Consider the following 57,671-nt stretch of genomic DNA (forward strand, 5'->3'; position numbering starts at 1 on the left):
TATTGATTTTTAAACAATGAGCTTGATTTTAAATAGATAATGTAAAATATAGTAGGGATAATATATAGATAACCTTTTGGCAGAAAGAGTACAAGTAGCATAAAACTGATTGCGAATAAATATTCTCCGATACGTTTCGGATGGTTAATATATTTGTATATATTTAAATATTCAAACTGAAACCACTTTACTGTACCGTTTACTTCTGATAACTGATACATAATAAGACCGATGATAAAAAATGAAACGCTCAAATATGGACTTGATAAATAAACAGATTCGTCACTATGTATAATAATAAATGGTATTGATATATTAAAGAGTAAAGCTAATAATAAGTGCAGCCATTTATAGTGAATATAGATGTTATAGTTATCGGAATGATAATAGCGTAAGTATAGATGCATGACACTTATCGAACCGATAAAAAGTACGAATGTTTTAGAAATAAAGTTTGCATGTCCAAGTAATGGATAGTTCGTTAACACTACGATCATCGTAGATATATTCAAATGAATATATGTCATGTTCTGTTCTTTAAAGTTAAAGAACAGAAATACGAAGAGCGTCATTAATAAATTTCCTATCAGCAAGTAACTCATAAAGTGTCTCCTTAAATTTCAATCGTGTTTCAATTATAACGTTTACATAAAATGAAACACAATGATTATTATACACCTTTTTTGTTACTCCAGAGCAATGTGTGCAGTTGTGGCGTTATATACACATCATTCATTTCACTGTCCGGCATTACTTTATCGATTAATGTTTCATAATGTGAAAGTAGTCTTGAAGTATGGTCTTCTACAGTATCATCAAGATAGGGATTACCAACCTGTAAATACATTTTAATATGTGGGTAGCGTTTATGGATCATTTTGCTGAAATGATAATCTTCATCATTAAAGATAACCACTTTTAATGTTACTTTATCTGAATCCAGCTCACGAATCACAGCGTCCAGCTGGTCTAAATCGTGTGTCATCGTTGAACTTGGCGGTTTCGGGCTAATCGTCAACTGATCGATTTCAGTCATCCAGCTCTGGAATTTCGTACCTTGTGTTTCGAGCGCCACTTCAATACCTTTATCGTGTAATAACGATACAAATCCAGCTAAATTTTTTATCAGCGCAGGATTACCACCCGATATCGTGACATGATTAAACTGATTAGGTGCAATAGACTGAAGACGTTCATAGATTGTTTCGGGTAATAACATTTCAATTTCATCTTTCATCGTACCATCCCATGTAAACTTCGAGTCACACCAAGCGCAGCTGAAGTCACAGCCTGCTGTTCTGACAAACATCGTCTTGCGCCCGATAACTGCACCTTCACCTTGAATCGTTGGACCGAATATTTCTAGTACAGGTATCTTCATTATCGTTTACCTCTATATAATACGTAGCTTGTTGGTGTTTCACGTAAATAGACTTGCAGCACTTTTGGTCCATGTGAAAGTGTATCTAAATGTGCTTCAATTTTTTCGAATATGAGCTTCGCAACGCTTTCTGTTGATGGTGGTGTGCCTTGAAATGCTTCTAAATCATTCATTAAACGATGGTCAAACGTATCATTGATGATAGATTTTATATCTCTGAAATTAACGAGAAATCCCATTTCATCTAGTTCATTTCCACCAATTGTTACATTCGCAAAGTATGTGTGTCCGTGAACACGGCTGCATACACCTGCCTTCTCATTCGGAATAAAGTGTGCGGCAGAGAAGTTAATATCTTTGTTCAGTTCAAATGCATAATTATGATTCACTTGAGGATATAGTTGCTGCATCATTATAAGTCACCGCTTTCTTTTTCTTGCAAGTATTGGTTAAGACCTTTATTTCTCAGTTTACAGCTTGGACACTCTCCGCAGCCGTCTGCAGGGATTCCGTTATAGCATGTTAATGTTTTGTTACGAACATAGTCCAGTTGTCCTAACGTATCTGCAAGCGCCCAAGTTTCTTTCTTATCAAGCCACATTAATGGTGTATGAATTTCAAAGTTTAGATCCATCGATAAGTTAATCGTGACATTCAGCGACTTAATAAAGTTATCACGGCAGTCAGGGTACCCTGAGAAGTCAGTTTCGCATACGCCAGTAATGATATGCTTCGCATTAATCTGATACGCAAGTGCCGCCGCAAAGCTCATAAACAGCAAGTTACGCGCAGGAACGAATGTATTTGGAATATCATCCTCTTCGATTGTTAAGTCGTGGTGCGTCAATGCATTCGGTGATAACTGTGACAGTAAAGACATATCAAGGACATGATGTTTTAAATTCTGTTCTTCTGCAATTTGTTTTGCGATATCGATTTCAAGAGCATGACGTTGTCCGTAGTTAAAGGTTACAAGTTCTACCTCGTCATAATGATGCATCGCGTAGAACATGCACGTTGTGCTGTCCTGACCGCCACTAAAGACGACCAGTGCTTTGTTAGAATTCAGTTGTTTCATTATATTCACTCCATTAAAAAAGACACCAATCCTAGCGGTGTCGTTCTAGTTTTTTATAGAGGGTGTGCGCTAGGAACCTCTTATATTGAATTCGCTACTCATTATAACAGAAAAGCGTGTATAATAATATCTGTTACTTCAAGAAAACGTTTTTAGAAATGAGTGAAGTTTATGATTTTAATGATAGACCACGATGATTCGTTTACATATAATATCGTTCATTATTTAGAGGCAATGGATGAAACTGTTCACGTCGTACGTTCTAAAGTTGTGACCATTGAATACATAGAGGGTGTATCTCCGGAGTTTATTATATTATCACCTGGACCAGGACATCCTGCAGAAGCAATTATGGCACATAAAGTTATCGATACATTCGGAGGACGTATTCCTGTTCTTGGTATATGTCTTGGTTTTCAGGTGATCGTACAGCACTTTAATCATGAAGTTAAGAAGCTGTCACCAGTGCACGGGCATGTCAGCCATGTAGAACATAAAGGTACAGACTTATATCAAGGTGTAGAAGCGCCAGCACAAGTTGCAAGATATCACTCTTTAGGAACGATGGACAAGATTCAAAGGCCGTTAATCGTTACCGGTATAACGGATAATATTGTGATGAGTGTAGCACATGAATCATGGCCATTATACGGTATTCAGTTTCATCCAGAATCTGTACTCACAACTTCCGGCTATACGATGCTCAACAATTTCTTAACGTTAGGACGTGAATTTTATGCGCGCGATCATTAACTTTCAACTTTATCGGGATGGGAAGACGATACCTGTTCGATATACCTTTACGAATCCTGTAAAAGTAGACAGAGTATATACAGAGGATGGTATGCTGAATGCTTTAACTGAAGCAGAAGAGAGTGGATTATATGTTGTCACTGCGATTAAGTATGAAGCGGCGAAACTGTTTAACCCACTTATGAAAGTCCATCATATTGATGAGCCGCTTGCATTGTTTTATTACTTTGAAGATTATGATGCATTTGAATATGTAAATGCAGAACCATTAAAAACACAGTTTACTTTTGAACAATCTGCTGAAGAAATCATGAAAGCTGTAGAAACCGTTCAGGAGTACATTAAACAAGGTGTCACATATCAAGTTAATTACACGACGCGACTTAAAGCAACGTTAACAGAAGATCCATACGCCCTCTATCAATATTTAAGTGCACAAAACGGAAACTATACGGCGTATTTAGAAGATGGAGACGATTATATCATCAGCATTTCACCGGAACTCTTCTTCCAGTATGATGTACTGAATAATCAACTGTTAACGAGACCGATGAAAGGTACGCTTGAGCGTGGCAGTAACGAAGCAGAAGATGCTAAAAACTACGAACAGCTCAAAAACTCAAGGAAAGATAAGGCAGAGAATGTGATGATCGTCGATTTATTGCGTAATGATTTAAGTCGTATCGCGAAAAAAGGCAGTGTGAAAGTCGATCAACTGTTTGAAGTGGAACGATATCAAACAGTATTCCAGATGACTTCGACGATTACTGCAATGAATAACAACCATTCATTATATGAAATTATGCGTGCGCTTTTCCCGTGTGGTTCTATTACTGGTGCACCTAAAATTTCGACGATGAAAATCATTAATGAACTGGAGTCACCAAGAGGGATATATTGCGGGACGATTGGTTTCATCAAGCCGGATGATTATATGATATTTAATATACCGATTCGTACAATTTCCTTACACCACGGTGAAGCAGTATATAGTGCAGGCGGTGGGATTACAATCGACTCAGATCCACAAGCGGAATATGAAGAAATTATCGCAAAGACACAAGTCGTGCAGCCTCACTTCGAATTAATTGAAACGATGCGTGTTAATGATGGAATTATCCAAAGAGAAAAGTACCATCTGGAACGATTATGGCGTGGTATTACAGCATTTAATATTAATGTGGATCAAGATAATGTCAGCGCGTTTATTCGTGATAACATGCCTAAAGGTGGAAAGTATAGAGTTACACTTAGTATAAATGGAAATTTAAATGCTACGACAGAACCGTTACCAGATAAGAAAGTATTTACTGCGGAGCTCCTCCCATCTGTGCAAGGTGACGAACGCTTCTATCAGCATAAGACTTCTATTCGTAATCACTATACACAGCCAGAGCAGGATCTTGCACTATATTATGATACATATCTCCTGGAATTTAACATAGGAAATTTAGTCTATAAAATTAATGATAACTATTACACGCCAAGTGCGCAGCGGTATATTCTTGAAGGTTGTATGAAACAGCAGTTACTGGATGAAGGCAAGGTTTCAGAACAGGATATCACGATTGAAGAATTTATAGAATTGTATGCATCTGGTCGACTCACTGTATACATGATTAATAGTTTAAGAGAATGGTCTGAAGTGAAAATCATTTTGTAATTGATGCGCAAATAAAAAATTTAAGTTACAATATAGTATAAATTATTGAGAGATTAGGTGATAGAATGTTTTTTGATATAATCATCATACTGATGTTGCTGACAGGTTTATCGCTTGGCGTCTACATAATGAACAGGGTAATTATCGACGAGTTCAAAGCTCAAAATATAAAACACGCTTATATTTATCTTTATATAACAATGTTCGGCGCATTATTAGTTGTTGCGGTAATAACGTTTTGCTTTCAGAATGTACTGATTGATTTTTCAAATTTATTCTACCGATCATAGTAATCGGTAGTTTTTTTAGGTCTTTGGGCTGATGTATGGTTATGCAACTGAACTTATAATAATTATAAAGGAGCAATCACATGTCAATTGTATTCGAAACGACAGGCGTATTTACAAGTCTGCAGCACATTGAGGATATAGCTTATGCAGCAACTTCATTGTCTGGACCCTGTGATAGTCTGGCACATATATTAGGAAATGCATTACTTGGTAATGCTATAACGAAAGAAACGTTAGAGATGACCTTCACTGCACCAGTGATACGCTTTGAAGAACGTACGCTGATTGCTTTAACCGGCGCAGAATTTTATGCTTATACAGACGAGCGTGAGATTACACCTTTTAAAGTGCATTTAATGGAAAAAGGTGACGTGCTGAAGTTCCGCCAGCCCAAAAAAGGGACACGTATATATATGGCTGTTGCAGGTGGGATGCACTTTGTAAATAATCTGAGCGGTAATATTGTCTTAAAGGCGGGAACACGAATCGAGCTTGAACGTGATTATAACGAACTCCACAAAAAAATGTTTGATAACCTAGAAGACCAAAGATGTGCGACTTGGGGAATTGATGCCTATTCGCTTGCGCGACTTTATTATTCAGATGTATTTCATATTATAAGTACAGCAGCGCTCGATACTTTATCAAGAAAACAGCTGACACAAGATACTTATACAGTGACGCAGCGCTTTGATAGGACGGGGTTTATACTGGAAGGACATAAAGTGAAGTTGATTTCAAATAATAATGTTTCTGTTGAGCGTTGCGGTACACTTCAAATTACGCATCAGCATGACATCGCGATATCTTTGAAGCACATTGTCCAAGATGATGATTATGTTCAGTTCGCTTATATCGCAGATTACCATCTCGCTAAGCTTTCCCAAAAGAAACCTGGTTCGAAGCTGTTATTTAAATGGGTAGATCAAGAAGAGATGGCGCGTCAAAAAGAAAGCTATGAAAACTGGATTAAAACGGTTATGCACCAAATTGCTTTCCAGCACAACATTGAGTTGAGTAAATAAATATTCTGGAGAAACAAATTACACATTTGTTATCATTTTTAAGTGATAATACTTGAAAATTGTTGCGAATAAGTATAAATTAATATATTGTACGACAAATATTACAAGACTGTTACAAAGAATAATTCATTGTAAGTATTATAAACATCATTAAATAAAAATATTGTCTGGAGTATATAGATAGTCTGAATAAATGGAGGTATGAAGATGAAAGATAAAAGGATTACAGTTTTTATGTTTTTCCTGTTAACTGTTATCACGGTTTCGATAAAGACATATTTTGCCTATTATATTGATTTATCATTAGGTGTTAAAGGATTAATCCAGAACTTAATATTACTGATGAATCCCTATAGCTTGGTTGCACTAATTTTAAGTGTGTTTTTATTCTTTAAAGGTAGAAAAGCTTATTGGTTCATTTATATCGGAGGATTTCTGTTAACATTCCTTCTTTATTCTAATGTCGTTTACTTCAGATTTTTCTCAGATTTTATTACTTTTAGTACTTTAAACCAGGTGAGCAACGTAGAATCCATGTCAGGAGCGTTGTGGAGTTCATTTAAATGGTATGACTTTATTTATTTCCTGGATATTTTTGTATTCTTATATTTATTATTGATGAAAAAGCAGTACTTTTCTACGCGTTCATTCAAGAAGAAGTATATCCCAGTTGTGATGGGTGTTTCAGTATCTTTATTTTTTCTGAACCTTGCCTTTGCGGAAACTGATCGTCCGGAATTATTAACAAGAACGTTTGACCATAAATATTTAGTCAAATATCTTGGGCCGTATAACTTTACCGTATATGATGGTATCCAGACGATTCAGAACAACCAGCAAAAAGCACATGCGAGCTCGGATGACTTAGCGCAAGTGCAGTCATATACAAAAACGAAATATGCTGCGCCGAATGGTGCTACATTTGGTATTGCTAAAGAGAAGAATGTGATTAAGATTCATCTTGAAAGCTTCCAGACATTCCTGATTAACTATAAAGTGAACGGCGAGGAAGTAACACCATTCTTAAATTCACTTGCTTCAGGAAATAAAGATTTTATTTATTATGATAATTTCTTCCATCAGACTGGCCAAGGTAAGACAAGCGATTCAGAGTTAACAATGGATAACTCAATTTATGGCTTACAGCAAGGTTCAGCTTATTCACTGAAAGGTGATAATACGTATCAGTCGTTACCTGCAATCATGAATCAGCAGCAAGGTTATTCAACTTCTGTTATGCATGGTGATTATAAAACATTCTGGAACAGAGATCAGGTGTATAAACACTTCGGTATCGATAAATTCTATGATGCGACGTATTATGATATGAGCGAGAAAAACTTAGAGAACCTAGGACTTAAAGACAAAGAGTTCTTCAAAGAGTCAGTACCATATTTAAAGAACGAGAAACAACCGTTCTACACGCATTTGATCACATTAACTAATCACTATCCATTTACGATTGATAAAAATGAAGCAACTATAGATTCACCTGAAACTGGTAACCCTACTGTCGACGGTTATGTACAAACTGCAAGATATCTAGATGAAGCAGTTCAGCAGTTTATAGAAGATCTGAAAAAAGAAGGACTCTATGATGATTCTGTAATATTAATCTACGGCGATCATTATGGTATATCTGAAAACCATAATAAAGCGATGGCAAAATTATTAGGTGAAGAAATTACGCCAACAAAATTTATGGACCTACAACGTACAGGTCTATTCCTTAAAGTACCAGGTGTTGAAGGTAAGGTGGATCATACGTATGCAGCTCAGGTCGACGTAGCACCTACTTTATTACATCTACTTGGAATTGATGCAAAACCTTATGTGATGTTTGGAACGGATTTATTCTCTAAACAGCACAAGGATACTGTAACATTTAGAAATGGTGATTTCATAACACCGGATTATAAATCGATTAATGGTATCTTTTATAGTAATAAAACAAACCAGCCGCTAACAGATAAAACAGAAAAGGCTGCAGCGGAGACAATAAAAAGACAAGCTGAAAAAGAATTAGAAATGTCTGATGCGCTTATCAATGGTGACTTATTAAGATTCTATAACAATCCAGAGTTTGAGAAAATTAACGCTTCAAAATACCATTATGATAATGGGGACGTATCTCAATAATAAAAAAACCAGTCAATACAGAAAACCTAAATGGTTTTCTGTATTGACTGGTTTTTATTTTGCTGCGGGTCAGTCCGCATTTTTTCCAACCTTAGCCCAGTGCGACGTCTAATATCATCATGATTGTAAATCCAACCATGAGTCCCATTGTTGCTAAGTCTGTATTGTCTCCAGATTGAGATTCTGGTATCAGTTCCTCTACGACCACGAATATCATTGCGCCAGCTGCAAATGCAAGTGCATACGGTAAGATGGGCGTTACAAGTAAAACAGCACCTGCTCCGATAACAGCAAATATGGGTTCGACGATTGCTGAACCGTGTCCGAGATTGAATGCTTTCCTCTTAGACTTACCATCCCCGTGTATGGGTAAAGATAATGCTGAACCTTCAGGTATATTTTGAATACCGATACCGATTGCAAGTCCGATTGCACCCAATAGTGCAGCGCTATTTCCGCTTACAACACCACCAAATGCGACACCTAACGCTAATCCTTCAGGAATATTATGCATCGTAATCGCTAAGAAAAGCAATGTGGATTTCTTAAGATTTGTTGACGGCCCTTCATTAACGTGTCCAGGACTAGAGGCATTTGGATGGATATGTGGAATAACGACATCGAGAAGGCGGATAAATAGACCGCCTAACAAAAATCCAATCGCAGCTGGTAACCATGGGATTACACCATTGTCTTCGCTAAAGCTGATTGCTGGTGATAACAGTGACCAGAAGGATGCCGCTATCATAACGCCCGCAGCGAAGCCTTGCATCGTATTCAGCACCTTATTATTTACAGTCTTGAAGAAAAATACGATAGACGCACCAAGTCCTGTCATCAGCCACGTAAAGATTCCGGCTATTCCAGCCTGTATCATTGGTGATAACTCACTAAACCATTCGAACATATGTACCTCCTTATAAAAAAACTGTATAATATTATATTGATATTTATAATACATAACTATATCATAAACATATTTAATGAGATATTGTTTCATATATGAAATAAAGAAAATAAGTGGGAGTTTATATTATGGAAGCATATAAAATAGAAAATTTGACAAAGCAGTACGGTGTAAAAACGGTATTCAAAAACCTTAGCTTAAGCATTTCAACCGGCGATAAGATTGCACTTGTCGGTATCAATGGAACAGGCAAAAGTGCACTGTTAAAATGTATTGCTGAAATAGAGGAACATAATGGAACAGTGACGCATCCTAATGGGTTTACAATCGAGTATGCAGCGCAATCGCCTGTACTAGATGAATCACTTTCAATTACCGATAATGTGCTGGACCGTGCGCATCCAGTGATGCAGTTGTTTAAGAAATATAATCACATATTAAAACAGATGGAATCAGATTATAATGACACATTAGCACATGAACTTAGTGAAGTTCAGACACAGATTGAACAGATGGATGGATTTACATATCGCAGCTCTGCAGAAGCAATTCTTACGAAACTCGGAATATTGAATCTTGAGGCACCGGTTACTACACTTAGCGGTGGCCAGAAGAAGCGTGTTGCACTTGCAAAATCTTTACTTAAGGCACCAGACTTGCTGTTACTTGACGAACCGACCAACCACCTTGATTTTGAATCTATATACTGGCTCATTCAGTTCATAAAAAACTATAACAAAGCTGTTCTTGTTGTGACACATGACCGTTACTTCCTGAATGAGATTACGAACCGTATTGTTGAATTAAGAAATGGTAAGCTCTATCAGTATCGTGGCAACTACGAAGATTACATCGTTCAAAAAGCTGAAGATGAACTTATCCTTGCCAATCAGGAACAGAAGGAAAGGCAATTGTATAAACAAGAACTCGCCTGGATGCGTAAAGGTGCGAAAGCAAGAACAACGAAACAGCAGGCGAGAATTGACCGTTTCAGTGATATAGAGAATAAAGTGAAAGCGCAGAAGAAATCGGAAACGATAGAGATCAATCTTCAAAATAAGCGTCTTGGTAAGCAAGTATTTGAACTAGAATCTGTTGGTATGCACTTTGATGATAAAGTACTATTTGAAAGCTTCAGTGATATTGTACAGACGACAGATCGTATCGGTATTGTTGGTCAGAACGGCACTGGAAAGTCCACGCTATTGAATCTGCTTTCTGGAGAACTTACACCGGAAACGGGGACGATTAAAGTAGGCCAGACAGTGAGAGTCGGATATTACCGACAAGTAGAGATGGAACTGGAAAAAGATATGCGTATGATCGACTTTTTAAGAGAGAAAGCTGAAATAGGTTTCACTGCTACAGGTGAAAAGATTTCCGTTACGCAATTACTGGAACGCTTCTTATTTCCGTCCGCTGTTCACGGTACTTATATTAGTAAACTGAGTGGTGGAGAACGTAAGCGCCTCTATTTACTAAGTATATTGATTCAAGGACCTAACGTATTATTGCTGGATGAACCGACAAATGATCTCGATACAGAGACACTGACCGTCTTAGAACAGTATCTTGAGTCATTTAGAGGCGCTGTCATCACGGTCAGCCATGACAGATATTTTCTGAATAAAGCAGTGACTTCCTACTGGTATATACATGAAAATACAGTTCATAAAATACTAGGGGATTTTGAAGATTACCTGGACTTCAAATCACAGATAGAGAAAAGTATTACCATACAGATACCAGAGAAAAGTGAGAAACATAAAAATCAAGAAAAGGGAACAAAACGTGTATCCTATAAAGACAAACGCCGCTTTGAATTTTTGACAGATGCGATTGAATCGTTAGAACAGGACATTGCAGATATCGATAGTGCAATTGCACAAGAAACGACGAATTATGATAAACTCAATCAATTGACGACTGAACGTCAGGAGAAAGAAATACTATATGAAACATACTTTGAAGAATGGGATGAACTTTCTGCGCGAATGGAGTAGGTTATGAAACACATATTACAAGAATATTTTGGTTATTCCAGCTTTAGGCCTGGGCAGCAACAATTAATAGATTATGCGATAAATAATATTCCGACACTGGGCATTCTTCCGACAGGTGGCGGGAAATCTATATGCTATCAAGTTCCAGGTATCTACAAAGGAGGATTGACGCTCGTCATAAGCCCGCTCATCTCATTGATGAAAGACCAGGTGGATGCACTCAATGCGAGTGGTATTAAAGCTAGCTATATCAATTCTTCATTAACGAAACAAGAAGTGCGTGCAGTTGAAGCGCAATTAATTTCAGGTGAGTGTCAATTTCTGTATGTTGCGCCTGAACGATTTGATAATCATTCTTTTCAGCAGCTGTTATACTCCCTGGATATTCGACTTGTTGCCTTCGATGAGGCACACTGCATATCAAAATGGGGACATGACTTTAGACCAAGCTACCGTGACGTCGTACAAAAGGTGATGACGTTACCTCATCATTTTACGCTTATGGCATTAACAGCGACGGCTACCGTAGATGTTAAGGAGGATATATGCAGCTTACTGCATATTCAACTAGAACATGTTGTCGAAACAAGTACAAAAAGAGAAAACTTGAAGTTCATCGTAGACCCAACGTATCAAAAACAAAAGATGGTAATTGACTATATAAAGAGTCATAGTGATGCATCAGGAATTATCTACGCCAGCACAAGAAAGCAAGTAGAGTTGTTAAGTGAAGTGTTTGAAGTGAATCAGATTCGTCATACACTTTATCATGCCGGACTTAAAAAGGAAGAAAAAGAACGTAATCAAAGTGCCTTCGTTCGAGATGATATTCCGGTAATGATTGCAACGAATGCATTTGGAATGGGGATTGATAAATCCAATGTCAGATATGTCATTCATTATAATATGCCGCAGGACTTAGAGAGCTATTATCAGGAGGCCGGTCGTGCAGGCCGTGATGGATTGAAGAGTGAGTGTATTTTAATGTATTCAGAAGCGGATATTAAGCTGCAGTATTTCTTTATTGAGACAGCACCGGAGGCAGTACAGGAATTAAAGAAAGACAAACTGAGTAAAATGATTCAATATACGAAGACGAAGCGCTGCCTGCAGTCAACCATCATTAATTACTTTAATCCTAATGAGCCACTGAAAAATTGTGGTCAGTGCTCCAGCTGTCTGAGACAGGATGAGAATTATAATATGACAACAGAAGCGAAACAAATATTAAGTTGTCTCATCCGTATAAAGATTCCTGTAACCAAACTTCTGCTTTCTAAAGTACTGCACGGAGAAAGTGATAATCAGATTCACAACGAATCACTGCACAAGCTCTCTACTTATGGTTTATTAAAAAACTATGAAGCAAGCGCTGTTCAATCATTTATCGATACGTTAATCTTTAATGGCTATATAAGAATTCATGATCACCATCTATATTGTGATGATTCAGCAAAAGCTATCTTATTTAATGAGAAACAGGTGATGACATATTATAAACCAAATCAATACAATGAGAAAGTCAAGATTACAACGATAGACGCTGTAGATGATACGTTACTAAGGGCACTTAAGACAGCACGTAAAGAGTTAAGTGAGCGGCTGGATGTACCACCGTTTACGATATTTTCTGATCATACACTCGAGCTTTTTGCTGATAAAAAACCTATATCTAAAGAAGATATGATACTAATCGAAGGGGTTGGGTCCTATAAACTAAAGCATTATTGTCCTAAGTTTATTGAAGTGATTCAAGATTATGTAAGCTAATTAGTTGTTTAACCTCTGGCGTTTAGGTTATATGTATTACATTAAATTCTATAAGAGGTGCAACATGATAAAATTTAAACATGTATCAAAACGTTATGGTGAAAATAAGGTTGTGGATGATATCAATTTTGAAATTGAAGAAGGAGAATTTTTTGTTATCATCGGACCTTCAGGTAGCGGAAAGACAACGACCTTAAAGATGATTAACAGATTGATTCCATTGTCAGAAGGTTACATTTACTTTAAAGATCGACCTATCAGTGACTACAAACTTGATGAGATGCGCTGGGATATCGGCTATGTACTGCAACAAATTGCACTATTCCCTCATATGACAATTAAAGAGAATATTAGTCAAGTGCCTTTTATGAAGAAATGGTCACAAGAACGCATCGATAAAGATGCGGTGCATTTATTGAATATGGTAGGACTTGAAAGCGAAGCGTATTTACATCGTTATCCTGACGAATTATCCGGTGGTCAGAAACAACGTGTCGGTGTTGTGCGTGCTTTAATGGCGGATCCTCCAGTAATATTGATGGATGAACCATTTAGTGCGCTGGATCCTATCTCACGCGAAAAGCTGCAAGATGACCTGATTCATCTGCAATCAGAAATTAAGAAGACGATAATCTTTGTTACACATGATATATCTGAAGCTTTGAAGCTTGGTGATAGAATCTGCCTGATGAATAATGGAAAGATAGAACAGATAGGAACACCTGAATCATTCATTAATGCCCCGAATAATGAATTTGTTAAGACATTTATGGGTAATGCTGTGCAGGTCAAGCAATATGCTAGAAATATAATGAGGCCAATCGAGGCGGCTACTTCAGCACAAGTAACACCAGATACTACATTGAATGATGTTTATGCCTTACTCACTGAGCATGAATATATTGCTGTAATGGAAGATACAAGAAGAATCGGTGTTATATCACGCAATGACGTATTACGTCAACTGAGTAAGGAGGCGATGTAATGAACACGCTATGGCAGACGTTTAATGAACGTAGGTATGAATTATTGCAGGCTTTGTTCGAACATATTCAGATTTCATTTATTGCGTTATTAATAGCTACCTTAATCGCAATACCCATTGGAATCTATTTAACGCGTCATACGAAGGTTGCTGAGCCCATTATTAATGTGACAGCGGTATTGCAGACAATTCCATCTCTTGCATTGCTCGGGTTGATGATTCCATTATTCGGTATTGGTCGAGTACCGGCAATTATAGCACTCGTCATTTATGCTTTACTGCCGATTCTGCGCAATACATATACAGGTATCAAAGAAGTAGATCCTTCACTGAAAGAGGCAGCGAGCGGAATCGGTATGAATACATTCCGTCAGCTGACAAAGGTTGAAATTCCTTTAGCGATGCCGGTTATTATGGCTGGTATCAGAACAGCGATGGTCCTGATTATCGGTACTGCGACACTGGCGGCATTTATAGGTGCGGGTGGTTTAGGAGATTTGATTCTTCTTGGTATAGACCGTAATAATACAAGTATTCTTCTGTTAGGAGCAATTCCCGCAGCACTCCTTGCGTTACTATTTGATTTTCTATTAAAACGCATGGAGCAGCTCAGCTATAGAAAGCTTACCTATGTTCTCGGTACGATGCTGCTTATATTCTTGCTTGTAGCGGTGGGACCCCTATTGTTTGGTAAAGAAGAGAAACTGAAATTTGCAGGTAAACTTGGAACAGAACCAGAAATTATTACAAATATGTACAAATACGTCATTGAAGAGAAGACAGATGTCTCAGTTGAAGTGTCACCAGGTATGGGTAAGACGACATTTTTATTCAATGCTTTGAAATCAGATAACATTGATGGTTACCTGGAGTTTACAGGAACGGTGCTTGGAGAAATCGTTAAAGAAGATCCTAAAGCTACAATAGAAAGTGAAGTTTATCAACAAGCGAATGAAAGTCTGAAGAAAAAATATAATATGGCTTTACTACAACCCATGAAATACAACAACACATATGCACTAGCAGTAAAGAAAAGTTATGCTGAAGAACATAACTTAAAGACGATATCTGACCTTGAAAAGGTAAAAGATGATGTTAGGGTAGGGTTTACCTTAGAATTTAATGATAGAAATGACGGATATAAAGGAATCCAGAAGAAATATAATATCAAGTTTAACAACGTGAAGACGATGGAACCGAAGATTCGTTATCAGGCAATTGATCAGAATAAGATAGATCTGATGGATGCCTATTCAACTGATGCTGAACTTAAGAAATATGATATGGTCGTGCTAAAGGATGACAAACATTTATTCCCACCGTATCAGGGTGCACCTTTATTGAAACAGAGTACAATCGAGAAATATCCAGAAGTTGTCGATGCATTAAATGCGCTTTCGGATAAGATTACAGATGAAGAGATGCAAAAGATGAACTATGACGTTGCATATAACAATAAGACACCAGAAAGTGTCGCAAAGGCATACTTAATAAAAGAGAAGATTATAAAATAAATTAATTTGTTAAAAAGATAGCAAAAATTTGCTATCTTTTTTTATTTTCTCTATCATAATATAAAACGAACTGGAGGGTCTAATATGAAACCACAACTAGAAAGTCTAGGCGTCTACAAGGCGGGATTATCAGAGGAAGCATTAAAACGCAAGTTTAATGTTGAAGGAGAATTCAGTCGACTGGCATCGAATGAAAATCCGATTGGTCCATCACCACAAGTGTATGAAGCCATTCGTTCACAAGATGCGCTCAACTATTATCCTGATCCAGAAGCCATACAGCTGAAGGCATCGCTCTTAGAATTCTACCAGGTAGATAGTGAACAAATTCTTGTAGGAGCTGGACTAGATGAAATTATAATGATGATTTCGCGTGCACGTCTGAATCCTAAAGGGCATATATTGACAAGTGAAGGTACTTTTATTCAGTATACGACACATGCACTGATTGAAGATAATGAAGTGGTCACTGTACCGTTGAAAGAAGGGAAGTTTGACCTGGAAAGTTTTAAAGATAAGATGAATGATGAGACAAGTATCATCTGGATCTGTAACCCAAATAATCCAACAGGTACTTATGTTACTGAAACAGAATTAACTGGATTTTTAGAAAGTGTACATGAAGATGTAATGGTCGTACTGGATGAAGCATATTTTGAATTTGTTCTGCGTGAGGATTATCCAGATGGCGTAGCGTTACTTAAACGCTTCCCGAATCTGATTGTGCTCAGAACATTCTCTAAAGCCTATGGATTAGCAGGACTACGTGTAGGCTATGCCATAACATCTAAAGCTTATATTGATGTATTCAATAAAGTAAAGCTGCCGTTTAACGTGACAGCACTTTCGCTAGTCGGAGCAATTGCTGCATTAAAAGACCAGCAATATTTAAAGGATTATGTTGCTCATAATGACAAAGAGCGCAATAAATTCTTTGAAGCGGATTACAAAGAACACCTTATAGATAGCGTAACAAACTTTATATTTGTTAAGACGAATCAGCCTGAAGCGTTATTCGAAGCATTGATTAAGGGTGGAGTAATTGCTAGACCGATGCCTAACGGGGTAAGAATATCAATTGGAACGCGTGACGATAATGAAAAAGTTCATAAAGTACTCAATTCATTCTTCAGTTAATCAAATTACTACAATTAGCAATCTATATTGCTTATAATAATAGTAATATAGGATAAAGGATGATTATGATGAGACAGTCAATTGCAATTGATATGGATGAAGTACTTGCAGATACATTGAAGAAAGTTATCTTTCAGTTTAATGAAAGTGCAGGTATGTCATTAACGAAAGAAGATTTGTACGAAAGGAAACTTCGCACAGAGTACCCGGAACACGTGGATAAGTTAGACAAGCTATTACTAGATCGAGGTTTCTTTAGAGATTTAGAAGTATTTCCTGATGCAATACGCGTCGTAGAGCGACTCACCCATCATTATGATGTTTATATTGCTACAGCTGCGATGGATGTACCGACATCATTCGATGCAAAATATGAATGGCTGAGAGAACATTTTCCATTTTTAGATCCACAGCATTTTATCTTCTGCGGTAATAAAGGCATTGTTAGAACAGATTATCTGATAGATGATAATCCGAGACAGCTGCGTGCATTTAAAGGTAAAGGTATTATCTTCGATGCTGTACATAACCAAAGTATTTCTGAATTTGACCGAGTAAGCTCATGGAATGATGTTGAACGTTATTTCTTGGATAAATAGATACTAAGCTTTATATACAACGACAACACCCAAACCATATCTATATGGTTTGGGTGTTGTCGTTGTAATGATAGTATCTATCAAAATAACTTATTCACCGGGGCAGTTAAGATCTTGAGTTTATTTGGAACAATTCTTACGTCAAGTGGGGTTACAAGATCGATTTCTCCGTCTACATCTACTGACAATTCTTCCTTTGTTTTCAGATAAACATGTTCTCCAGAGATATGTTCAATATTCTGACTGATTTCATTCCAGTTGACTTCTGATTTCTCGCCAATCATGTCTGTAAATATTTTAAGGCCGCTGTCTTTAAAGATGAATACATTGAGAGTGCCATCACTTGGTGAAAGTTCAGATAGTGGTATGCGATTTCCGCCGACAAACTGACCGTTTGCGATAACGATCATAGAAGAGGTGCCGTATGATTTATTGCCATCAACTTCAATTTCATAATCGAAGAAAGTAGGGTTAGAAACATTTTTAATCATAGAGAGGAAGTAGCTGAACTTGCCAATTTTACTCTTGACTTGTGGATTGACCCCTTCAGAGTTATCAACCATAAGCCCCATTCCTGCAAAGTTAAGTGCATAGCGTTCATTAGTCTTTAGCACATCATAATATGTAATTTCTGACTCGAGTAGCTGAGTAGCAGCACGTACAGGATCCGGGTTTAGATTTAACGTTTTTGTGAAGTCATTAAATGTGCCACCTGGGAGGATTCCTATTAGTTTATGGTAGCCACCATCAATCATACCATTAATCAGTTCATGTACAGTACCATCTCCACCAAGAATAAGGAATATATCATATGGTTGTGAAGACCGTGTAAGTAGTTCATAGATTTCACCTTGTTCTAAACTTCTGTAGATTGTTAGATGGGTAATCATCTGTGATAGATGCTTTGTAACCTCTCCGACGATTTCGTGTACATCACCTTGTCCTGCTTTATCGTGATAAAATAATATGCCGTTATCAAATTTATGCACATTGACACCTTCTTATTGTTATTTGTTATGTTATATTATATACCTCATTTGCCCAAATTAAAAACACAGCGCATAGGCGCTGTGTCTAGTGAATACCATCCATTTTCTTTGAAATCCATCTATTCATTAATAGTATGATGACAAATAGTATCATGGCAATGGTACCAATAAAAATAAAGTATTTCGTATAACCAAGTGGTTCTATAAGTTTTACGAACTGTGCATTTAATCCCTGAGCTGTAGCATTCGATAAGAACCATAAGCTTAGCATCTGTGAATTAAATGCGACAGGTGCCAATTTAACAGATACGGAAGAACCTGTCGGTGATAAACATAATTCCCCGATAACACATAGTAAGAAAGATAGTACTAGCCATAATGGATTGATAAGATGTGTCTCGTTTTGTGTTAATGGAAGAATCATCACTAAGAAACTCAATCCTGCAAATAGAATCCCTAAAGTAAATTTAAATGGTGTCGTTGGATTACGCTTACCTAATTTAATCCATAATGTAGAAATGACAGGTGCCAATATTACGATAAATAATGGATTTAATGATTGGAAGTATGCAGCCGGCAACGTATAATCAATACCAAATAAAGGTTTCAAGTTCAGCTGGGTTCTCTCAGCTGCAAATAATGCCAGAGTATTTGCGCCTTGCTCCTGAATGACCCAGAACATTACACTCGCTAAGAACAAAGGAATATATGCAAGTAATCTTGAACGTTCAGTTGTTGTCACATCCTCGCTTCGATACATAGTGAACCAGTAGACGATAGGAAGTACAATGCCGAGAATCGTTACGACGAATGAGAATGTATTAAATGTAAGGATTCCCATCATTAAAGTAACTACAATAATACTAATAAGTGCAATTGCTACGATAACAATGTTTCTAGAGTAACGCTTCTTCTCTTCCCCTTGTAATAGGTTTGTAGGTTCATTCCCAACTAAACCGAGCGATTTACGATTGAAGATGACGTATACGATTAATGCAAGTGCCATACCGAGGGCTGCTGCTAGAAATCCGATATGATAGTTATATTGTTTTTGAAGTGCACCAACAATTAATGGGGAAAGAAAGGCCCCCATATTAACAGACATATAAAAAATCACAAAACCGCCATCCATACGGCTATCATTTTTATGATACAGTCCGCCGACGACATTAGAAATATTGGGTTTCATCAATCCGGATCCTACAATAATTAAAAACATAGATGCTAGAAATGTGGGCACCCCAAACGGTAAGCTCATTGCAATATGTCCAAGCATAATTAATGTTGCCCCGTAGAGCAGAGCTTTTCGGGAACCAAGCAATCTGTCGGCGATCCAGCCACCTAAAATTCCGGTCATAAAGATCAATGATCCATACATCGACCCAATACTTGCCGCAGTTGTCTTATCCATACCAAGTCCGCCGTTAGCAACAGTATCATACATGTAATAAATTAAGATTGCGCGCATCCCATAATAACTGAAGCGTTCCCAAAACTCTACGAAGAATAGAATACCTAATCCTCTAGGATGTCCGAAGAAACCAGTCTGTGGTACACTTTCTACCATTTCTTCACGGGAGTATCTCGTTGTTTCCATAATTTCACCTTCCGTAATAAAAATATTCTGAAAATTATTGTTATTTCAGAATATAATTTTACAATCGACGTTAATATCATTCAATAACTTTTTTAAAAGACGAAATTTTCGAAAAGTTGATAAACTAGTTTTATTTGAAGAGTTAAAGTGTTATGTTCTAATTTCTAATATAATATATTAATCATAATATGTAATCTTCATATAATAATTTCACGATATTTTGCAAATCAAAAACACCCTCAAAGCATTCAGTATACTTTAAGGGTGTTTAAATTTATAAAATTACTAGTGGATTCCTTTCATGAAGCGTTTCATAAAAGGACTTACAATAAGGAGTACGATTCCTAATCCGATTGTAACCATTCCGATGTTACCGAAGTAAGTTGCGTTATTAACAGTATCGTAATATTTAACGAGTACTTGACCATTAAACAACTGCGCAACTGTATTTGCTAAGAACCATATACTCATCATCTGAGATGTAAATGCGCTAGGCGCAAGTTTTGTTGTTACTGATAAGCCAGTAGGTGATAAGCAAAGCTCAGCCATTGTTACTAGCAAGTAGCTTAATACTAACCAGGCTGGATTCATTAAAGTGTCGCCGTTATGTGTTAATGGATAAACCATTACGACATAACTGAAACCTGCTAAAAATAATGCGATACTGAACTTCACTACTGTTGGTGGATTAAATCGTCCGAGTTTTACCCATAACCACGCAAATAGTGGTGCAAGTGTCACTATAAATAATGGGTTTAGTGACTGGAACCAGGCTGGTGGAATTACAAAGTTAATGGCACCATTTGTCACTTTAGCTAAATCTAGCTGTGTATTTTTATCGGCAAATGCAGCAAGGATTGTTGAACCTTGCTCCTGAATCGACCAGAATACAACAGATGCTAAGAATAGCGGAATATATGCTGCTACACGTGATTTCTCTTCGGATGTCGTCTTTTTCGATACGAACATCATAATAAAGTAAACAGCTGGCAGACCAATACCTAATGCTGTTACGAGTGACATAAACGTTTGTAAGTTTAAGTTGCCAGTAAGTTGTGCAAATAAGAAATAAATTACAAAGGCAATAACAATTACTGTTACATATGTAATTGTTTTCTTTTTATCTTCAGGTGTTATCGGGTTTGGGATATCCAATCCTGATAGTCCTAAAGTAGGTTTAGCACGTAGCACATAAATAATTAGTCCAAAGAACATCCCGACAGCTGCAACCGCAAATCCGTAATGGAATCCGGCATTTTTCTGTAACCAGCCGACAATTAATGGTGAAATAAATGCCCCTAAATTAATAGACATTACAAATAGCGTGAATGCTGCATCTACTTTCGGATCGTTCTTCTCATAAATTTCTCCGACGTTTGAAGAAATATTTGGTTTAAGCAATCCTGTACCTAAAATGATAAACAATAGTGCTACAAGTAATAAGGTGAAGTTATTCGGTAGAGATAGTAATATATGACCGATCATGATGAGAATCGCACCGTATAATATGGCTTTTCGTGTTCCGATAATTCGGTCAGCAAGCCATGCGCCTACAACGCCACTCATATAGATCATCGCGCCATATATGGATACGATTTGTAATGCAAGTGCATCGGGTAATCCGAACCCGCCATCTTTAACAGAATAATATAAGTAATAAACTAATATTGCTTTCATTCCATAATAACTGAAACGTTCCCAGAACTCAGTTATCATAAGTGTAAACAGGCCCTTAGGATGTCCAAAGAATCCAGTTCTCGGCATACTATTTACAATTTCTTCCCTTGTATGTTGAGACATTTAATTTCCCCCTTCAAATTTAAATACTATAACAAGATAATATTGTACACCTAAAAGAATATTTAGACAATTCGAATTTTGAAATAATTATAAAAAGAATATAAATAATAAAAATAACGAAGCAGAGATTTTGAACTCTCTCAGCTTCGTTATACTGTGCTATCTATTTGTAATCGTTTCAGGGTATAAATCATGATTCATCAGACGATAAGATGCCATTTCTTCATATTTTGTTCCTGGACGTCCGTAGTTCGTATATGGATCAATTGAAATACCACCACGCGGTGTGAACTTACCCCATACTTCAATATAGTGTGGATCTATAAGTTCAATTAAATCATTCATAATAATATTCATACAGTCTTCATGAAAATCTCCGTGGTTTCTGAAACTGAATAAGTATAGTTTTAATGACTTTGATTCAACCATCTTGATATTCGGAATATAGCTGATATAAATTGCAGCGAAATCGGGTTGTCCTGTAATCGGACATAAGCTTGTGAACTCCGGGCAGTTAAACTTAACAAAATAGTCACGACCTTGATGTTTGTTATCAAATGACTCTAGTATTGTCTTGTCATATTCATATAAATATTTATTGTTCTGATTACCAAGTAACGTAATATCCTGTAATTCTTCCTTTTGTCTTCCTGACATAATAGCCTCCTATTGAATCTGTTTTACTTTTGCTTTGACGAACATATAGTAACTCGCAAAGAATATTATAATATATCCGAGATAACTAAGTAAGTCTGGTGTTTCATTAAATAATATAAATCCTATAATTGCGCTGAATAATACAGTCGTATAAAAGAATATCGAAATATCTTTCGCTGGTGCATAGCTATATGCGATTGTTAATCCGAATTGCCCAAGCGTAGCAAATACACCGGATAAGATCAGGTAGATGATCTGCGCATTTGTCATGGGCTGATATGTCAGCAATGTGAGTGGGATAAGCACAAATGTCGATACGAAAGAAAAGTAAAAGACAGTCGTATAGAACTTCTCTTTTGAACCAAGTACACGTAATGTAGTATAGGCAAGCCCTGCAAACATTGCACCAAGGACACCTATTATGGCAATATACATATCTGAACTGAAATTCGGTTTAATGATAAATAGAGCACCGATAAATGCAATTATCATACTGATGAATTGATACTTTTTAATATATTCCTGTAAAAACCATGCACAGAATAAAATAGTGAAGAATGGACTGAGCTTATTCAGCATATCTGCATCACTTAACACCATGCGATCGATTGCATAATAGTTAAGAAGTACGCCAATCATCCCAAAGGTACTTCTTAAAATAAGCGTTAACTGGTTCTCTCTACGACCAAAAAGAGGCGCTTTATATTTATATACGAAATAGAGCGGAAGAATCATCCCGATAATATTACGAAATAGTGATTTTTGTATGACAGGTAAGTCTCCAGAGAGCTTTACGAAGGCACCCATCAAACTGAAGCCAACGGAAGCGGCAACTAACCATAAAATTCCTTTTATTTTATCATTCATATGTGTCCTCCTCTGTCAGTAATATGAATATATTTTCAATAATTCAAGTACAAAATTTCTTACGTTTATCAAAGTGAGTAATAGCAAAGGGTTGCTCGTTTTCTTCAAAAGTCAACCCTAAAAATAAAAAAAATTACAAGGTTTAAACGTTGAAAACCCCTTTATAAATGCTATAATTATTCGTATATCTTGTGGTTGTCTAGAAATATACCACTATATATTGTGTTCGGTATTGATACGAACACAATACTTGCGAATTGCTAAAAGTCAAGCACATAATACATAATTTTTTGGGTAGTTATACATGTGATTCTAATATTATTGTTCGCAACTGCTTTTTAAATGAGAGGAGTGATATTATGCTCATCGTCTATTATTCGCTCACTGGAAATGTGAAACGTTTTATACAGAAAACAAAGTATACAAATACATTAACTCTGGATCAGGCGGAAGGTATAAATGAACCGTATATCATTGTAACAGGAACAATAGGGTTTGGCGAGATACCGGATCCAGTTAGACAGTTTCTGGACCGTCACAGTGCAAATTTATTAGCTGTAGCAGCCAGTGGTAACAGAAACTGGGGTCAGAATTATGCACGTGCAGGAGACTTGATAAGTAGTACGTATCATGTACCATTATTAATGAAGTTTGAACTACACGGTAATGATAATGATGTGAAAGAATTTAATATAAAGGTGGAAGAAATCAGTGAATATCATACAAGAGAAACAGTACAATCATATTGAACTTAATAACCAGGTTACGAAACGTCGAGAAGATGGCTTCTTTGATATTGATAAAGATCAAGAAGCACTTAAAGTTTACTTAGAAGAAATAAAAGATAAAACGATAACATTTGACACACCGATTGCACGTCTTAAGTACCTCGTTGAACAAGATTTTTATTATGATTTATTTAATGAGTATAACGAAACAGATTTGAATGATATTATCAAGTATGCACATGACATTGAATTCAACTTTGCCAGTTATATGTCAGCAAGTAAATTCTTTAAAGATTACGCATTGAAAACAAATGATAAACAGCAATATCTAGAAGATTATAAAGAGCATGTTATCATCGTAAGCCTATATTTAGCTAAAGGTGATGTAAATAAGGCGAAACAATTAATCTCTGCGATGATTGAGCAACGTTATCAACCAGCGACACCTACATTTTTAAATGCTGGTCGTGCAAGACGCGGTGAGCTTGTATCTTGTTTCTTGCTAGAAGTAGATGATAGTTTAAATTCCATCAACTATATCGACTCAACTGCGAAACAATTATCTAAAATTGGTGGCGGTGTTGCAATCAACTTGTCAAAGTTACGTGCAAGAGGAGAAGCGATCAAAGGCATTAAAGGTGTGGCTAAAGGTGTGTTACCTGTAGCTAAAGCGCTCGAAGGTGGATTTAGTTATGCAGACCAGCTAGGACAACGTCCAGGTGCAGGTGCTGTATACTTAAACATCTTCCATTATGATGTGCTTGAGTTCTTAGATACGAAAAAAGTAAATGCTGATGAGGACTTACGTTTATCGACGATTTCTACTGGACTTATCGTACCAAGTAAATTCTTTGATTTAGCGAAAGAGGGCAAAGATTTCTTTATGTTTGCACCACATACAGTTGAGCGTGAATATGGTTTAACGCTAGACGATCTAAACATTGATGAAATGTATGACGAACTTGTAGCAAACCCAAATATTATGAAGAAATCTAAAGATGCGCGTGAAATGTTAAACTTGATTGCTCAAACGCAACTTCAGTCGGGTTATCCATACTTAATGTTTAAGGATAATGCGAACAAAGTGCATGCAAATTCGAATATCGGTCAGATTAAGATGAGCAATTTATGTACAGAGATCTTCCAGTTACAAGAAACATCTATTATTAATGATTATGGCACTGAAGATGAAATCAAACGAGATATTTCATGTAACTTAGGATCATTGAATATTGTGAATGTAATGGAATCTAAGAAATTTAAAGATTCAGTACATACTGGTATGGATGCACTTACAACTGTAAGCGATGAAGCGGATATTAAAAATGCACCAGGTGTCGCGAAAGCGAACCGTGAGTTACATTCGGTTGGTTTAGGGGTCATGAACCTGCATGGCTATTTAGCTAAAAACCAAATCGGTTATGAATCAGAGGAAGCGAAAGAATTTGCTGCGACGTTCTTTATGATGCTGAACTTCTATTCTTTACAACGTTCTATGGAAATCGCAATGGAACGTAACGAAACGTTTGCTGACTTTGAAAAATCAGATTATGCATCTGGTAAGTACTTTGATAAATACGTTGCAACAGATTTTCGCCCGAAATCTGACAAAGTGACTGCATTATTTGAGGGTATCGACATGCCATCTCCGGAAGATTGGGCAGACTTAAAGGATAAAGTAATGAAGAATGGTCTATTCCATGCGTATCGTTTAGCGATTGCGCCGACACAAAGCATTTCTTATGTACAAAATGCAACGAGTTCTGTAATGCCGATTGTTGACCAGATTGAGCGTAGAACATATGGTAATGCTGAAACATTCTATCCGATGCCATTTTTATCACCTGAGACGATGTGGTTCTACAAATCAGCATTCAATACGGATCAAATGAAGTTGATTGATTTAATTGCAACGATTCAGGAACATGTAGATCAGGGTATTAGTACAATCTTATTTGTAAATAGTGACATATCTACGAGAGAGCTTGCAAGACTTTATGTTTATGCGCATCATAAAGGATTAAAGTCGCTTTACTACACAAGAAATAAATTATTAAGTGTAGAAGAATGTACTAGCTGTGCAATTTAAACAAGATTAAAGGCTGAGCAATCAGCCTTTAAAATATGTATAACAATAAAAAGGACTGAAATTATGATAGCTGTAAACTGGAATACACAAGAAGATATGACGAACATGTTCTGGAGACAGAATATCTCACAGATGTGGGTAGAATCTGAATTTAAAGTATCAAAAGACATCGCAAGCTGGAAAGAGTTAACTGATGATGAGAAGTTTACATTTAATCATGCGCTTGCCGGACTTACTGGATTAGATACGCACCAGGCAGATGATGGTATGCCGCTTATTGGTCTACATACGCAAGATTTGAGAAAGAAAGCAGTATATTCGTTTATGGGGATGATGGAGCAAATCCATGCGAAAAGTTATTCACATATCTTTACAACGTTATTACCATCTGCTGAAACGAACGATTTACTGGATAACTGGGTTGTGAATGAACCACATCTAAAGTTTAAATCAGAAAAGATTGTTGCTAGATACCATAAACTTTGGGGCAAAGAAGCAACAATCTATGATCAGTATATGGCACGTGTTGCAAGTGTATTTTTAGAAACATTCTTATTCTATAGTGGCTTTTATTATCCACTATACCTAGCTGGTCAAGGTCGTATGACGACGAGTGGAGAGATTATTCGTAAGATTCTGCTTGATGAATCAATTCACGGTGTGTTTACTGGATTGGATGCACAAAGCTTACGCAATGAAATGACAGAAGATGAGAAAATTCGCGCAGATAAAGAAATGTATGACCTACTAAAAGAATTATATGCAAATGAAGAAAGTTATACAAAGATGTTATATGATCGCGTAGGTTTAACTGAAGATGTGCTCAACTATGTGCAGTATAACGGTAATAAAGCATTAGCCAATTTAGGATTTGAACCATACTTCGAAGAAAAAGGATTCAATCCCATTATCGAAAATGCTTTAAACACTTCTACGAAAAACCATGACTTCTTCAGCGTTAAAGGTGACGGTTATGTTATCGCATTAAACGTAGAAGCATTAACAGACGAAGACTTCCAATTTGAATCTTAATATTTGACGAGCTTGTGACAAATGTCGCAAGCTCTTTTTGAGTACAGTATTTGTCACAAATTGGACATTGCTAGAAATATGTAAAACAGACATAATTGTAAGCGTATAAATATTGAGGAGGAACATTATGAACACAAAAAAATTATTGATGATAGGTCTATGCACAGTTGCTTTAGCAGCATGTGGCAAAGAAGAAAAGAAAGAAGGCCATGAAGGGCATGAAAATCATGCAACAACATCTGATAAAAAAGTACAACCGTTAACGGTAGATCTAACTGTACCTGAGCATGTAGAAAAGGGGAAAACAGTAGAAATTAAAGCACTCGTGAAACATGGGAAAGAAAAAGTAAATGATGCTGATGAAGTAATGTTTGAAGTGATTAAAGATGGCGATACAAAAAATTCTGTTAAAGAAAAAGTGAAAGAAGCGAAAGATGGCGTTTATACGTTTACATATAACTTTAAAGAAGATGGCACATATAACATTATCAGCCATGTTACAGCATTTAACCAGCATACAATGCCGAATAAAGAAATAACGATTGGCGATGCTGCACAACAGCATAGTCATCAAGATCATCATCATGCAGGTATGATTCATATAATGGACATTAAAGCAGAGAAAGATAAAGAAACAACATTAATGATGCATGTAATGGATGCAGAAGGCAAACCATTAACAGAAGCAGCTGTTGCAAGATTTGAAGTGAAGGCACCTTCTGGAAAGACTGAGTGGGTGGACTTGCAGGAAAGTAAAATCGGAGAATATGAAACAAAGCATATATTTAATGAGAGTGGAAAATATACAGTTACAGCACATGCAGAAAAGCAACCCGATTTTCATGTTCATAATGACACAGAATTTGAAGTGAAATAAGCGCTCAATAATAAAGGGCTTGAGATATCATAACGTATATCTCAAGCTCTTTTTGACTAATAGTTTCTATTTTTATTATAAGGGTTCACCGATAATTCTTACTTCTGTTTCTAGCGCTATGCCTGAATTTTTATAGACAGTTTCCTGAATATGCGCAATCATATTTTCATAATCAGTCGCAGTTCCTTCGTTCACATTTACGATAAAGCCAGCATGTTTTTCAGAGACTTGCACGCCACCAATAGTATGACCTTGTAATTGTGCATCTTGAATCAGTTTACCGGCAAAGTGGCCCGGTGGACGTCTAAACACACTCCCGCAAGATGGATATTCTAGTGGCTGCTTTGATTCACGGCGTTCAGTGAGTATGTCCATTTGTGACTGGATAGATTGAATATCCCCAGGAGCAAGCTTAAAACTAGCTTCAAGTACGACAAAATGTTCTTTTTGGATAATACTAGTACGGTAGTCAAGTTCTAATGCCTGATTATCAAGTGAGATGATTTCACCCTCATGGTTAATGACTAAAGCATGATCGATCACATCCTTAATTTCACCACCATAAGCTCCTGCATTCATAAATACAGCACCACCAACAGAGCCTGGAATACCACACGCAAATTCAAGGCCAGTTAAATGATGGTCTCTTGCAATTCTGCTAACATCGATAATCGCTGCACCACTGCTGGCTGTTATACTGTGTCCATGAACTCTTATTTTGGTAAGATTAAGTAGACTGATAACGATACCTCTAATACCACCATCGCGAATGATGATATTTGAACCATTCCCTAAAAATGTAACTGGGATATCGTTTTGTCTAGCTATATTTAATGCCGCCTGAACCTCTGTATAACTTGTCGGCATGATATATATATCAGCATTGCCACCAGTTTTCGTATAAGTATATTTCTTTAATGGTTCATTGATTTTTATATGTTCTGACTGAATAGATTTCTTCAGTTGATCGACTATAGTGTGTAATTCCATAAATGTTCGCCCTTTCATTGAATTCATTCCTCATTATAGCAAAGGATAGCATAATTAGACAGAAAGACATTGAAGAAACCAAGACGATTTTTCATCTTCATATTGTTTCAAGTTGAGATGTGCACCAATCTTCTGTTTAAAATAATTATATTCCGCAATATGATTCAGTAAATATCGTTGTCCTTCCAAATACTGAACTTGTTTTTTACTATCATTCTCAACAATATGAAGTCGAACTTGTTCATTAAGGGTTTTAAGGCTGTCAAACTGAGAAAAGACACATTTTTTCTTATATGGATGATGTAATCTATAGAAGCCTGATAAATTTAAACGTTTTTCATCTAATGTCGTTATTTCATGAAGTCGCTTCACAATTACAAGAATATCGATAATTCCTGAAGTATTTGCTCCTTTAATTGCAGTAGATCCGATGTGGTACGTTTTAATCACCGGTGAATCGAGCAGGTTCAATAGACTTTGCTGTATTATTTTGTACTCTGATGCATAGTGATCAGGTGAATGATTGATAAAGTTATTAGGTTTTAATTTCATTTTGAATCTTCCTTTCATGTCTGAAAAAATAAATCATGTTTTCATTCTAATCATTTTTAGGTATAATATTGATATCTAAGGAGAGCCGATATGAATAAAATTAATATATTTATATATTTAATAATGAGTATATCAATTATTCTTGCAGCGTGTGGGAATAAAGTAACGTCTGATATTAAAAATTATAAAGCGGAAATGCAGGATGTACAATCAGAAGAAAAGAAGCTTGTTCATGAACTAGATAAACTAGGATTAGATAAAGCTGATCAATTGCTTGGATCTGAAGTGACAGAAGAAAAGAAAAAGAAATTGAAGTTAATTGAAGCGTCAATACATAACAAGATAAAGCCTCAGCTGAAAGTTTATGAAAAAAAAGTAATGGCAATTAATCCTGAAACCTCTGAAGTAAAGGATGTCCATAACATTTATAAAAGAAATTTAATCAAGAAAAAACAGTTTATTCTGGATCTGGAAAACTATATGAAGTTATTTAATCAATCGATTCAATCTAATGAAAAGATACTTCAATATACGCAAGTATTTGAAAAGAATAAGGCTTTAAGTGAACAATATGCAAATCAAGTTTCAGCGAAGGGGAAAGATGCAAAGGAATACGAATTATTAGCGGACATTATTAATGATAATAGTGAACAGCTTAAAAAGAAAGTTGAATATTTATCAACTGATGCAACTGTCAAACAAAAACAGCAGTATATTGAAAATAAGCTACTCCCATTTCTAAAATCGAATGTTGATAAGCTCAATCAGACTCAGATCTCTTCTAAACACGTTTTAGGGATGCGTAAAGCAACGATTGAAATTTATTACAGCTTGATAAACTATTATAGGGAACGTAAGCTTGCGATGAATATTGAAACAAAGTTACAAAATATGCCGATTCAAGATATTCTGAAAAATACAAAATATATTCAGTCAATTGATGATGAATATTATGAAGCTTTAAGAAAGCTAGAAGAAAAAAATAAATGATACCGTATAATGGTATCATTTATTTTTTTAAGTATTGTTGTTCTTTTTGTTTCTTCGATATGATGATATTTTTAGAAATTACTGTAAGCACCCAGACGATAAATGCAGCAATAATGATGAATGAAAGGCCACTATGATTTTTGAAATCAATGACAAACAATACTACATAGATAAACAGACATAAATTAATGGTATCTACGAAAGTCCAGCGTTTTAATGGATATTTTTGATTCATGATAGCCTCCAATAAAGATATTTATTTCATTATATCATGTGTATTATATTAAGATAAGGGTATAATAAATATTAATGAGATTGCTAAATATTTAGAAGCGTGATATATTTTATCTTTGAAGGCACAGATAGGTGGAAAAAATAAGATGATGATTAAAATTAATACAATCGAGCAGTTCGAGAAATTATTAGATGAACATACGAATGTATATTTCCTGAAACACTCTGATACTTGTCCAATCTCTGCAAGTGCATATGACCAGTTTGAGAACTTTATGTACGAAAGAGATATTAATGGTTATTACTTAATTGTTCAGCAAGCTAGAGAACTTTCAGATTATATTGCTGATTTAACTAAAGTAAAGCATGAATCCCCTCAAGCTTTTTATTTCTCAGATAAAGCTGTGAAATGGCATGACAGTCATAGAAATATTACAATAGCAAATCTTTCTAAAGCAGAAGAATAGAATGTACGATGCTTTATCAAAACAATCGATAACTAATAGAATTTCTATTAGTTATTTATTTTTGGAGGAAACAATGAAAATATTAATAGCGATGGATACTTTCTTTACGTTATATTCTCAATATGCGAATCAGTATGTATATGACGGGATAGAAATAGAAGATGCAAATGTAGTGATGGTACCATTATTTGAGAGCGATAACAATATGATTGATGCCCTGCTTACATGGGAAAAAGGAGCGAAACTCTCACGACAAGTTTATAATGGTGATCTGGTTGAAAAAGATATTCAAGTTGCACGCATTGTTCATGACACAATGCTGATTGATGCGGGACAGTTCTTAAATAGCGAAGTGCCTGAAGAAACTTCAAGTTACGGACTTGGCCAGATGATAATAAATGGTGTGGATATGGGAATAACATCGTTTATTATCTCATTAGGAAATGTTAACGTATTCGATGCAGGTGCTGGGATGCTACAGGCACTAGGTGCTAAGTTCTATGATCGAGAGCAGCGATTGATTGAACATGTGATGCATCAAGGGCTGCTTAAATTTGTACGTTACATGCATTTTGATGATATGGATTCAAGGTTAAAACATGTGAACTTCAAGATTATTTCTGACCATGAATATCATAATTATGGAAAAAAAAGTCAAATTAGTGTTCAGGACCATGCTTTTGACGTTAAACAACGAGTAGATAATAGTATATGGTATATGCTTCAGCAATTTAAAAAGCACGGCTTAGATTATACATGCTCTCCATATGGAGGCGATGGTGGAGCACTTAGAACAATCTTTGAACAATATTTTAAAGCAGATATCAGAACTTCCGCACAGCTCATCTTTGAACGAACGCATATTGAAACGTTATTAGAAGAAGCAGATATGATTATTTATGGTGGAGGAAGTAATGAAGAGACATCAGGCTCATTGATTGTCAGTGAAATCAACAAACGTATCGACAAAAGTAAGCAATATATCTATCTTTCTGCAGGTAAACAATTTCTTCCTCCGCATATAAAGGATAGTGTCGTACCATTAAATGTCTATCCAGAAGTTACTGAGCATACAGAAGATATACAGATTGGATTACAGTTACAGCAAGCGATTCAAAGTATCATGAAATTAAGTAAGTAATATAAGACCCGAATAGTGTAGACATAAATTATGCCTGCATTATTCGGGTCTTGTTATAGTGATGAAGATGTGGATGCTTAAGCCTTCTCTTCAAACTTCTGTAATATACCAACGATATTCATAACAGCACGTTCCATGTCATCGACAGAGACATATTCATATGGGCCATGATAATTTTCTCCACCTGTAAATAAGTTTGGTGTAGGTAAACCCATATATGATAACTGGCTACCATCAGTACCCCCGCGAATCGGTTCGACAATGGGTTCGATGTTTAATGATTTCATTACTTCAAGGGGGATATCTATAAGCTGTGGATGAGGTGTGATTTTCTCGCCCATATTGTAATACTGATCATTAATCTCGATATGCGCAGCTTGTTCTCCATATTCGTTCTGTATTGATGTTATGATTTCATGCATCTTTACTTTACGTGCTTCAAACTGCTCACGAGAATGGTCTCTTATAATATATGAAAGTTGTGCACGTTCAACATTTCCGTTCAACTCCATCAAATGGAAGAACCCTTCATAACCTTCTGTATGTTCCGGTACTTCATTTGCCGGTAAAGAAGACTGGAAGCGTACTGCAAGGTTGAGCGCATTAACCATCTTATCTTTAGCGCTTCCTGGATGCACATTTACCCCGTTAAACGTAACATTGACGCCTGCTGCATTAAAACTTTCATATTGCAGTTCTCCACGACGGCCTCCGTCGATCGTATATGCGAAATCACAAGCAAAACGCTCTACATCAAATTTATGTGGTCCACGTCCGATTTCTTCGTCTGGAGTAAAGCCGAAACGAATTTTGCCATGTTTGATCTCAGGGTGGGCAATCAAGTATTCTATTGCTGTCATAATTTCAGCGATACCCGCTTTGTTATCTGCACCAAGCAATGTAGTGCCATCAGTCGTAATTAATGTGTGTCCTTTGTAAAGAGAGAGTTCTGGAAACTTTGCTGTTTCAATCTTAAGACCACTCTTTAAAGTGATATCATTCCCATCATATGACTGAATAATCTGTGGATTAACGTTTGTTCCGGTGAAATCTGTAGCGGTATCTACATGAGCTAACAGACCAATAACAGGAACATCTTTATTAGTATTTGATGGTAATGTTGCAAATAAGTAACCATATTCATCGATATCCGTTTCAAGCCCTAATTGCTCTATCTCCTGTTTAAGCTGATTAAGAAGATTCCACTGTTTATCTGTTGATGGTGTTGTTGTGCTCGAAGCATCAGATTGCGTATCGATAACAACATAAGAAGTAAGTCTATCAATTAATTTTTCTTTCATCTGTATTCCTCCTGTCTTCATTATTATTATTCTATACTTAAAATGAATATGTGTCATGAATAAACTACGAAATCCGAAAGAAAAAAACTAGGAACATTTATCTAATGTCAAATGTTCCTAGTTTTTTTATTCTTATGTTGAAAATGCATATACATTTTCATAGTCGTTAAAAACAGCATTTCTGCAATCAATAGACCAAATGCAATTGCCCCAGAAGATAATGTCGCCTGACTACCTTTAATAATTGCTTCACTAAAATCAGAGATAATCAGGTTCTTTGTTGCATCGTAAGCGACACCCCCGGGGACGAGTGGTATGATACCTGATACATTAAAGATGATGACAGGACGCTTGTAGATTCTTGCAAGGATATGTGCACATAGACTAAGGGCGAAGCTTCCAAGAAAAATGCTTACAGCATCAGATAATCCGTTTGAATTCGCAATATAGTAGACAATCCAGCCGATGGCGCCAACAAAACCACAGGCAATAAGTAATTTTCTTGGCGCATTAAAGATAATCGAAAAGAACAAAGTCGCGAAAAAACTGATGAAGGCCTGAAAAATAATCATATTGTACCTCCGAAGATGATAAAGATTACGCCAACACCTGCACCAATTGCGAAAGCGGTAAGTGCCGCTTCCACACCTTTAGTAATGCCGGCAATGAGCTGACCTGCCATCATATCACGAATTGCATTTGTAATCGGAACCCCTGGTACTAGAGGCATAACACCCGCTATGATGATTTTATCGAGCGATTCACTAAAAAAATACTGCACACATGCGATAGCGATTAGAGCAATCACGACTGAGCCTGCAAACTCAGCAAAAAAACGAATCTTAAAATATGCTCCTATGCGCTCACAGATGTAATATCCAGCGAGCCCGCTGATAAATGCAGGTATTGCATCAGACGGACTGCCGTCAAACATAAACAGAAACAGCAAGGATACGATACCTGAAGATAAGACTTTAAGCCAGAATTTGTATTGAAGATTTGCTTTATCTAGTATATCGAGTGCCATCTTCGCTGATTCTAAAGAGACTTTTCCTGATGTAATCGCTCGTGAGATTTCGTTGACTTCTGAAATCTTTTCGAGGTCAGTAGTACGGTCTGATACACGATATAAGCGTGTCGAACTTTTTTCGTTAAGAGAGAAGATGATCGCAGTTGGTGTTACAAAACTATGCGTGTTATGAAGTCCGTAAAATTCTGCGATTCGCGTCATCGTATCTTCTACACGATAAGTTTCCGCCCCTGCTTCGAGGAGGATTCTACCTGCAAGCATTGCAACATCTTTTACTTTTTGTTCATCGTAAAGTTGGTTTGAAAGCATCTTTTTCTCCTTTTTACTTAATGATAGGATTGAACATAATCGTATTTACGCCTTGGTTTTTGGCAGCATGCAACATTTCATCTGCTTCTTTAAAGATTTTACGATGTGTCTTGATTTCAGATCTTGGAATATATCCGACTCCGATTGTTACTGTAAGATGAATCGTTTCTCTATTTTGCAGGTGGAACGTAGAGTTTATTACGCCATTTTTTATACTCTCTGCGATCTTTACTGTATCATTTAATGATTTGTCATTAAAGATAACGGAAAATTCTTCGCCGCCATTTCTGAAGATTTTAGATTGATCAGGAACATAGTTGTTTAGAACTTGCGACATTTGTTTTAATACTGCATCTCCAGCATCATGACCAAACTTATCATTGACTTCTTTAAAGTCATCAATATCGATAAGTAATAGTGAAAGTGACTGTTTCTGCTCTGAGGACTGGCGGCTGATGATATTTAGATATCTGTCAAAGGCACGCACATTTCCTAAGCCGGTTAAATAATCCACGACATGTTCTTTGTTGAAGCGACTCAGCATTTTCTGTACACGCCATATATCCACAAACATCACGCTCGAACTTAAAGAAAGAATGAAACTGGAAATAATCAAAAGTATCATCTCATTAATGATAAATGTCTGTTTAATCCAGGTGTATACTGCGATGATTAAGACACTGATTAAATTCAGCACTAGAATGGCTTGTATGTCCTGTAATTTGATAAATGGTCCGACCATGCTCACTACAGTAGCGATGATCAGCAAATAGAGCGAAGAAGGAAATGACGTTCCTAATAGATATAGATCTACTACAACAATAATGCATGCACTTAAAAATGTATAAAAAAAGTTTGTATATCTACCGAGAAAAAGTAGAGGAACAAAGGCAAGGTTGAACGAAATTTCTTTATAGCCAATCGGATATGTCAATAACAGTATAGCGATAATGGTCATGAGTAGTGCGATATAAGGTTTCTTGAAGACGATTTCCCTATCTTCAAAAAACTGAATTCTATGGAATAAGTAAATACCACTGACAGTTACAGCGATATTATAGATAATTGCTTCAATCATATTTACTCCCCTTCCTATTTTGAGCGGTATATTTTTGCAGTGCTGAACCCTCGTCCTATTATTTCAGAAGTATTAATAAAGATTACGAAAGAATCTGGCTCTTCTTCTGTTATCAGATTTTTAAAATAAATTGCTTCTGTTTGTTCCATGACAGAAAACAATATGGTTTTACCATTGCGGTCAAAACCGCCAAAGGCATTGACAGAGGTTACACCACGTTCAATTTTATTGTGAATAATATCTATTACTTGTGTTTCCTTTGAAGTAATGATAAAAACAAGTTTGTTGTCACCAGTTCTAAGTTGAACGATATCTATTACTTTACTTGTAACGAATATAGAAATTAACGCATATAATGCAAGTTCGAAATTAAATACGAAAGCACTGAAAATTACGACAAATGCATCGACAACGAGCTGTGCATATCCACTTGATAGACCGCTATACTTTTTGACGATCTGAGCAAGGGTCGCTGTTCCACCTGTAGAACCGTTTCCTCTATAGACAAGTCCAAGTCCGATACCGAGCACGATACCACCATAGAGTGAAGATAATAATGCATCTTTAGTGCCGTATTGTACAATATCTTGTGTTAAAAAAATTGTAAGTGGCACGATAAATGTTGCAATTAAAGTCTTCAGGCTAAACGAACGGCCTAATGTGAACCAACCAATTATAAAAATAGGTAAGTTGAAGATAAATTGCACAAGCGAAGGATCTGAGTGGAAGAGGTGATTAAGTATCGTACTTAAACCTGAAATACCACCTGCAGCAATCTTGCCAGGTAACAAAAATAGATTGTAGCTTATGCCTACAATAATTGACCCGATTAAAGTATAAAAAATATCCATTATCGTTCTGTTCAATTGCATACTATCCTCTCCATCCTTTAAAAAATAAGCAAAGCAAGATGCTTTGCGTAAATAATTTTATAATCAGACCTTAACCGTATTATTATGAAATAAATAAAATGCATAGTCAATTGTTACTTATTATATAAATTAATTGATAACATCATTAATTGTGATATTATTAAGAAGAATGAATTCAAGAGGTGTACACATGCTCACATTAAAACTAATCATTATAACAGCATTATTCTCTTTCGTACTTACACCTATAATTATCAGATTTTCATACTTCATTGGCGCTGTCGATAAACCCAATTACCGTAAAGTACATACTAAACCAGTATCGATGCTGGGTGGGGTGATAATCCTATGTGCATTTTTGTTCGGTTTATGGATTGGACAGCCAGTTGAAAAAGAAATATATCCAATTATTATCGGTGCGATACTCATACAAATAACGGGCCTTATTGATGATTTTATTGATCTTCCGGCCATAATCAAGCTCATTGCACAAATTGGAGTTGCAACAATCGTCGTCTATCACGGAATTACGTTAGACTTGATTACTTTACCATTCGGTATCGTAATTGAATTTGGAATTTTTAGTATTCCGATGACAATACTATGGATTGTAGCTGTAACAAATGCGATCAATCTTGTTGATGGTCTGGATGGTCTTGCAGCAGGCGTTTCCGGTATTGCCTTAGCGACGATAGGGTTTATCGCCATTATTCAGCAGAATATATTTATCATGATGCTCTGTAGTGTACTTATCGGAGCATTACTCGGATTTTTGAAATATAACTTTTATCCGGCACGTATCTTTCTTGGAGATAACGGTGCGTTAATGCTAGGATTTATTATCGGTGTTCTTAGTCTGCTTGGGTTTAAGAATATCACGCTAATTTCTCTATTCTTCCCTGTCATCATCCTTGCAGTGCCGTTTATCGATATGTCATTTGCAATGATTCGTAGATATAGACAAGGCAAGCCGATCATGCAGGCAGATAAATCACATCTGCATCACAAATTACTGCAGCTTGGTTATACGCATCCTCAGACAGTGATACTCATTTATTCAATTGCAGCACTGTTTAGCGTTGCCTCAGTCATCTTATATCTATCCTCAGTGTGGGGTGCAATATTAATCGTTCTACTGTTGCTTATCACGATTGAATTAATCGTTGAATTTACTGGATTGATAGATGATACCCATCAGCCATTACTCAACTTCATGCGCAGCATTATAAAGAAATAACATCTAGAGCATTCTAGATGTTATTTTTGATGTCAAATGGAAGCATCAGTTCAGATTTCACTTGGATAACCGGGAGGCCTTGTGTGAGTTCTGTAACAAAGTTAATGAATTCATCTTTATCTTCAGAAACAAGTTGTACGTCATATATCACTTTATCTGTATATGTTTGATTTATGATGATAAATTTGTCGTCGATGGCGTGTTCAAACTTTCCCGAGAGCTCATATGGTAATGTTACCTGAATAATCATACCGTTTTTATAGATTACTTTACCAGCTAGCTGAATCGCTTCAGACACCCTACCTTGATAAGCGCGGATTAAACCACCACTGCCAAGCTTGATGCCACCGAAGTAACGTGTGACGATGGCCACAACGTTATGGATGTCATTTTTCTTCAAAGATTCTAACATCGGTACACCTGCAGTACCACTAGGTTCTCCATCATCATTTGCCTTTTGAATCTGGTGGCTGTCACCGACTGTATAAGCTGAGCAATTGTGAGTAGCATCTTTATGCAATGCTTTTATCTCGTCTATCTTTGCCTTTGCCTCATCTTCGTTTTCGACTTTAAATAGATACGTAATAAATCGTGATTTATTAATCACTGTTTCTTGTTCAATATTCTGCTTAATTGTGATAAAGTTTTTCAAGTAGGTCACCTCTTTATATTATAATCATTATTTTAACAAAAATTTTAAAATTCTATCATATATCTTTATCCTTTATTTTTATTTATAAACTGTATAAAATATAAAATGGGATGTATTGGAATGGAGGGTGTAAATGAAAACGGCAATAATTACTGATTCAACGAGCTATCTTTCACAGGAAATGATTGATCGTTATGATATTCGCGTGATTTCACTGAATGTAATATTCAAAGACCAGGTTTTTGTTGAAGCTGAATATGCTCCAACGCAGTTCTACGAGCGTATGCGTTCTGAGAAACAGCTGCCTACGACAAGTCAGCCGACAACAGGCGAATATATAACATTATTAGAACAGCTGAAAACTGATGGTTATACGGATTGTATTGCGATACACTTATCAAGTGGAATCAGTGGAACATATCAGAATGCAATTACTGCAGGAGAGATGGTAGAAGGTATCAATATGTATGCCTTTGACAGTGAAATTGCGTGTATGGTAGCAGGTATGTATACACTTCGTGCAGCGGAACTTAAAGATGTATTATCACCAGAACAAATTATCGAAGAATTAAAGCTGATAAGAGCAGATTCAAAAGCTTATTTTCTGGTTGATGACTTGAAGAACCTTCAAAAAGGTGGGCGTCTTAATGGCGCACAAGCAATTATAGGAAGTATGCTGCAAGTAAAACCGATATTGCATTTTGAAGATAAGGTTATAGTTCCCTACGATAAAGTACGTACGAAGAAAAAAGCAGTGCAGTTCGTCCAGAATAAAATTAAACAAGAGGTGGCTGCGCCAGCTACAATTGTAGTCATACATGCCAATGCAGAGGAAGAAGCAGATGTAATCATACAGCATTTTAAATCTCACTTTCCAGAAGCAGATGTAATTAAAAGTTATTTCGGGCCTGTTATCGGCACGCATCTTGGAGAAAAAGCACTTGGTGTTGGTTATGTACACCATAAGTTCGAATTTTTTCAGTAAAGTCTTTCATATTATTATTAATTCAGCACACTTATTTAAGTGTGCTTATTTTTATGGAGGTCAATATGCTGCAACATATCACTGATAATGCTAATATTCCTTCTGTAATAACAAAAGGGAATAAATATCACTGTAACTATTGTTTGAACGATAGACAATATTCCTTTCATAGCTTTTACCACGAGGGAGTTGGGAAGGAGATTGTGTATTGTCGTACTTGTCTCTCTCATTATGCGACAACTGAGAACTTTATAGCACTTGAACCAAGCCTGAAGAAGGCGGAAGTTGTAACACTCCATCTCCCGTTCGAACTTACAGCCCAGCAAAAGCGTGCGAGTGATTATATTGTGAGACAGTTTCGTAAGAATCAAGATAGCCTGCTCTATGCTGTAACAGGTGCAGGTAAGACAGAGATGATGCTGCAGGCAGTTGTTGAAGCAAGAAAAGAAGGATGTAATGTTGCAATTACAGCACCGAGAACAGACGTGGTAAAAGAACTGGCACTGCGCATGCAAGAATATATGCCAGAAATACAGATTGATGTGCTGTACGGAGGTCATCAGGTGCTAACGGCAGGTCATCTCATCGTCACAACTGTGCAGCAGCTTATTCAGTTTAATGGACATTTTGAATTAATTATCGTAGATGAAATTGATGCTTTCCCGATGAACTATGATCCACGCCTGTTAAAAGTGCTTAAACGGGCTATGCATGAAAAAGGAACGATCATCTATCTGTCAGCCACACCACCTGCACATTTAATGAAACTACCTCATATCTATTTACCGTCACGCTATCATAATCGCCCCTTGCCGTTACCGAAACTTCGCTATTACAAAATTACGAGCAGGTCGTTAGAACAGAAACTCAAAAATATTGTTAATACGACGCTCATCTTCTTTAACGATATTAAACAAATGAAGAAATATTATGCTGCACTTCCTGAATCTCTACAAGCGGAGGGGACGATTGTTTACTCAAATGATGATGAACGCCACGATAAAGTAGAGGCCATTCGAAGTGGGGAATATCGCTTTATATTTACAACGACCATATTAGAGCGTGGATTTACGCAAGAGAACTTATCAGTCTGGGTCATCAATAGTGAACAGTTTACATGGGACAGTCTCGTACAAATAGCAGGCAGGGTCGATAGAAAAGGGGCAAGTATGAATGGAGAAGTCGTCTTCTTTCACGAAGGTCTAAGCAGCCATATGACGAAAGCAATACAAACAATTAAAAGGATGAATAAAAAGCATGATCAATCGATGTCTTCTGTGTGAAGCGCTGATACCACTTACCCTTACAGTTAATACATTATTCCATAAGCCGAAATTTTTATGTGAACAGTGTACTGCATCGTTTACGAAGATGGATACGAGACGTTGTGAACACTGTCATAAAAAACTTGCTGAAGATGAAATGGAATGCAGAGACTGTCTATTTCTTGCAAAACTAAATGTAAAAATAGAAAAAATTTATACCATTGCTGATTACACACCCTTTGTAAAATCTATGATCTTACAGTATAAAGGACTGGGTGACTATGTCCTCAGCAAGGCATTTGCTGAAATATTATTACACCATTACTCAGCATACTTCTTTAAAAAATATGATTATATCATCGCGATGCCGATATCAAAAATACGACTGCACGATAGAGGATTCAATCAAGTTGCTGCAATATTAGATGCAGCACAAATTCTCCATCAGGATGTGTTAGGAACGCAATATCGCGATAAGCAGTCCAGAATGACGAAGAAAGAACGCCTGCAGCAAACCAACGTTTTCTATATGAAACAACCGCTAAAAACAGGGGCGCGTATATTACTTATAGATGATATTTATACGACAGGTTTAACTGTACATCAGGCAGCAAGTGTATTATTATCCAATAAAGATTGTCGAGTAGAGGTGTTAGCGTTTGCAAGAGCCTGAATATTTGGTAAAATAGAGTTAGGAAGAAACATCATAAGAATAGTTTCAAAAGGAGCGATGCTTTATGTTTAGATTTGAAATTCATGGTGATAACATCACTGTAACGGATGCAATCAGAAATTACATCGAGGAGAAGCTTAGCAAACTTGAAAGATACTTCACGAACGTGCCGGAAGCGAATGCACATGTGAAGATAAAAACTTATCAAGATGGTAAATCTAAAGTAGAAGTTACGATCCCTCTTAAAGACGTGACATTACGTGCAGAAGAACGTCATAATGATCTGTATGCTGCAGTCAACTTAATTGTTGAGAAATTAGAGCGTCAAATACGTAAACATAAAACGAAAGTAAACCGTAAATTCCGTGAAAAAGGTGTGAAAAATGATATTTTCCCTGTATTGCCTGGTACTGAACCTGAAGAGGAAAAAGGGGATGAAATCGAAATCATTCGTTCTAAACAATTTGCTCTTAAACCGATGGATGCTGAAGAAGCTGTGTTACAGATGAACATGTTAGGACATGATTTCTTCATCTTCAACGATAGAGAAACAAACGAAACAAATATTGTCTACAAACGTAAAGATGGTAAGTATGGATTGATTGAGACGTCAGTTGAGCGATAGTAAGTGATGAAAGAAGCCGGAACTTGAGTTCCGGCTTCTTTCTTTATATGTCCTGTATTTTGCTATAGCTCAAGGCGCTTTTGTCATAACCTTTATATTTCAATTACAATTAAATACATGCTATAGTTATATGTTGTATACAAATGTACTTTGTAACTAAAGGAGAGAACACGATGGGATTTATTAAGAAGATGTTTGACGGCAACAAGAAGGAAGTAAAATCCTTGAGAAAAGTTGCTGATCAAGTGCAGACTTTCGAAGAAGAGATGAAATCTTTATCAGATGAAGCATTACAGAATAAAACGAAAGAATATCAAGTAGAACTACAAAAGATAGAAGATTATAAACAACAAGAAGCTTATTTAAATAAGATTTTACCTGAAGCTTATGCAGTAGTGCGTGAAGCATCACGTCGTGTTTTAGGAATGTTCCCTTTCCCGGTACAAATTATGGGGGGGACGGCAATTCATCGTGGTGATATTGCGGAGATGAGAACCGGTGAAGGTAAAACGTTAACGGCGACGATGCCGGTTTATTTAAATGCGCTTACAGGTCGTGGTGTACATGTTGTTACAGTTAATGAGTATCTAGCAAGTGTACAAGCAGAAGAAATGTCTCACCTATATAATTTTTTAGGGCTAACGGTAGGCGTTAATCTAAATAGTTTAACAACAGAAGAAAAACGTGCAGCTTATGCTTGTGATATTACATATAGTACGAACAACGAACTTGGGTTTGACTATTTGCGTGATAACATGGTGACATACAAGGAAGAACGTGTTATGCGCCCATTGAACTTCGCGATTATTGATGAGGTTGACTCAATCTTAATTGATGAAGCACGTACGCCTTTAATCATTTCTGGTCAAGCGGAGAAGTCGACGAGCATGTACATTCAGGCCAATGTCTTTGTTAAGATGCTTAAAGACGATATTGATTACACCTATGATGAAAAGACAAAAGGTATTCAGTTAACTGAAAATGGTATCGATAAAGCAGAACGTATGTTTAAGGTTGATAACTTATATGATGTGAAAAACGTTAACTTAATGCATCATATTAATATTGCTTTAAAGGCGCAACGCGCTATGTTAAAAGATATTGACTATGTTGTAGAGGATGGCGAGATTGTCATCGTTGATCAGTTTACAGGTCGTACAATGCCAGGACGTCGATTCTCTGAAGGATTACACCAGGCGATTGAAGCGAAAGAAGCGGTTGAAATTCAAAATGAATCTAAGACGATGGCTTCTATTACATTCCAGAACTTCTTCCGTATGTATAACAAATTATCGGGTATGACCGGGACTGCAAAAACCGAAGAAGAAGAATTATTAAATATCTATAATATGGCTGTTACGCAGATTCCTACTAACAAACCCGTACAACGTATTGATGGTGCTGATCTGATCTATGCTTCAGAAAAAGGGAAGTTCCATGCTGTTGTGGATGAAGTCATTCGTCGTCATAAAGAAGGACAACCAGTCTTACTAGGGACTGTGGCTGTTGAAACAAGTGAATACATTTCAGAGTTGCTGAAGAAAAAAGGCATACGCCATAATGTATTAAATGCGAAAAACCATGAACGAGAAGCTGAAATTGTGCAAAATGCAGGTCAAAAAGGTGCCGTGACTATTGCAACAAATATGGCGGGTCGTGGTACGGATATAAAGCTTGGAGAAGGCGTTAGAGAACTTGGTGGCTTAGCAGTTATTGGTACCGAACGCCATGAGTCTCGTCGTATTGACGATCAGTTACGTGGTCGTGCAGGACGTCAAGGAGACCCGGGTTATTCTAGATTCTATTTGTCATTACAAGATGAACTGATGGTTCGTTTTGGCTCAGACCGTATGTCTACGATGATGACAAAGCTCGGCATGAATGATGATCAGCCGATTGAATCTAAGATGGTGTCGCGTGCTGTTGAATCTGCTCAAAAACGTGTTGAAGGAAATAACTACGATAGCCGTAAACGTACGTTAGAATATGATGATGTATTGCGTAAGCAGCGTGAAATCATCTATGCGGAACGTAATGAAATACTTGAGAAAGATGACTGTTCAGATCAGGTGAAAGCAATGATTGAACAATCTGTGCGTCGTGCAGTGGACTATCACTTTACCGGTGATGAGAATGCACATGACTATGAAGCCTTTAAAAATTATGCAGAAGATATGTATTTGACAGAAGGCGCATTATCAGTTGAGGAGATTAGCCGACGCGATAACGAAGAAATCTATGATATCGTAATGAGTAAAGTTATGGCACAATATCAACATCAAAAAGAAGAATTGCAGGAGCAGTTCCATGAGTTTGAACGTATGATCATGTTACGTACGATTGACATGAAATGGACAGATCATATTGACACAATGGATCAATTGCGTACAGGGATTCATCTGCGTAGTTATGGTCAGATTAACCCACTTCGTGAATATCAGAATGAAGGATTAATTTTGTTCGATACAATGCTTGAATCTATTGAAGACGATGTTTCAAAATATATTCTGAAATCAATCATTGATAGAGGAGAACAAGTAGAACGAGAACAAGTCGGTAAAGGTGAAGCGATGGTTGCAAATGATGGCAAAGAAAAAGTGAAGCAACAGCCAAAGGTTAAATCAGAACCGGATATCGGTCGTAATGAACCTTGTCCTTGTGGTAGTGGAAAGAAATATAAAAATTGTCACGGAAGAGGGTAGATTGATTTGGAACAATTTGAAATAAAAAATACACTTGAAACATTAGCAGAAAAGATTGACAGTTTTAGGGGGTCTCTTTGACTTAGAAGAAAAAGAGACGAGTATTAAGGAATATGAAGAGATGATGGCTGACCCGGATTTCTGGAATGATGGAGATAAGGCTCAAGATATCATCAATAAGAATAATGCTCTAAAATCAGTTGTTCAGGAGTTTAGTACACTCGAAGAGGGGCTGGAAAACAGCGAAGTCCTGTTTGAGATGTATAAAGAAGAATCAGATGAAGACACACACCAGGAACTCATTGAGCAGCTCAATACACTTCAGCAAATTGCAAATGACTTTGAACTTAAGATGTTACTGAGTGGAGAGTTTGATGCGAATAATGCGATATTAGAACTGCATCCAGGTGCTGGTGGTACAGAATCACAGGACTGGGGAGAAATGCTGTTAAGAATGTATCAACGATTTGCGGATAAAAAGGGTTTCAAAGTTGAAACTGTAGATTATCTGCCGGGAGATGAAGCGGGGATTAAAAGTGTGACCTTACTGATTAAAGGACACAATGCTTACGGCTATTTAAAGGCGGAAAAAGGTGTTCATCGTCTTGTAAGGATTTCTCCATTTGATTCATCCGGACGTCGTCATACTTCATTCGTCTCATGTGAGGTTACACCAGAATTTGACAATGACAATATTGAGGTTGAAATTAATTCAGAAGACATTAAGATTGATACGTATCGTGCCAGTGGGGCTGGAGGTCAGCACGTTAATACAACGGATTCAGCCGTGCGTATTACCCATCAGCCGACGGGTATTGTAGTAACTTGTCAGAATGAACGTTCTCAAATAAAGAATAGAGAGCAAGCAATGAAGATGCTTAAAGCGAAGCTATATCAAAAGAAAATAGAAGAACAAGAAGCAGAACTTGCAGCCATTCGTGGTGAACAAAAAGAGATTGGCTGGGGAAGCCAGATTCGTTCATATGTATTTCACCCGTATTCTATGGTAAAAGACCATAGAACAAACGCTGAAACCGGAAATACAAATGCTGTAATGGATGGCGATATAGATTTATTTATCGATGCATACTTAAAGAGTCAGCTGTAACATTATTTTATAAATTTTCCTTTTTTATGAATTATAAGTTATAATTATAGTAATCATATATTAGGGGGCTGACCAATGAAAAAATTATATGCAGGTATCATTGCTTTATCAGTATTAGGTCTTGCAGCATGCGGATCAGATGAAGCGGAGAAGAAGACAACTTCATCTGATCCAGGACAAGAAATTTATGCAAATAATTCCTGTGTCGGGTGTCATGGACGTAACCTTGAAGGTGGGAGCGGGCCAAATCTGCAGAAGGTAGGCAGCAAATACTCTGAGCAGCAAATTCATGACATCATTATCAAAGGTAAAGGGAATATGCCGGCAAAGGTAGTCGATGGCGAAGATGCAAAAAAAGTAGCAGCATATTTAGCAAAACAGAAATAATATGAAGTAGGTGGAACGCTTAACGTTTCACCTGCTTTTTTCGTTATGAAATGATATTTCTGAAAATTACGTTCTATGTTAGAGGCATAACGATTACATTACAAAAATATTACATTGGTAGATATTGTGTAGCGATATGGTATATTATGTCTTGTAGAAATTTACTAAGAACACTAAAATTCAGGAGGCAACACATATAATGAAAAAAGCATTAGTTACGATTGCAGGAATCACAGCGGTTACAGGAGTAGCTTCACAAGCATACGCAAGTGAGCATCATGTTCAAGCAGGTGACACATTATGGGCGATTGCACAAGAGAATGGTACAAGTGTAGATGCACTTAAAGCATTAAATAATTTAAATAGCGATCTTATCTTAGTTGGACAAACATTAAAGGTAGAGAATACAGATACTTATACAGTTAAAAAAGGCGATACATTACACACAATCGCGTCTCAATTTGATCTAACAGTGAATGATATTATGTCATGGAATAACTTAACTTCAGATACGATTGAAGTAGGTACAAAGTTGAACTTGACAGCACCAGTTGCTAAAGTTCAATCAGAGACGGTTCAACCTGTTACGCAAACTGAAGCACCAGCACAGCAAACAGCAGCGCCAGTACAACAATCATACCAGGCGCCAGCACAGCAAACAGCAGCGCCAGCACAACAATCATACCAGGCGCCAGCACAGCAAACAGCAGCGCCAGCACAACAATCATACCAGGCGCCAGCACAGCAAACAGCAGCGCCAGTACAACAATCATACCAGGCGCCAGCACAGCAAACTGCAGCACCAGTACAACAATCATACCAAGCGCCAGCGAAAAGCTATAAAGCACCTGTAAATGGTAATGTAGCACAAATCGCAAATGGTGTAGCGTCAGGAAAATCTTATGTTTATGGTGCAAACTCTGCTACAGCAGTAGATTGTTCGGCATTTGCTCAACAAGTACTCGCTGCTCAAGGGAAATCAATTCCACGTACAACATACGCACAAATGGCAGCGGGAACACGTGTTTCAGCACCTCAAGCAGGAGATTTAGTATATTTCAATGGTGGAAGCCATGTTGGGGTATACATTGGTAATGGTCAAATGATCGATGCTTTAAATCCATCTGAAGGTATTGGACAACGTTCAGTAAGTTACGTAAATGGTTCAGTAACAGGATATTACAGATTCTAATAAGTCATGGGACAACTTGTCCCATGTTTTTTTATTTTTACAATTAACTTGAAGCTGCAATAATTGTGTAATAATCAATTATTATTATGTAAGTTATATTAACCATATATTACATGTAAGTTACATTGAATTTTTCGCTTTTTTTATATGGTAATATCTATTTAGCTAATAAAACAACCGGAGGATATTACATGAAAAAAGTTATACTTTCAATAATTGCAATAATCATGCTGGGGACTGCAACTGAAGCAATTTATCCAAATAGTCAACAGGCACATGCTTATAATAATCCTGTAAAGAAAGCTGGATATAATTATTATTATAAAGGAAGCTGTGTGTATTATGCGTTTAATAGACGTGCACAACTTAAACGTCCTGTAAGCAATAGTTGGAATAGTGCAAAGTACTGGCCATCAAATGCACGACGCATGGGGTATAAAGTGAGTCGTACGCCCGTATATGGTTCAGTCATGATTTCTCAAAAAGGTTATCATGGTCATGCAGCAGTTGTAGAACGTATTAATCGCAATGGAAGTATACTCGTTTCTGAAATGAACTATCCGCGTAGTGGTGTGAAGACTTATAGAACAATTTCAAAAGCACAGCGCGCTCAGTTTGAATATATTTACTAATAAAATAATATTAGAATGATTAAATCTTACACACCGTTCGTGTTGTAAGATTTTTTTGCTATAATATGTGATGAGGTGTTCTATGAAAAGATTGATAACAATTCTATTAGCTACTATATTTGTTGCACTTGCATCCTATTCGATTTATACTGTAATACAATTTAATAGAAGTAATGAGGAGCCTGCTAATATCGTGACGCATAATCATCCCCTAAACAATAAACGTATTAATGAAATGTCGGTTACCAATATGAAAGGGCAGAAAAAAGAGGTTGAATCATTATTGAAGCATGATATAACAATAATCAATATGTGGGCGTCGTGGTGCGAACCTTGTAAGAAAGAGATGCCTGAGTTTGTAACGTATGGAAAAGAGATGCCGAATCATGTTGGTCTTATCGGATTCAATGTACAGGATAATCCAGAAAATAGAGATGCTTTTATTGATAAATATCAACCGACATATCCGATGTATATATTAGATGAAGCGACGATGAAACGATATAAAATCTACAATATTCCTACGACGATATTCGTCGATAAACAAGGTAAAGTATTGAAGACGTATGTAGGTGAACTTAATCAACAAAAAATAGAAGAAATTATCAGGCAGATTCAATAGGAGGGATTCAATGGGTGTCCATCAATATTTCAAAAGTTTGTCGGATCTGGAGAAGTTAATAAGATGTCCCGGCAAATTCAAGTATCAGGAGCACAATGTTGCCGCCCATTCATTTAAGGTGACAAAGATTGCGCAATACTTAGCAACTGTGGAGGAGTATCATGGTACAGAGATTAACTGGAAATACGTGTACGAGAAAGCATTAAACCATGATTATCCTGAAATCTTCACGGGAGACATCAAGACGCCTGTGAAATATGCGTCAAAAGAAATAAAACGTTTATTTAGTGAAGTTGAAGAAGAAATGATCAGTAAGTTTATTGACAGTGAGTTTCCGGAAGCATATAAAGAAACATACCGTGAACGATTAAAAGAAGGTAAAGACGATACGATCGAAGGTCAGATTCTGTCAGTGGCTGATAAGATTGATCTATTGTATGAATCCTTTGGTGAGATTCAAAAACGTAATCCAGAACCATTATTCTTTGAAATTTATGACAAAAGTTTAAGAACCATCATACAGTTCAAGCATCTTCATTGTGTGCAGGATTTTCTTGATAATATCCTTCCAGATATGCTGCAGGAAAAATTTATCCCAAGATCTGAACTGCGTGAAATAACGATGGCTATCTTACAGCAGAAGGATAACTTACAATGACAATATGGTATGTATTAGCATGTACGTTGCCTGCATTTCTGGTGATCTGCTTCAGTATGATTGTACGTAATAAATATACAGGATTACTGTTGTCGGTTATTGTTATTGGGGTATCTGTCTATAAAGGATTCTTTCATTCACAGATGATTGTGTTTTTAGATACGCTGAGCCTGATAGTCGGTTATTTATTTGTAGAGCTGTACAACCTGGATAAAGAAAATCAAGTGTAGCAAGTTGAATATCAAAATTGACTTTTTAAAATAGAATCCGGTAAATGTAAGACGATGAATAGTGTCTATACATTTATCGGATTTTATCGTATAGGACGCGTGTTAAATGAAGATGGATTTACGAACAAATGTTTGTACCTTGAACGAATATTTTGGTAAAATGTAAATCGATGAGGAGGGGACGTATGGAACATCATGACTTTAAAATACATTCAGACTATCAGCCAGCAGGAGATCAGCCTGATGCGATAGAGAAAATTGTACAAGGAATCAAAGAAGGGAAACGCTATCAGACGCTATTAGGTGCTACTGGTACAGGCAAGACGTTTACGATGAGTAATGTAATTGAACGTGTTGGTAAACCGACACTTATTATGGCACATAATAAAACATTAGCAGGGCAGCTCTATATTGAGTTTAAAGAGTTTTTTCCAGAGAATCGGGTTGAATACTTTGTGAGTTACTACGATTATTATCAACCAGAAGCGTATGTACCTTCTACAGATACATTTATCGAGAAAGACGCATCGATAAACGATGAAATTGATAAGTTGCGTCACTCGGCAACAAGCGCTTTATTTGAGCGTGATGACGTGATTATTATTTCTTCTGTCAGCTGTATATATGGTTTAGGGAACCCGGAAGAGTATCGTGATCTTGTTGTCAGCGTACGTGTTGGTATGGAGATGGAGCGTAACCAATTATTACGCAAGCTGGTGGATGTTCAGTATACACGTAATGATATAGATTTTCGTCGTGGTACATTTCGTGTTCGAGGAGATGTCGTGGAAATCTTTCCTGCATCTCGTGATGAGCAGTGTATACGTATCGAGTTTTTCGGTGATGAAATAGAACGCATACGTGAAATCAATTATTTAACCGGTGAAGTGCTGAAAGAACGCGAACACTTTGCGATTTTTCCAGCAAGTCACTTCGTCACGCGTGAAGAGAAGATGAAGCTTGCGATTGAAAGAATAGAAAAGGAATTAGAGGAACAACTGAAGAAGTTTCGAGATGAAGGAAAGCTGCTTGAGGCACAGAGGCTTGAACAACGTACGAATTACGATCTTGAAATGATGCGAGAAATGGGCTTTTGCTCAGGAATTGAAAACTATTCCTTACATCTGACTTTAAGACCTAGAGGGTCGACACCCTATACGTTGCTGGATTATTTTGGTGACGACTGGTTGATCATGATGGATGAGTCTCATGTTACGGTACCTCAAGTTCGTGGTATGTATAACGGGGATCAGGCGAGAAAGAACGTGCTTGTGGATCATGGCTTCAGATTGCCGAGTGCACTGGATAATCGTCCGCTGAAGTTTGAAGAGTTTGAACAAAAAGGACATCAGTTTCTCTATGTTTCTGCTACGCCTGGACCTTATGAGATTGAGCATACAGACGAGATGGTCGAACAAATTATTCGACCGACAGGATTGCTGGATCCTATTATTGAAGTGCGTCCATCACAACATCAGATAGATGATCTGATGGAAGAGATTCGTGTGCGCATCGAAAAGAATGAGCGCGTGCTTATTACGACGCTGACTAAGAAAATGAGTGAAGACTTAACAATTTACTTAAAAGAAGCTGGAATAAAAGTTAATTACCTGCATTCAGAGATTAAGACGTTAGAACGTATAGAGATTATCCGTGATCTGAGGCTAGGTGTATTTGATGTATTGGTCGGAATCAACCTGCTCAGGGAAGGTCTGGATATCCCTGAAGTGTCGCTCGTAGCGATATTAGATGCGGACAAAGAAGGATTCTTACGCAGTCAGCGTTCATTAATTCAGACAATTGGACGTGCTGCCCGTAATGAACAGGGTCGTGTCATTATGTATGCAGATAAGATAACAGAGTCTATGCAGTTTGCGATTGACGAAACATCACGTCGTCGTTCGATACAAGAAGCATATAATGAAGAACATGGAATAACCCCGACAACCATCAATAAGAAGATTCGTGATGTCATCAGTGCCACACTAGAAACTGATGAGGAACAAAAACCTGTACAGAAGAAGAAATTAACGAAGAAGGAAAGAGCACGTACAATAGAGCAGCTTGAACATGAAATGAAAGAAGCGGCAAAAGCTTTAGATTTTGAACGTGCTACAGAACTCAGAGATGCACTGTTTGAGTTAAAAGCAGAAGGGTGAGCGCATGAAGAATAAATCTATAATCGTCAAAGGCGCAAGAGCGCATAATTTAAAGAATGTTGATATTGAAATTCCGAGAGATAAACTCATTGTTATGACCGGTTTATCAGGTTCTGGTAAATCTAGTCTTGCATTCGATACAATCTATGCTGAAGGTCAGCGTAGATATGTTGAGTCATTGAGTGCATATGCCAGACAATTCTTAGGGCAGATGGACAAACCGGATGTAGACACTATAGAAGGTTTATCGCCTGCAATTTCGATTGACCAGAAGACAACAAGTAAGAACCCGAGAAGTACTGTTGCAACTGTTACTGAAATTTATGATTATTTAAGACTGCTATATGCTAGAATCGGTACACCTTATTGTCCAAATCATGGTATCCCTATCGAGTCACAGACGGTACAGCAGATGGTGGATCAAGTTATGGCATTAGAAGAAAGAACTAAGATACAGGTTATGGCTCCAATAGTGCAAGGCCGTAAAGGAACGCATAAGAAACTGATTGAAGATATCTCTAAAAAAGGGTATGCGCGTATTATGGTAGATGGTGAAGTTTATGATGCTTCTGAAACAATCGACATCAATAAAAATACGAATCATGATATTCATGTTATTGTAGACCGACTTGTTGTGAAACCGGGCATAGAAGCACGACTTGCGGATTCTCTTGAAAATGCTTTGAAACTTGCAGAAGGTAATGTTGTCATTGATTTAATCGATGGAGATGAACTGAAGTTTTCAGAACATCATGCCTGTCCAATTTGTGGATTCTCTATTGATAAGTTAGAACCTCGAATGTTTTCTTTTAATAGCCCGTTTGGTGCATGTCCGGATTGCGATGGACTAGGTACAAAATTAGCAGTCGATTTAAACCTTGTCATTCCTGATGATAGCAAATCGTTAACAAATGGTGCATTAGTGCCATGGGAGCCCATCAGTTCGAACTATTATCCGACATTACTCAAGCAGGCATGTAAACATTTTGGGATTTCTATGAAAGCGCCTTTTAGAGATTTATCTAAGGAAGATCAGGACATCATCCTGTATGGACACTCGGATGATATTTCCTTTACCTTCAGACAAGATAATGGTGTATCGCGTAAACGTGTAATGAAATTTGAAGGTATTGTGAATAATATCGAACGTAGATATAAGGAGAGTCCTTCAGAATATACACGTGAGCAGATGAAGAAGTATATGGTGGATGAGGTCTGTCACACATGTCATGGCTATCGTCTTTCTGAAGAAGCGATGAGTGTTAAGATTAATGATCAGCATATAGGAGAAGTTGTAACGTTATCTATCAGAGAAGCATTACAATATTTCAGTAACCTTGAACTTTCAAAGAAAGAACAGCAAATTGCTGAACTCGTCCTGAAAGAAATCACTGAAAGGTTGACATTCTTATATAATGTAGGACTGGAATACCTCACTTTAAATAGAACAGCAGGAACACTTTCTGGTGGAGAAGCACAGCGTATCCGACTTGCAACGCAGATTGGTTCAAGATTAACAGGTGTAATGTATGTTCTGGATGAACCGTCCATAGGTCTGCACCAGAGAGATAACGACCGTCTCATCGATACACTGAAATCCATGAGAGATATTGGAAACACCCTTATTGTCGTTGAACATGATGAAGATACGATGCTTGCTGCTGATTATTTGATTGACATTGGTCCAGGAGCGGGTGTACATGGAGGACAGGTTGTCGCACAAGGTACACCAAAGCAAGTGATGAAGAATAAGAAGTCGTTAACAGGTCAGTATTTAAGCGGTGTAAAAAGAATTGAGCTTCCTGAAGAAAGACGTAAACCAGATGGCAGATTCTTAACGGTAGAAGGTGCAACAAGTAATAATTTAAAGGGTGTGGATGTTCAGATTCCACTGGGTATGATGACGGTGGTAACTGGAGTCTCGGGTTCCGGAAAAAGTACGCTTGTTAACGATGTGCTGTATAAGGCGCTTGCTCAGAAGCTATATAAATCGAAAGAAAAACCGGGACCTCATAAAGCAGTAAAGGGGATAGAACATATTGATAAGATAATCGATATTGATCAATCTCCTATAGGTAGGACACCACGTTCCAATCCTGCGACTTATACGAGTCTGTTTGATGATATACGTGATGTCTTTGCGCAGACGAATGAAGCGAAGTTAAGAGGTTATCAAAAAGGACGCTTCAGCTTTAATGTTAAAGGAGGCCGCTGTGAGGCTTGTCACGGAGACGGTATCATCAAGATAGAGATGCACTTTCTTCCTGATGTCTACGTGCCGTGCGAAGTCTGTCACGGTAAGCGATATAATCGCGAAACGCTCGAAGTGAAATATAAAGATAAGAACATTGCAGATATTCTTGATATGACGATTGAAGATGCTTACCATTTCTTTGAGAACATTCCTAAGATTAAGCGTAAACTTAAGACCATCATGGACGTCGGACTAGGTTATATTCAGCTTGGACAACCTGCCACAACTCTTTCAGGGGGTGAGGCACAACGTGTTAAGCTAGCTTCAGAACTGCATAAACGCAGTACGGGTAAAACGTTATATATTCTGGATGAACCGACGACTGGATTACACGTCGATGATATTGCAAGATTACTGAAAGTTTTACAGCAACTTGTCGAAAATGGGGATACGGTTCTGATTATTGAACATAATCTTGACGTGATCAAGATGGCAGACTTCATTGTTGACCTTGGTCCAGAAGGTGGGGATAACGGTGGACAGATTATCGCAAGTGGTACTCCAGAACAGATTATGCAAGTGCATGAATCTTACACAGGTCAATATTTAAAGCATCATATAGAAAGATAAGTGTTGAGCTCATTGTCAAATCATCTTTAGCAAAACCCGAGCGCTGCAGAAAATTGTCAACAATTTTTTGCAGCGCTCGGGTTTTGTTGGTGATTATGAATTGTAAATTGATATAAAGTTATTTAATATAAATGTTAAGAGAAAGTGAGGAAAACTATGATAACAAGTATAGAACTAATTGATAAATTTGACCTTAAGTTTTTAGCGGGCAATGTCGCAATAGAAATCCCGGTAGCTAATGCAGACATTTCGCGACCGGGCCTTGAAATGGCAGGTTTCTTCTCTCATTATTCTTCCGACCGCATACAAATACTTGGCACGACTGAGATGTCTTTCTTTGAAACGTTGTCAAAAGAAGAACGTGCAGAACGAATGGTAAAGCTTTGTCGTAAGGAAACCCCTTGTATCATCTTAACAAGAAACATTCCGGCACCACAGGAACTTATTGATGCATGTAATCGTAAAGGGACACCACTTCTTCAGAGCAAAGAGGCAACGACAAGTTTAATCAGCAAGATTACATCTTATCTTGAGAGTGAGCTTGCACCTGAAACGACGATGCACGGCGTGCTGGTCGATGTATACGGGGTAGGTGTGTTGATTACCGGTGATTCTGGAGTAGGTAAGAGTGAGACAGCACTAGAACTTGTTAAACGTGGACATCGTCTTGTTGCAGATGACAACGTGGAAATAAAGGAAGTTTCACGTAATGTACTGATGGGCAAAGCACCAAAGTTGATAGAACATCTTCTTGAAATTAGAGGACTAGGCATCATCAATGTAATGACTTTATTTGGCGCAGGGAGTGTCCTTCCAGAGAAACGTCTAATGCTCAATATTAATCTGGAAACATGGAACAAAGATAAAGTTTACGACCGCATAGGATTAATCGAAGAAAAATTATCAATTCTTGATTCTCAAATTACGAAGAAGACGATTCCTGTCAGACCAGGGCGTAACTTAGCGGTAATTATAGAAGTTGCTGCGATGAACTATCGTCTCAATAAGATGGGAACGAACACCGCAAAAGATTTTAATGAACGCCTGAATGAACAAATTAGAAGGCAGTCGATAAAGGAGATTTAACATGACACCATTTGATCCAGTTGCATTTGAACTCTTTGGCTATCCAGTGAGATGGTACGGTATTATTATTGCATTTGGTATTTTAGTCGGATATCTTATCGCTCAAAAAGAGACAGAGAAAAAGCATTTTAAAGAAGATACATTGATTGATATTGTCATGTGGTCTATCGTTTCGGGGATAGTTTGTGCTCGTATCTATTATGTATTATTTAAATGGGATTATTATCAGGATCATTTTTCTGAAATTCCGTTGATCATGAACGGCGGTATCGCAATACACGGGGGATTGATCGGTGCAATTGGTATGGCATATTTCTTGTGTAAAAAGAAAGGAATATCTTTTTTTCAGCTTGGAGATATTGCGGCACCGAGTATCATTCTAGGACAGGCAATCGGTAGGTGGGGAAACTTTATGAATCAGGAAGCTCATGGTGGCATGGTTTCAAGAGATTTTCTGGAGTCATTGCATTTACCAAAATTTATAATCAATCAGATGAATATTGGTGGAGCATACTATCATCCGACCTTCCTCTATGAATCGTTATGGAGTTTCACAGGATTTGTTATATTGTTAGTGATACGTAAACGACTGAAGATTGGTCAGACATTTCTTTTATATACGATATGGTATTCGATTGGACGTGTGTTTGTAGAGGGATTAAGAACAGATAGTCTGATGCTTACGTCAAATCTGCGTATTGCCCAAGTAATTTCGATCTTGATTATGATTGCAGCGACTTTAATATGGCTTTATCGTAATTATAAATATCGATTGCCGCGTTATGGTGAAGTGAATGAACCTATAAGGAGTTCTGCTTATGCGTCAGTTAAATCGTCATAGATTAGAGGGGCCTAACCCGTTATGGCAGATGTATAAGACGGTTTCATTCTTTAAGGTTTGCCGTAACTTCGTTGTTATTGAATTATGTCGCATTCTGCCTTCAGTAAGATGGAAACATTACTTGTTCAGTAAATGTCTGAAGATGCAGCTCGGACATCATGTGTCATTTGCTTATAAGGCGATGCCTGATCTGATGTTTCCTGAACTGATAAAAATAGGTGATAACTCGATCATTGGGTATAACGCAACGTTACTTGCACATGAATATTTGACAGACGAGTATCGCACTGGCAAGATTACGATTGGTAGAAATGTATTAATTGGTGCGAATGTCACAGTCTTGCCGGGTGTTACAATAGGCGATGGTGCGAAGGTTGGCGCTATGACAGTTGTAACGAAAGATATTCCTGAGAATGCCTTTGTATACGGTAATCCGATGAATATAAAATAATAACAAACGGAGGTGAGATGGATGAGTAATGTGATCCGTTTTCCAGCAACTGAAGATGAATATTATCAAATAGGAATAAAGAAGCAGAGTGAACATCATTACGAAGAGGCCATCTCATTCTTCATAAAATCACTAGATTTAAATCTCAAATACGATACAGTACAGCACATTGCTTTTTGTTTTTCAGAACTTGGTGATTTCGATAAAGCACAGCATTATCTAATGGATTATTTTAAAGATGATTTTAATGAAGAAGATGTATTCTATGATCTGAGCCAGCTCTTTATTAGACAACGGGATCCTAATAAAGCTTTTTTATTCGGTATGTATTACTGTCTGCTCACAGATGACCATGTATATCTTGATGAGCTGACAAAAATGTTTGAAGTCGTTTATAATGACGTCACTAAAGTAGAGATAGAAAGTGAAAACTTTGTCGTCCATTATATCTTTCAGTACTTTTTTGAGCATATGAATTATAATATTGCCTTAGAATGG

Annotated in this window: 56 protein-coding genes (1 of these 56 running past the window's edge); 37 read left to right on the top strand and 19 right to left on the bottom strand. The window is 37.0% G+C overall.

Translation table 11 applies throughout. The features are described from left to right. From CD152_RS04545 to queC, 4 genes are all read right to left on the bottom strand, one after another. Positions 1-602: hypothetical protein (locus tag CD152_RS04545; RefSeq protein WP_086038216.1), on the bottom strand; the 602-nt coding region annotated here is incomplete at its 3' end. 68 nt (positions 603-670) lie between these two features. Then, positions 671-1,384 carry a 7-carboxy-7-deazaguanine synthase QueE gene (queE, locus tag CD152_RS04550; RefSeq protein ID WP_165980801.1) on the bottom strand — a complete coding sequence of 238 codons (714 nt, stop codon included), beginning with the start codon at positions 1,382-1,384 and terminating at the stop codon, positions 671-673. After that, positions 1,381-1,794 (bottom strand): 6-carboxytetrahydropterin synthase QueD, encoded by a 414-nt coding sequence (gene queD, locus CD152_RS04555; protein ID WP_086038220.1) that lies wholly within the window; start codon positions 1,792-1,794, stop codon positions 1,381-1,383. The genes queE and queD overlap by 4 nt, the downstream gene beginning before the upstream one ends. Then, entirely contained in the window at positions 1,794-2,459 is a 666-nt protein-coding gene (gene queC, locus CD152_RS04560; protein WP_086038221.1) for a 7-cyano-7-deazaguanine synthase QueC, read from the bottom strand. Before queC ends, queD begins: the two co-directional genes overlap by 1 nt. Before the next feature lie 171 nt (positions 2,460-2,630). Here queC and CD152_RS04565 point away from each other — a divergent pair, with 171 nt between their 5' ends. The 5 genes from CD152_RS04565 (at position 2,631) to ltaS (ending at position 8,329) form a co-directional block, all read left to right on the top strand. Continuing rightward, complete coding sequence (locus CD152_RS04565; protein WP_086038222.1) at positions 2,631-3,212, top strand: anthranilate synthase component II; 582 nt, start codon at positions 2,631-2,633, stop codon at positions 3,210-3,212. Next, on the top strand, positions 3,196-4,875 hold the full coding sequence (pabB, locus tag CD152_RS04570; protein WP_101140398.1) for an aminodeoxychorismate synthase component I: 1,680 nt from the start codon (positions 3,196-3,198) through the stop codon (positions 4,873-4,875). Before CD152_RS04565 ends, pabB begins: the two co-directional genes overlap by 17 nt. Before the next feature lie 65 nt (positions 4,876-4,940). Further along, positions 4,941-5,165, top strand: a complete 225-nt coding sequence (locus CD152_RS04575) for a hypothetical protein (RefSeq protein ID WP_101039865.1) — start codon at positions 4,941-4,943, stop codon at positions 5,163-5,165. Positions 5,166-5,245: 80 nt separating this feature from the next. After that, a complete protein-coding gene (locus tag CD152_RS04580) occupies positions 5,246-6,190 on the top strand; it encodes a 5-oxoprolinase subunit C family protein (RefSeq protein WP_101140397.1) in 945 nt (314 codons plus the stop codon). A 201-nt stretch (positions 6,191-6,391) separates the two neighbouring features. Continuing rightward, the gene (gene ltaS / locus CD152_RS04585) at positions 6,392-8,329 is read left to right on the top strand and encodes a polyglycerol-phosphate lipoteichoic acid synthase LtaS (RefSeq protein ID WP_086038226.1); all 1,938 of its coding nucleotides are present in this window, start codon (positions 6,392-6,394) and stop codon (positions 8,327-8,329) included. 91 nt (positions 8,330-8,420) lie between these two features. On the opposite strand, the gene CD152_RS04590 is transcribed toward ltaS, so the two are convergent. Further along, positions 8,421-9,236, bottom strand: coding sequence for a ZIP family metal transporter (locus CD152_RS04590; RefSeq protein ID WP_086038228.1), 816 nt, complete (start codon positions 9,234-9,236; stop codon positions 8,421-8,423). Positions 9,237-9,364: 128 nt separating this feature from the next. Between CD152_RS04590 and CD152_RS04595 the strand changes: the two genes are divergently transcribed. The 6 genes from CD152_RS04595 to CD152_RS04620 all read left to right on the top strand — a co-directional run bounded on the left by CD152_RS04595 (position 9,365) and on the right by CD152_RS04620 (position 17,244). Continuing rightward, positions 9,365-11,239, top strand: a complete 1,875-nt coding sequence (locus CD152_RS04595; RefSeq protein ID WP_101039867.1) for an ABC-F family ATP-binding cassette domain-containing protein — start codon at positions 9,365-9,367, stop codon at positions 11,237-11,239. A gap of 3 nt (positions 11,240-11,242) precedes the next feature. After that, positions 11,243-13,009: a DNA helicase RecQ gene (gene recQ / locus CD152_RS04600; protein ID WP_101140395.1), complete on the top strand. Its 1,767-nt coding sequence runs from the start codon at positions 11,243-11,245 to the stop codon at positions 13,007-13,009. Positions 13,010-13,073: 64 nt separating this feature from the next. Then, positions 13,074-13,994, top strand: a complete 921-nt coding sequence (locus CD152_RS04605) for an ABC transporter ATP-binding protein (RefSeq protein WP_086038233.1) — start codon at positions 13,074-13,076, stop codon at positions 13,992-13,994. After that, positions 13,994-15,508 (top strand): ABC transporter permease/substrate-binding protein, encoded by a 1,515-nt coding sequence (locus CD152_RS04610; RefSeq protein ID WP_086038235.1) that lies wholly within the window; start codon positions 13,994-13,996, stop codon positions 15,506-15,508. The genes CD152_RS04605 and CD152_RS04610 overlap by 1 nt, the downstream gene beginning before the upstream one ends. 84 nt (positions 15,509-15,592) lie before the next feature. Continuing rightward, positions 15,593-16,645: a histidinol-phosphate transaminase gene (gene hisC / locus CD152_RS04615; RefSeq protein ID WP_086038236.1), complete on the top strand. Its 1,053-nt coding sequence runs from the start codon at positions 15,593-15,595 to the stop codon at positions 16,643-16,645. Positions 16,646-16,710: 65 nt separating this feature from the next. Beyond that, entirely contained in the window at positions 16,711-17,244 is a 534-nt protein-coding gene (locus CD152_RS04620; protein ID WP_086039362.1) for a 5' nucleotidase, NT5C type, read from the top strand. Between the two features lie 80 nt (positions 17,245-17,324). Here CD152_RS04620 and CD152_RS04625 read toward each other — a convergent pair whose 3' ends face one another. The 5 genes from CD152_RS04625 to CD152_RS04645 all read right to left on the bottom strand — a co-directional run bounded on the left by CD152_RS04625 (position 17,325) and on the right by CD152_RS04645 (position 23,154). Beyond that, a complete protein-coding gene (locus CD152_RS04625; protein WP_086038238.1) occupies positions 17,325-18,233 on the bottom strand; it encodes a diacylglycerol/lipid kinase family protein in 909 nt (302 codons plus the stop codon). 85 nt (positions 18,234-18,318) lie between these two features. Then, positions 18,319-19,830: a peptide MFS transporter gene (locus tag CD152_RS04630; protein ID WP_086038240.1), complete on the bottom strand. Its 1,512-nt coding sequence runs from the start codon at positions 19,828-19,830 to the stop codon at positions 18,319-18,321. 285 nt (positions 19,831-20,115) lie between these two features. Further along, positions 20,116-21,630 (bottom strand): peptide MFS transporter, encoded by a 1,515-nt coding sequence (locus tag CD152_RS04635; RefSeq protein WP_086038241.1) that lies wholly within the window; start codon positions 21,628-21,630, stop codon positions 20,116-20,118. Between the two features lie 159 nt (positions 21,631-21,789). After that, complete coding sequence (queF, locus tag CD152_RS04640; protein WP_103214455.1) at positions 21,790-22,290, bottom strand: preQ(1) synthase; 501 nt, start codon at positions 22,288-22,290, stop codon at positions 21,790-21,792. A 6-nt stretch (positions 22,291-22,296) separates the two neighbouring features. Next, on the bottom strand, positions 22,297-23,154 hold the full coding sequence (locus CD152_RS04645) for a DMT family transporter (protein WP_086038243.1): 858 nt from the start codon (positions 23,152-23,154) through the stop codon (positions 22,297-22,299). Positions 23,155-23,513: 359 nt separating this feature from the next. Here CD152_RS04645 and nrdI point away from each other — a divergent pair, with 359 nt between their 5' ends. From nrdI to CD152_RS11830, 4 genes are all read left to right on the top strand, one after another. Further along, positions 23,514-23,903 (top strand): class Ib ribonucleoside-diphosphate reductase assembly flavoprotein NrdI, encoded by a 390-nt coding sequence (nrdI, locus tag CD152_RS04650; RefSeq protein ID WP_012656390.1) that lies wholly within the window; start codon positions 23,514-23,516, stop codon positions 23,901-23,903. Continuing rightward, positions 23,866-25,971 (top strand): class 1b ribonucleoside-diphosphate reductase subunit alpha, encoded by a 2,106-nt coding sequence (gene nrdE / locus CD152_RS04655; RefSeq protein ID WP_086038244.1) that lies wholly within the window; start codon positions 23,866-23,868, stop codon positions 25,969-25,971. Before nrdI ends, nrdE begins: the two co-directional genes overlap by 38 nt. Before the next feature lie 63 nt (positions 25,972-26,034). Next, on the top strand, positions 26,035-27,003 hold the full coding sequence (gene nrdF, locus CD152_RS04660) for a class 1b ribonucleoside-diphosphate reductase subunit beta (protein WP_086038246.1): 969 nt from the start codon (positions 26,035-26,037) through the stop codon (positions 27,001-27,003). A gap of 127 nt (positions 27,004-27,130) precedes the next feature. Then, positions 27,131-27,880 carry a FixH family protein gene (locus tag CD152_RS11830; RefSeq protein ID WP_232237400.1) on the top strand — a complete coding sequence of 250 codons (750 nt, stop codon included), beginning with the start codon at positions 27,131-27,133 and terminating at the stop codon, positions 27,878-27,880. Positions 27,881-27,955: 75 nt separating this feature from the next. Here the strand turns inward: CD152_RS11830 and murB are convergent, their stop codons facing one another. Both murB and CD152_RS04675 read right to left on the bottom strand, forming a co-directional pair. Next, the gene (gene murB, locus CD152_RS04670; RefSeq protein WP_012656394.1) at positions 27,956-28,870 is read right to left on the bottom strand and encodes a UDP-N-acetylmuramate dehydrogenase; all 915 of its coding nucleotides are present in this window, start codon (positions 28,868-28,870) and stop codon (positions 27,956-27,958) included. Between the two features lie 54 nt (positions 28,871-28,924). Continuing rightward, complete coding sequence (locus CD152_RS04675) at positions 28,925-29,422, bottom strand: GrpB family protein (RefSeq protein ID WP_101039875.1); 498 nt, start codon at positions 29,420-29,422, stop codon at positions 28,925-28,927. 90 nt (positions 29,423-29,512) lie between these two features. On the opposite strand from CD152_RS04675, the gene CD152_RS04680 reads away from it, so the two are divergent. After that, on the top strand, positions 29,513-30,412 hold the full coding sequence (locus CD152_RS04680; protein ID WP_086038250.1) for an EMYY motif lipoprotein: 900 nt from the start codon (positions 29,513-29,515) through the stop codon (positions 30,410-30,412). A 19-nt stretch (positions 30,413-30,431) separates the two neighbouring features. Here CD152_RS04680 and CD152_RS04685 read toward each other — a convergent pair whose 3' ends face one another. Further along, positions 30,432-30,647: a hypothetical protein gene (locus tag CD152_RS04685; RefSeq protein ID WP_041635832.1), complete on the bottom strand. Its 216-nt coding sequence runs from the start codon at positions 30,645-30,647 to the stop codon at positions 30,432-30,434. 145 nt (positions 30,648-30,792) lie between these two features. Between CD152_RS04685 and ytxJ the strand changes: the two genes are divergently transcribed. Both ytxJ and CD152_RS04695 read left to right on the top strand, forming a co-directional pair. Further along, positions 30,793-31,113, top strand: a complete 321-nt coding sequence (gene ytxJ, locus CD152_RS04690) for a bacillithiol system redox-active protein YtxJ (protein WP_086038252.1) — start codon at positions 30,793-30,795, stop codon at positions 31,111-31,113. Between the two features lie 73 nt (positions 31,114-31,186). Continuing rightward, positions 31,187-32,254: a glycerate kinase gene (locus CD152_RS04695; protein WP_157820765.1), complete on the top strand. Its 1,068-nt coding sequence runs from the start codon at positions 31,187-31,189 to the stop codon at positions 32,252-32,254. 77 nt (positions 32,255-32,331) lie between these two features. Here CD152_RS04695 and pepT read toward each other — a convergent pair whose 3' ends face one another. From pepT to CD152_RS04720, 5 genes are all read right to left on the bottom strand, one after another. Continuing rightward, positions 32,332-33,555, bottom strand: a complete 1,224-nt coding sequence (pepT, locus tag CD152_RS04700) for a peptidase T (RefSeq protein ID WP_012656399.1) — start codon at positions 33,553-33,555, stop codon at positions 32,332-32,334. Between the two features lie 107 nt (positions 33,556-33,662). After that, a complete protein-coding gene (locus CD152_RS04705; RefSeq protein WP_086038256.1) occupies positions 33,663-34,127 on the bottom strand; it encodes a threonine/serine exporter family protein in 465 nt (154 codons plus the stop codon). After that, positions 34,124-34,894, bottom strand: coding sequence for a threonine/serine exporter family protein (locus tag CD152_RS04710; RefSeq protein ID WP_086038258.1), 771 nt, complete (start codon positions 34,892-34,894; stop codon positions 34,124-34,126). The genes CD152_RS04705 and CD152_RS04710 overlap by 4 nt, the downstream gene beginning before the upstream one ends. A gap of 13 nt (positions 34,895-34,907) precedes the next feature. After that, a complete protein-coding gene (gene gdpS / locus CD152_RS04715; protein WP_086038260.1) occupies positions 34,908-35,972 on the bottom strand; it encodes a GGDEF domain-containing protein GdpS in 1,065 nt (354 codons plus the stop codon). Positions 35,973-35,986: 14 nt separating this feature from the next. Beyond that, positions 35,987-36,844: a YitT family protein gene (locus CD152_RS04720; RefSeq protein WP_086038262.1), complete on the bottom strand. Its 858-nt coding sequence runs from the start codon at positions 36,842-36,844 to the stop codon at positions 35,987-35,989. Positions 36,845-37,034: 190 nt separating this feature from the next. Between CD152_RS04720 and CD152_RS04725 the strand changes: the two genes are divergently transcribed. Next, positions 37,035-38,081 (top strand): glycosyltransferase family 4 protein, encoded by a 1,047-nt coding sequence (locus tag CD152_RS04725; RefSeq protein WP_086038264.1) that lies wholly within the window; start codon positions 37,035-37,037, stop codon positions 38,079-38,081. A 13-nt stretch (positions 38,082-38,094) separates the two neighbouring features. Here CD152_RS04725 and CD152_RS04730 read toward each other — a convergent pair whose 3' ends face one another. Next, positions 38,095-38,733 (bottom strand): YigZ family protein, encoded by a 639-nt coding sequence (locus tag CD152_RS04730; protein WP_086038266.1) that lies wholly within the window; start codon positions 38,731-38,733, stop codon positions 38,095-38,097. Positions 38,734-38,866: 133 nt separating this feature from the next. Here CD152_RS04730 and CD152_RS04735 point away from each other — a divergent pair, with 133 nt between their 5' ends. The 18 genes from CD152_RS04735 to CD152_RS04820 all read left to right on the top strand — a co-directional run. Beyond that, entirely contained in the window at positions 38,867-39,718 is an 852-nt protein-coding gene (locus CD152_RS04735) for a DegV family protein (RefSeq protein ID WP_012656406.1), read from the top strand. A gap of 65 nt (positions 39,719-39,783) precedes the next feature. Further along, the gene (locus CD152_RS04740; protein WP_169926162.1) at positions 39,784-41,001 is read left to right on the top strand and encodes a DEAD/DEAH box helicase; all 1,218 of its coding nucleotides are present in this window, start codon (positions 39,784-39,786) and stop codon (positions 40,999-41,001) included. After that, entirely contained in the window at positions 40,976-41,656 is a 681-nt protein-coding gene (locus tag CD152_RS04745; protein WP_103214457.1) for a ComF family protein, read from the top strand. Before CD152_RS04740 ends, CD152_RS04745 begins: the two co-directional genes overlap by 26 nt. 64 nt (positions 41,657-41,720) lie before the next feature. Then, positions 41,721-42,281 (top strand): ribosome hibernation-promoting factor, HPF/YfiA family, encoded by a 561-nt coding sequence (gene hpf / locus CD152_RS04750; protein WP_012656409.1) that lies wholly within the window; start codon positions 41,721-41,723, stop codon positions 42,279-42,281. A gap of 173 nt (positions 42,282-42,454) precedes the next feature. Beyond that, positions 42,455-44,983, top strand: a complete 2,529-nt coding sequence (gene secA / locus CD152_RS04755; protein ID WP_086038274.1) for a preprotein translocase subunit SecA — start codon at positions 42,455-42,457, stop codon at positions 44,981-44,983. 6 nt (positions 44,984-44,989) lie between these two features. Continuing rightward, a protein-coding gene (gene prfB, locus CD152_RS04760; protein ID WP_232237398.1) for a peptide chain release factor 2 occupies positions 44,990-46,091 on the top strand; the annotation gives its coding sequence in 2 pieces (ribosomal slippage) (positions 44,990-45,061 and positions 45,063-46,091; 1,101 coding nt in all). Between the two features lie 75 nt (positions 46,092-46,166). Beyond that, positions 46,167-46,478, top strand: coding sequence for a cytochrome c551 (gene cccB, locus CD152_RS04765; RefSeq protein WP_012656412.1), 312 nt, complete (start codon positions 46,167-46,169; stop codon positions 46,476-46,478). A gap of 199 nt (positions 46,479-46,677) precedes the next feature. After that, entirely contained in the window at positions 46,678-47,670 is a 993-nt protein-coding gene (locus tag CD152_RS04770; protein WP_103214458.1) for a LysM peptidoglycan-binding domain-containing protein, read from the top strand. 191 nt (positions 47,671-47,861) lie between these two features. Next, entirely contained in the window at positions 47,862-48,302 is a 441-nt protein-coding gene (locus CD152_RS04775) for a CHAP domain-containing protein (protein WP_012656414.1), read from the top strand. 82 nt (positions 48,303-48,384) lie between these two features. Next, the gene (locus tag CD152_RS04780; protein WP_157820959.1) at positions 48,385-48,924 is read left to right on the top strand and encodes a TlpA family protein disulfide reductase; all 540 of its coding nucleotides are present in this window, start codon (positions 48,385-48,387) and stop codon (positions 48,922-48,924) included. Positions 48,925-48,934: 10 nt separating this feature from the next. After that, positions 48,935-49,582 carry a YfbR-like 5'-deoxynucleotidase gene (locus tag CD152_RS04785; RefSeq protein WP_086038282.1) on the top strand — a complete coding sequence of 216 codons (648 nt, stop codon included), beginning with the start codon at positions 48,935-48,937 and terminating at the stop codon, positions 49,580-49,582. Further along, positions 49,579-49,812, top strand: coding sequence for a CsbA family protein (locus CD152_RS04790; protein ID WP_086038283.1), 234 nt, complete (start codon positions 49,579-49,581; stop codon positions 49,810-49,812). The genes CD152_RS04785 and CD152_RS04790 overlap by 4 nt, the downstream gene beginning before the upstream one ends. 170 nt (positions 49,813-49,982) lie before the next feature. After that, positions 49,983-51,971, top strand: a complete 1,989-nt coding sequence (gene uvrB, locus CD152_RS04795) for an excinuclease ABC subunit UvrB (RefSeq protein ID WP_407943912.1) — start codon at positions 49,983-49,985, stop codon at positions 51,969-51,971. Between the two features lie 4 nt (positions 51,972-51,975). Beyond that, positions 51,976-54,795 carry an excinuclease ABC subunit UvrA gene (gene uvrA / locus CD152_RS04800; RefSeq protein WP_103214460.1) on the top strand — a complete coding sequence of 940 codons (2,820 nt, stop codon included), beginning with the start codon at positions 51,976-51,978 and terminating at the stop codon, positions 54,793-54,795. Between the two features lie 156 nt (positions 54,796-54,951). Beyond that, positions 54,952-55,881 carry an HPr(Ser) kinase/phosphatase gene (hprK, locus tag CD152_RS04805; protein ID WP_086038286.1) on the top strand — a complete coding sequence of 310 codons (930 nt, stop codon included), beginning with the start codon at positions 54,952-54,954 and terminating at the stop codon, positions 55,879-55,881. A gap of 1 nt (position 55,882) precedes the next feature. Continuing rightward, complete coding sequence (lgt, locus tag CD152_RS04810) at positions 55,883-56,722, top strand: prolipoprotein diacylglyceryl transferase (RefSeq protein ID WP_086038287.1); 840 nt, start codon at positions 55,883-55,885, stop codon at positions 56,720-56,722. Then, positions 56,700-57,173: an acyltransferase gene (locus tag CD152_RS04815; protein ID WP_012656421.1), complete on the top strand. Its 474-nt coding sequence runs from the start codon at positions 56,700-56,702 to the stop codon at positions 57,171-57,173. Before lgt ends, CD152_RS04815 begins: the two co-directional genes overlap by 23 nt. A 21-nt stretch (positions 57,174-57,194) precedes the next feature. Further along, on the top strand, positions 57,195-57,671 hold the 5' portion of the coding sequence (locus tag CD152_RS04820) for a tetratricopeptide repeat protein (RefSeq protein WP_103214461.1). 942 nt of this gene lie beyond the right edge of the window; only the first 477 of its 1,419 coding nucleotides appear in the window; it begins with the start codon at positions 57,195-57,197; its stop codon lies beyond the right edge, outside the window.

Source organism: Macrococcoides caseolyticum (assembly GCF_002902665.1).
GTDB lineage: Bacteria > Bacillota > Bacilli > Staphylococcales > Staphylococcaceae > Macrococcoides > Macrococcoides caseolyticum.

Bases quoted from the DNA above. Each gene is read 5' to 3' on its own strand.
- CD152_RS04620 (WP_086039362.1), top strand. From the start codon at position 16,711: ATGATGAGACAGTCAATTGCAATTGATATGGATGAAGTACTTGCAGAT.
- CD152_RS04610 (WP_086038235.1), top strand. From the start codon at position 13,994: ATGAACACGCTATGGCAGACGTTTAATGAACGTAGGTATGAATTATTG.
- CD152_RS04575 (WP_101039865.1), top strand. From the start codon at position 4,941: ATGTTTTTTGATATAATCATCATACTGATGTTGCTGACAGGTTTATCG.
- pepT (WP_012656399.1), bottom strand. From the start codon at position 33,555: ATGAAAGAAAAATTAATTGATAGACTTACTTCTTATGTTGTTATCGAT.
- pabB (WP_101140398.1), top strand. From the start codon at position 3,196: ATGCGCGCGATCATTAACTTTCAACTTTATCGGGATGGGAAGACGATA.
- CD152_RS04630 (WP_086038240.1), bottom strand. From the start codon at position 19,830: ATGGAAACAACGAGATACTCCCGTGAAGAAATGGTAGAAAGTGTACCA.
- CD152_RS04790 (WP_086038283.1), top strand. From the start codon at position 49,579: ATGACAATATGGTATGTATTAGCATGTACGTTGCCTGCATTTCTGGTG.
- CD152_RS04720 (WP_086038262.1), bottom strand. From the start codon at position 36,844: ATGCAATTGAACAGAACGATAATGGATATTTTTTATACTTTAATCGGG.
- CD152_RS04565 (WP_086038222.1), top strand. From the start codon at position 2,631: ATGATTTTAATGATAGACCACGATGATTCGTTTACATATAATATCGTT.
- recQ (WP_101140395.1), top strand. From the start codon at position 11,243: ATGAAACACATATTACAAGAATATTTTGGTTATTCCAGCTTTAGGCCT.
- hprK (WP_086038286.1), top strand. From the start codon at position 54,952: ATGATAACAAGTATAGAACTAATTGATAAATTTGACCTTAAGTTTTTA.
- ytxJ (WP_086038252.1), top strand. From the start codon at position 30,793: ATGATGATTAAAATTAATACAATCGAGCAGTTCGAGAAATTATTAGAT.
- CD152_RS04680 (WP_086038250.1), top strand. From the start codon at position 29,513: ATGAATAAAATTAATATATTTATATATTTAATAATGAGTATATCAATT.
- CD152_RS04645 (WP_086038243.1), bottom strand. From the start codon at position 23,154: ATGAATGATAAAATAAAAGGAATTTTATGGTTAGTTGCCGCTTCCGTT.
- queD (WP_086038220.1), bottom strand. From the start codon at position 1,794: ATGATGCAGCAACTATATCCTCAAGTGAATCATAATTATGCATTTGAA.
- CD152_RS04725 (WP_086038264.1), top strand. From the start codon at position 37,035: ATGCTCACATTAAAACTAATCATTATAACAGCATTATTCTCTTTCGTA.
- cccB (WP_012656412.1), top strand. From the start codon at position 46,167: ATGAAAAAATTATATGCAGGTATCATTGCTTTATCAGTATTAGGTCTT.
- uvrB (WP_407943912.1), top strand. From the start codon at position 49,983: ATGAGGAGGGGACGTATGGAACATCATGACTTTAAAATACATTCAGAC.
- queC (WP_086038221.1), bottom strand. From the start codon at position 2,459: ATGAAACAACTGAATTCTAACAAAGCACTGGTCGTCTTTAGTGGCGGT.
- CD152_RS04675 (WP_101039875.1), bottom strand. From the start codon at position 29,422: ATGAAATTAAAACCTAATAACTTTATCAATCATTCACCTGATCACTAT.
- CD152_RS04815 (WP_012656421.1), top strand. From the start codon at position 56,700: ATGCGTCAGTTAAATCGTCATAGATTAGAGGGGCCTAACCCGTTATGG.
- ltaS (WP_086038226.1), top strand. From the start codon at position 6,392: ATGAAGATGAAAGATAAAAGGATTACAGTTTTTATGTTTTTCCTGTTA.
- secA (WP_086038274.1), top strand. From the start codon at position 42,455: ATGGGATTTATTAAGAAGATGTTTGACGGCAACAAGAAGGAAGTAAAA.
- CD152_RS04595 (WP_101039867.1), top strand. From the start codon at position 9,365: ATGGAAGCATATAAAATAGAAAATTTGACAAAGCAGTACGGTGTAAAA.
- CD152_RS04705 (WP_086038256.1), bottom strand. From the start codon at position 34,127: ATGATTATTTTTCAGGCCTTCATCAGTTTTTTCGCGACTTTGTTCTTT.
- CD152_RS04770 (WP_103214458.1), top strand. From the start codon at position 46,678: ATGAAAAAAGCATTAGTTACGATTGCAGGAATCACAGCGGTTACAGGA.
- CD152_RS04780 (WP_157820959.1), top strand. From the start codon at position 48,385: ATGAAAAGATTGATAACAATTCTATTAGCTACTATATTTGTTGCACTT.
- CD152_RS04735 (WP_012656406.1), top strand. From the start codon at position 38,867: ATGAAAACGGCAATAATTACTGATTCAACGAGCTATCTTTCACAGGAA.
- hpf (WP_012656409.1), top strand. From the start codon at position 41,721: ATGTTTAGATTTGAAATTCATGGTGATAACATCACTGTAACGGATGCA.
- CD152_RS04745 (WP_103214457.1), top strand. From the start codon at position 40,976: ATGATCAATCGATGTCTTCTGTGTGAAGCGCTGATACCACTTACCCTT.
- nrdF (WP_086038246.1), top strand. From the start codon at position 26,035: ATGATAGCTGTAAACTGGAATACACAAGAAGATATGACGAACATGTTC.
- CD152_RS04635 (WP_086038241.1), bottom strand. From the start codon at position 21,630: ATGTCTCAACATACAAGGGAAGAAATTGTAAATAGTATGCCGAGAACT.
- CD152_RS04590 (WP_086038228.1), bottom strand. From the start codon at position 9,236: ATGTTCGAATGGTTTAGTGAGTTATCACCAATGATACAGGCTGGAATA.
- CD152_RS11830 (WP_232237400.1), top strand. From the start codon at position 27,131: ATGAACACAAAAAAATTATTGATGATAGGTCTATGCACAGTTGCTTTA.
- CD152_RS04710 (WP_086038258.1), bottom strand. From the start codon at position 34,894: ATGCTTTCAAACCAACTTTACGATGAACAAAAAGTAAAAGATGTTGCA.
- CD152_RS04740 (WP_169926162.1), top strand. From the start codon at position 39,784: ATGCTGCAACATATCACTGATAATGCTAATATTCCTTCTGTAATAACA.
- murB (WP_012656394.1), bottom strand. From the start codon at position 28,870: ATGGAATTACACACTATAGTCGATCAACTGAAGAAATCTATTCAGTCA.
- nrdI (WP_012656390.1), top strand. From the start codon at position 23,514: ATGCTCATCGTCTATTATTCGCTCACTGGAAATGTGAAACGTTTTATA.
- CD152_RS04785 (WP_086038282.1), top strand. From the start codon at position 48,935: ATGGGTGTCCATCAATATTTCAAAAGTTTGTCGGATCTGGAGAAGTTA.
- CD152_RS04685 (WP_041635832.1), bottom strand. From the start codon at position 30,647: ATGAATCAAAAATATCCATTAAAACGCTGGACTTTCGTAGATACCATT.
- CD152_RS04580 (WP_101140397.1), top strand. From the start codon at position 5,246: ATGTCAATTGTATTCGAAACGACAGGCGTATTTACAAGTCTGCAGCAC.
- CD152_RS04775 (WP_012656414.1), top strand. From the start codon at position 47,862: ATGAAAAAAGTTATACTTTCAATAATTGCAATAATCATGCTGGGGACT.
- uvrA (WP_103214460.1), top strand. From the start codon at position 51,976: ATGAAGAATAAATCTATAATCGTCAAAGGCGCAAGAGCGCATAATTTA.
- gdpS (WP_086038260.1), bottom strand. From the start codon at position 35,972: ATGATTGAAGCAATTATCTATAATATCGCTGTAACTGTCAGTGGTATT.
- hisC (WP_086038236.1), top strand. From the start codon at position 15,593: ATGAAACCACAACTAGAAAGTCTAGGCGTCTACAAGGCGGGATTATCA.
- lgt (WP_086038287.1), top strand. From the start codon at position 55,883: ATGACACCATTTGATCCAGTTGCATTTGAACTCTTTGGCTATCCAGTG.
- CD152_RS04605 (WP_086038233.1), top strand. From the start codon at position 13,074: ATGATAAAATTTAAACATGTATCAAAACGTTATGGTGAAAATAAGGTT.
- CD152_RS04695 (WP_157820765.1), top strand. From the start codon at position 31,187: ATGAAAATATTAATAGCGATGGATACTTTCTTTACGTTATATTCTCAA.